Raw genomic sequence first — 55,592 nt, forward strand, 5'->3', positions numbered from 1 at the left:
GCGCCGGCAGATCATGACCGGCAAGGACTACGCGGTCGTCGGCGACGGGACCCACCGACTCACCCAGTCGACGGCGCTGGCTCCGGCCGACATCGAGGTCTCGATCGAGGGCGACGAGTACCGCGTCACCCACACCGCACAGAACCCGCACAAGGCCGGCTCCGAGCACCAGTGTATCGTCCGAACGGACGGCCAATTCGCGCTGACCGGCACCCGCGAGGAGTACCTCGTCGACGAGGCGGACCTGCGGGAACTCGTCGAGAACGCCGACGGACCGATCATCGTCGAGGGACGCGTCTACTGGCCGGACCGGCTGCTCGCGACCGACGAGGTCCGCGACGTTGTGAACTGAGCAGCGGGGACGCGCCCGTCAGGGCCCGTCGTTCGTCCGCGTCGTTCCCTCCGGTTCCACGAGGAAGTCGGTCGACTCGGCGGCGGCGGTGTCGCCGGCCAACAGGAGCACGACCAGCATGCACAGCGTCAGTACCGCCCGAGGATGCCGGGAGACGGCGGCCGCCGGTTTCGTGCTGGCGATGCGCTTGCGGAACGATGTTCGTTCCATGACCATTGTACACACGGCACAGGTATTAAAATACACGACTGATCGTCGTTCCGTACACGCTGATTCGCATCGTATTCTCGTCGCAGAGCGCTTGATTCCTTGGAATTCCCGTTAGTATTAAATATGTACCGAGCGGAGTCGTAGGTAGCTATGAGCGAGAACCTCTTGGAGCGAACCACGGCGGACGTGCTTCGGTCGATACTCGACGAGGCGACCGGCGACCTCGTGGTCGTCGATCCGAACGGAACGGTCATCGAGTCGCTGGTCGACATCGCCGTCGACTACGACGGCGACCTGCCGGCGCTGAACGTGCTGGCTGACGACCGGCTTCTGAAGGACGTGATGGACGACTTCCTCGTCGCCGCCGACGCCGCCGACCTCGTCGACGACGGCGGGATGGCGCTGCGCGAACTCGACGGCGACGCCGACAACACGCTCCTCGTCGGCGAGGACGAACTGTACGCGGTCGTCGCCGCGGACGAGCAGGTGGCGGCGCTGTCGGCCGACGACGACGAGTTCATCGCCGACGCCTACGAGACCTACCGCGGGCGCTTCGACGACGCGGAGCGGTTCAACCTCCGGACGCCCGCCATCTCCCGGATCCGTACGACCCTCGACGAGGACATCGGCGAGGCCGTCCGCGCGGACTTCGACGGCGTGCTCGAGTCGCTGGAGACCGCCCGCGGCGACGGCGACGGACTCGACGAGGTGACGATCTCCCTGCTCGTCGCGGCGAAGAACGACGTGCTGCTGTACGACATCAGCAAGTGGGGCGAGGACGTGGGGATCGCCTCGAAGGCGACGTTCTCGCGCACCAAGACCCGCCTCGAGGAGATGGGACTCATCGACACCGAGAAGGTGCCCATCGACGTGGGTCGCCCGCGGCTGCGCCTGAAGCTCGGCGACGACAGCCTGCGCGACGCCGACAGCGGCGAGCTCGCGAGCGTCGCCCACCGAATGCTGAACTGAGACAGGCGTCGGCGGGCGGCCGAACGCGAACCGCCGGAAGCGACCACCTTTTTGTACGAATCACCCCACCAGCGGCGCATGGACATCGCCATCGTCGGTCCCGACCCAGCGGCGGCGGCCGCCAGCGAGGCCCTGGCCGACATCGAGGCGAACGTGATGCCGGTCGAGGCGAGCCTGCTCGACGGCTTCGACCTCGCGGTCGTCGTCGGAACGACCGGCGACGACGCCTTTCGGACGGCGACGCGGCTCGTCGACGACTGGGTCGCCGTCGAGATCGGCGGCATCGGCGGCCGAGCGATCGACGGGGTCGACGCCGCGGTCACCGCATTCTCCGCGGACTCGGGCTGTTACGACTGCCTGCGCGATCGAGTGAACGCGAACGTCCCCGCCGGCGACGCCCCGCCACAGGGGACCCGAAGCGCGGTTCGCTTCGCCGGCGCGCTCGCCGGTCGACGGGCCATCCGACACCTCTCGGGCGAGGCGGTCGCCGGGACGGTCACCGAGGTCGACGGCCCCGAGCGTCGGTTCCTCCCATCTCCGGGGTGTGACTGCACGGGGGAGCCGGCGGGACTGGAACTGCGCGAGACCGACTCCCCCGTCGACCTCGACGACGCGGTCGACCGGATGGACCGCGCGGTCGACGACCGGGTCGGGATCGTGACCGAGGTGGGCGAGCGGGAGTCGTTCCCGGTGCCGTACTACATCGCCCGGACGACCGACACCGCGGCGTTCGCCGACGCCAGGTGCGCGGAGTTCGCCGCGGGCGTCGCCGCGGACTGGGACGAGGGGTACGCGAAGGCGATCGGGGAGGCGTTGGAGCGGTACTGCGCCGGCGTCTACCGGGCCTCGGCGCTTCGGTCGGCTCCCACGGAAGGCGTCATCGACGCCGTTCCGGTCGACCGGTTCGTCCGACCGCCGGACGCGGAGACGCCCGACCCGGACGAGCGGATCCCGTGGGTGGACGGGATCGACCTCCGGTCGAGCGAGTCGGCGTCGCTGCCGGCGGAGTTCGTCCTGTTCCCGCCCCCGGCCGAGCGGTTCGCCCCCGCGATCACGACCGGGCTCGGCCTGGGGAACTCGACGGCCGAGGCCGTGCTGTCGGGGCTGTACGAGACGGTCGAGCGGGACGCGACGATGCTGTCGTGGTACTCGACGTTCGAGCCGATGGGGCTGTCGGTCGACGACGAGCGGTTCGCGGCGCTGCGACGGCGCGCCGCCGCCGAGGACCTCACAGCGACTCCCCTGTTGCTCACGCAGGACGTGGACGTGCCCGTCGTCGGCGTCGCCGTCCACCGCGACCCCGAGTCCGGCGAGTGGCCGCGCTTCGCCATGGGGTCGGCCGCGGACCTCGACGCCGCCGCCGCGGCGACTGACGCGCTCGCGGAAGCGCTGCAGAACTGGATGGAGCTTCGCGCGATGGGGCCCGAGCAGGCCGCCGGAGAGGAGGGAGCCATCGGCGCGTACGCCGAGTTCCCCGAGCGAGTCCGGGAGTTCGTCTCCCCCGACGTGACGTTGTCGGCGGCGGACGTCACCGACGGCGACGCTGCGGAACTGTCCGGCGTCGCCGAGGTCGACGCCCTCGTCGATCGGCTCGACGCCGCCGGCCTCGACGCCTACGCCGCCCGGCTCACGACGCGCGACGTGGCCGCGCTCGGCTTCGAGGGCGTTCGCGTCCTCGTCCCCGAGGCGCAGCCGCTGTTCACGGGGGAGGCGTTCTTCGGCGACCGGCTGGAGACCGTCTCGGCGTCGATGGGGTTCGAACCGGAGCCGGAGACGGCGTACCACCCGTTTCCGTAGCGACGCGAGGGCTCGCGCCGGTCGCGCGAGTCGGCCACCCGTCGGTCGATCGAACCCGGAGCGTTCTTGGCCGCCACCCCACACGACACAGCTACCCGAATGCCCCGATTCGTCCACTACTCGGACATCGAGAACGTCTACGACGACCCCGAGCGCGCGGGGCGACTCGCCGGACTCATCACCGATCTCGACGGGCCCGACGCCGCCGTCGTCGGCTCCGGAGACGACACGGCCCCAGGCGTCGCGGCGACGGTCTCGTCGGGACGCCAGGCGGTCGACTTCTACCGCGCGATCGACACGGACGTGGAGACGTTCGGCAACCACGACTTCGACTTCGGGGGCGACGCCGCCCGCGCGGTCGTCACCGACTCCCCGCAGACGTGGGTCTCGGCGAACGTGTACGACGAGGACGGCGAGCGGTTCGCCGAGGCCGAGGGCGTCGTCCCGTGGACCGTCGAGCGCGTCGACGGCGACCGCGTGGGCTTCTTCGGCGTCACCGACCCGGCGACAGACTCGCTGAATCCGATGGCCGCCGACATGGAGTTCACGGACCCCTACGAGGCCGCCCGCGAGGCCGTCGCCGACCTCCGCGCCGAGGGCGTCGACCACGTGGTCGCCGTCTCGCACCTCGGCGGCGGCGACGACGACCTCGCCGCCGTCGACGGGATCGACCTCGTGCTCGGCGGGCACGTCCACAGCGAGCGCGTCGAGACGGTCGAGGAGACGCTGTGCACCCGTCCCGGCGTCAATGGCGAGACCGTGCTGGAGGTCGCCCTCGACGACGACGGCGCGAGCGTCACCCGTCACGGTCCCGCGGACGCGCCGGTCGACGAGCGGGTCGCCGACGGCCTCCGCGAGCGCATCGCGGCCGCGGGGCTCGACCGGGCGGTGGGGCGCGTCGACGAGCCGATCGAGCGCTCGGAGGCGACCGTCCACGGCGGCGAGTGCCGGATCGGCAACGTCGTCGCCGACGCGTACCGGTGGGCCGCCGACGCCGACGTGGGGCTGCAGAACGCCGGCGGGCTCAGGCTCGGGCACGACCTCGCGGGCGAGGTGACGGAGGCGGACCTCCTCTCGGTGCTCCCGTTCGAGGAGCCGATCGTCGTCGTCGAGGTGACGGGCGCGGAGCTGTTGGACGCCTTCAGGCAGATGTCCGCGGCCGTCGTCGACTTCGGCGAGGAGGACTGGTGGCACGGCCATCTCAGCGGCGCGCGCGTCGTCTGGGACGACGATCGCGAGGTGCTCGTCGAGGCGACCGTCGCCGGCGACCCCGTCGATCCCGAGTCGCTGTACCGCGTCGCCACCCCGGAGTACATTCTCCACTCCGATCACGAGTTTCCCGTCATCGGCCAGCGACACCGCGCCGGCGAGCACGGGATCCAACACGAGGTGCTGGCCGAGTACGTCCGCGAACACGGGATCGACCCCGAGATCGAGGGACGGATCCGCCGCGTGTCCGGCGACGAGCGCCCCGGGATCGACTCCCCTGGCGGGGAACCCCGAGCGTCCGGAACGACCGGCGGGGACGCCGGCGGCGATGAGTGACGCCGGCGGCGATGAGTGACGCCGGCGGCGACGGGTGACGCCGGCGTGACAGGGGTCGGAGCGACGAGACCCGAGCGAGGCCGGCCGGGAGAGAAGTGTTTACCCGCCCTCGCGTCGACTACTCGACAATGACGCTGGTCGTCGTCCCGGTGCGATACCCTCTCTCGAACCACTCACTGGCGACGCTGTCGGAGGCGATCCGGATCGCCGACGAGCGCGACGCCGAACTGACCGTTCTTCACGTCGACCTCTACCAGGACGGAAAGGAAGTCACGCGGACGGACCTCAAGCGAGCCGTCGAGCGGGAGTTCGGTCGGCTCCCGCAGATCCGGTACGTGGTGCGACGGGGCTTTCTCGTCGAGGAGACCATCCTCGACGAGGTCGCCGCCGAGGCCGCCGACGTGGTGGTCATCGGCGCGAAGCAGGCGAGTCGCTGGCGGCGGACCATCCAGCGGCTGTTCTCCGACCCCGACATCGAGTCGTTCCTGAAGGGCAAACTCGACGCGACCGTCATCACCGTCCGTCCGGACGGCGAGACCGGCGGGATCGCGTCCGCCGACGGCGGGAACGACGAGCGATGAGCGGCGACGGGGACGCGAACGACGACGGAAACGCGGGCGACGACCGTGACGAGCGAACGGATCGGGACGCCGACGGCGGTCCCGATCGCCGCGACCGCGGCCCCGACGGGGTCGGTCTCCCGGCCACCCGACGGGCGCTCCTCGACGCGCTCGCGGACGGTCCCGTCTCCGGGCCGACGCTGGCCGACCGGCTGGGCGTCTCGCGGGCGGCCGTCTGGAAGCACGTCGAGGCGCTCCGGGAGGCGGGTCTCGCCGTCGAGAGCGGCGACGAGGGCTACCGCGTCGGCGACGCGTCGGGCTACTCGGGGGCGGCGATCGCCCACGGACTCGACGCCCCGTTCGCCGTCGAGTACCACGACAGCATCGGCTCGACCAACGACCGCGCGCGCGAGTTGGCGGGCGACGGCGTCGCCGACGCGGTCGTCGTCGCCGACGAGCAGACCGCCTCGCGGGGGCGACTCGACCGGGAGTGGTCGTCGCCGCCGGGCGGCGTGTGGCTGTCCGTCGTCTGTCGGCCCGACGTGCCGCCGGCGCACGCGCCCGCCTACACCCTCGCCATGGCGGTCGCGGTCACGCGCGCCTGCCGCGAGGCCGGCGTCGACGCCCGGATCAAGTGGCCCAACGACGTGCTCGTGGGCGACAGCGACGACCCGGACGACGGCGGAGCCGCCGCGAGCGACTCCGGTGGGGGGGACGCGGGGCGCGGGGGGCGGAAGCTGTGCGGGATCCTCACCGAGATGGAGGGTGAGGCCGACCGGGTCTCCTGGCTCGTCGTCGGCGTGGGCCTGAACGCGAACGTGGCGATCGGGGACCTCCCGCCCGACGCCGGCGCGACGAGCCTGCTCGCCGAGCGCGGCGAGCCGGTCGATCGTCGATCCCTCGTCCAGCGAGTGCTCGAAGAGTTTCACGCCCTCCGCGGCGACCTCCGCGGGGCGGTGTCGACGTGGGAGGAGTACGCCGACACCGTCGGCCGACGCGTCCGGGTGGACACCCCGGGCGGCGTCGTCGAGGGCGAGGCCGTCGGGATCGAGTTCCCCGGCGCGCTCATCGTCGACGCCGCCGACGGGAGAACGCGGGTGACGGCCGGCGACTGCGACCACCTCCGACCCGTCGGGGAGTGAGCCTCAGTCGTCGCCGGCCACGCGGACGGTGAGTACCGGCACCGACGACCCGCGGACGACCTTCTCGGCGACGCTCCCGAGCAGCAGGCGGTCGATCCCGCCGCGGCCGTGGGTGCCCATCACGATCAGGTCGCAGTCGTTCTCCTCGGCGTAGCGGACGATCTCGCCGCTGGGCGAGCCGTCGATGACGGCGGTCTCGACCGGGACGTCGTAGTCGTCGCCGAGCGCCTCCACCAGCGAGACGGCGTCCTCGGCGTCCTCCCTGAGCATCTGGTCGATACCCTCCCAACTCGACTCCATCGGCATCCCGGCGTACGACGCCGAGTTGACGACGTACAGCGCGTGGACGGTCGCGCCGTGCTGGACCGCCAAGTCGACGGCGTGACGGACCGCGCGCTCGACGCCGTCGGAGCCGTCGGTCGGGACGAGGATCCGGTCGTACATCCCCATGTGAACGTCTGTCGTAGCTCATATCCCCGCCCGCATTAAGCCTTCCCACGATCGAACCGTCGTCTCGCGGTTTCCCTTTTCGATTCGTAACGGGCGGGCGGAACGATCCGGAGACGGCTCGGGCGTGGCTCGGAGGGATCCGGAAGGAGTCTGGGACTGAGCCGGGGCTGGTCGGGGACGAGAGCGGCGGCGAAAACGGGACCGACTGCGTCGATCCTCGATGCGTTCTAGAGGCGGCCGACTTCCTCGACGCTGACGGACTCGACGCCCTCGACGCCGGAGAACGACTCCTCGACGGCCTCGGTGCCGCCGGCGTCGTCGGGGACGACGACCATCGGCAGCAGGGCGACCAGGCCGAACGCCACGTCGTCGCGCTCGACGTTACGGATCTCCGCGCCCTGCGGAAGCGACTCCTCCAGTTTCTGCTGGAGCTCGTCGAGGTCGATGTCGGGGCTCTGCGGCATCACCTTCATCTTGGCTGCGACCTTCCCCATCGTCAGGGCCCTCGGAAGCCGCAGTCGGGACACTCATAGAGGTTGCTCTGCTTTCGGCACTTCGCGCAGCGACTGATCTGCGTACCGCAGTCGGGACAACTGAACGTCGCCGCCGCGGTCCCCGCGACGTTGATGCCACAGGAGACGCAGCGCCGCTCCGAGCGCTGGTCCGGCTCTGACTGACTCATACGGCTAGAGACCGGCGCGCGGTTTTTAACGGTTGTCTTTCGACCGGCCACGCTCGCGACCGGTCCGATTCACGCGAGGATCAGCGGCCCGAGCAACACCCCCATGAGGTGAACCCGTCGACAGCCGAGGCGAACCGGGACGAAGCCGACGGCCGCGGCCGCCACGAGCGTCACCACGCCGAACGGTCCCGCGAACAGCAACGACAGCACGACCAGCCCCGTGAGCACCGCAGCGACCAGCGGTCGGTACGGGAGCCGGCCGACCGCCCGCAACGCCGCCTCGCCGACGGCGACGACAGCGACGACGCCGACCGCGCCCGCGACGACCGTCGCCGCGAGCAACGGCGGGAGCGTCGCCGGGACGCCGGCGTCTCGCATCGCGACGAGCACGCCCGATCGGGGGGCGTCGAAGGCGACGAGCGCGAACAGCGCGAACACCGCCGTGGCCGTGTTCGCCCCGCTGGTCGCGACGACGTACTCTCGGGCCGGATCGCGTCCCCTCGTCGCCGGCAACGCCAGCACGGCCGCGACGCCCGCGGAGACGCCCGGGAGGTACCCGACGGCCGCACCTCCGCCAGCGCCCGCGGCGGCCGCGCCGGTCACCTCCCGGGGCGACAGTCCAAGCCGCGCGTCCGCCTGTGGGGGAACGCCGTCGCCGCCGAGTGCGTCCGCGAGGACGGGCACGCCGAACAGCCCCGCGAACAGCGGCGCGAGGATCCCGCCGGCAGCCACCAGCGGATCCGTCGGCGCGTCGAGCGTGACCGCCCCCAACGCCGTCGCGAGCGCGAACGACGCCGTGCCCGCGATCCGGCGACGATTCGTCGCCTCGGTCACCACCAGCGCGAGCGCGACGCCGCCCAGCACGACCGGGAGCCACGCCCGAAGGTACGGGTAGGCCACCCGCATCCCGGCGGTGACGGCGACCGCGAGCGGGATCGACCCCGCGAGCGCGACGCCCGACCCGATCGCCGAGAGCCGCAGCGCCTCCCGACCCCGACCCTCGGCCACGAGACGGTGCCCCGGGAGGGCGGCGGCGGCCATCGCGGCGTCGGGGACTCCAAGCGCCAGCGACGGCACCACGTCGAGGAACGTGTGGACGATCCCGGCCGAAAGCATCGCACAGCCGAGGGGAAGCGGCGGCGCGTCGACGGCGGGCGCTGCCGCCGCCAGTAGGAACGCGAAGTTGTTCGCGTGCAGCCCCGGCAACAGTCCGCTGCAACAGCCGAGCGCACACCCCGCGAGCGTGTACGCCAGCAGCGTTGCGCCGACCGACGGGACCGTGAGCGAGAGCACCGCGCGGGAGTGGCACCGTCATCCTACTTGAACGCTCGCCGGCGGCTCCCCGTTGCCCGTGGCGACGACTCCCCACCCGTCCGCGAGCGGCGTCCCGGTGCGGCCCGGTGCGGCCCGGTGCGGTCCGGTGCGGCCCGGTGCGGCCGCTTCCGGTGCGGTCGCGGCGTCGAAAGAAGTGCGATCGGTGGTCGAGTCGACGGCGTCGAGGTGAGCGTCGCCGGCGTCAGCCGAAGAGCTCGCCCAGGCCCTCGCCCGAGCCCTCGTCGTCGTCATCGTCGTCGGCGGCCTCCTCGGCCGCCTCCTCCTCGTCGGCCTCGTCGTCGCCGTCGTCGGCGTCAGCCTCGGCCTCGTCGGCCGAACCGCCGGCGGCACCGCCGGCAGCGCCCGCGGCGGGCGCGGCGGCGGCCGTGTCGATGGCCTCCTCGATGTCGACGTCCTCCAGCGCGGCCACGAGGGCCTTCACGCGGGATTCCTCGACGTCGACGCCGGCGGCTTCGAGCACCGCCGTGACGTTGTCCTCGTTGATCTCCTCGTCCGTCTCGTTCAGGATGAGTGCAGCGTAAACGTATTCCATGGTCCTGTGTAGTGTGTCTTATCCGAACATCTCGCCGAGGCCCTCGGCTCCGTCGCCGTCGTCGTCATCGTCGTCGGCGTCCGCGGGCTCGGCTTCCGTGTCCTCGTCGTCGCTCGATTCGTCCGTCTCCTCCTCGGTATCGGCCTCGGCGGCCGGCTCGGCCGCGGGGGCCTCGACGCCGCGGAGCTCCTCGGGGAGCGCCTCGTCGTCGTCGATGGCCGCCGCGAGCGAGCGCAGCTGCGCGTCCGCGCGTGTCACGAGGTCGGGCATCAGCTCCTCGTCCTCGATGGCGGCGAACAGGCCGACGGACTTCGCCTCGCCGGCGGCCTTGCCGAGCAGGGTGCCCGCTGTGCGGGCGGTCGGGTAGGCGGCGTTGACCGAGAGGTTGCGCGCCGCCGCCGCGGCGGACTCCACGTCCGCGCGGTACTCGTCCACGTCGATGGCCAACTCGTCGGGCTCGAACAGCACGCCGTCGGCGAAGACGGCGCGAAGGTCGAGTCCGACCTCCTTGGGCTCGATGCCGAGTTCGCCGAGCACGTTGGCGAGGTCGGCCGACACCGCCTCGCCCGCGTCGAGCACGTGCGAGTCGGACATGACCTTGATCGACCCGCCGTCGATCCGGGCGTCCGCGCCGACCTGCTGGAGGTCGCCGACGAACGGACCGGGGTCGACCCCCGTGTCACCCTCGGGGATGACGATGTCGTTCGGGGCGACCTCTCCCGCGCCGATTGGCGCGGAGGTCTTCGACGCCTCGAGCTGCTTGTACAGCCCGAAGGAGTTGTCGTTGGTCCCGATGAGGCCGACGTGGCCCGAGACGAACTCGGTCAGGTCCCCGGCACCGACGCTCGCCTCCTCGAGCGCGCGCTCGATGAGGGTGTTGCGCGACATCCGCAGTTCGGCCTGCCCGTGCAGGTCGCGGCGCATGTCCTGGAGCTGCCGGCTCGGAATGCCCGTGAGGTCGACGACGCCGACGGCGTCGTACGACTCGACGAACTCGACGAGCTCGGCGACCTCCCGACGCTTCCACTCCGGGATGGTCTCGGTCTTGCGCTCCTCGGCGGAACTGCTCATACGGGCACCTCCACGGACGGCCCCATCGTCGTCTTGACGTAGATGCCGTCGAGGTTGAGCGGCCCCTTCTCGAGGTCCGCCTCCAGTCGCCGAATGATCACGTCGATGTTGTCGCTGATCTCGTCGGCGCTCATGTCCTCGGCACCGACGCGCGTGTGGAACGTGCGGCGGTCCCCGGACCGGATCTGAACGGTGTTTTTCATGCGGTTGACGGTTTCGACGACGTCGTCGTCGGGCTGGAGCGGCGTCGGCATCTTGCCGCGCGGCCCCAGGATGCGCCCGAGGTTGGACGCGACGTCCTGCATCATGTCGGCCTCGGCGATGAAGAAGTCGGTTTCATCGGCGAGATCCTTGGCGTCGTTCTCCTCGGATGCGAGGTCCGAGAGGTCGTCGCCCGACAGGACGTCGTCTGCGACGTCTTCCGCACGGAGGGCTGTCTCACCCTCCGCAATGACGACGATCTGTGTCTCCTGGCCGGTTCCGGCCGGGAGCACGACTTCGTCGTCGACTCGATTCGACGGGTCGTTGAGGTCCAAGTCCCGAAGGTTGATCGCCAAATCCACGGTCTCGCGGAAGTTGCGAGGGGGGGCGTCCTCCAGTGCTTGGGATACTGCGTCCTCGATTGAATCTGCCATTTTTCACCTCCGTAGTACGCAGGAATGCTCCTACGGGTCAGTGAAACAGGCGTACGCCTGTCTCACCGTGGAATCCACCCACGCGACACTTAAGACCGTCGAAGGGACGAGGAGCGCGAGAGCCGTTCACACGGCGCTCCGCGGCGATGCGCGGCGGTCGCGGTGCCGTCGCTGGCGCGGATGCGATCGCGAACCGGCCGCCGGATCCGGCGGCCGGGAACGAGAAGTGGAACCGATGTGGGCGGTTACGCCGTCGCCTCGGCCTCGTCGTCGACGAGCACGTCGTCGTACTCGCCGGCGTCGACGCGGTCGTCGAAGGTCCGGGCGTCCTCGCCGTCGATGGTGACGCCGAGGGAGGCGCACGTGCCGCCGACCTCCTTGGCGGCGGCCTTCACGTCGTACGCGAGCAGGTCGGAGATCTTCTGCTCGGCGACCGTCCGGACCTGTTCGACGGTCATGTCTGCGACGAAGTCCTTCTGGGGCTCGCCCGAGCCCGTTTCGAAGCCGACCTCGTCTTTGATCAGTTCCGCCGTCGGCGGGACGCCGACCTCGATGCTGAAGGAGCCGTCGTCGTCGTACTCGACGGTGACGGGCACTTCCATGCCGTCGAACGCGGCGGTCTGGTCGTTGATCTCGGAGACGACCGCCTGCACGTCGACCGGCGTCGGACCGAGCTCGGGACCGAGCGGCGGGCCGGGAGTGGCCTGGCCGCCGGGAACGAGCACTTCGATGGTTCCAGCCATGTTCTCGCGTTCCCGTCGGCGTCGTTTAAGCATTGTCTTTGCGACCGATTTCGGCCGTGTGCGTGCGATCGCCACGCAGGCGGTGCCGCGATCGACGCCTCGCGATCACCGGGCCTTATCCCCCCGCCGCGCCCGGTCGTTCCCATGAGTGGCGACGGCTCCGACGCGATGGCGTACACCCGCCTCGGCGACACCGGCCTCGAGGTGTCCCGGCTGTGTCTCGGCTGCATGAACTTCGGCAGCGAGCGGCCCTGGATGATGAACGACCGCGACGCGAGCGTCGACCTGATCCACGAGGCGCTCGATCTGGGGATCAACTTCCTCGACACCGCGAACGTCTACTCCACCGGGGAGTCCGAAGAGATCGTGGGCGATGCCGTCGCCTCCGCAGACCGCGACGAGCTCGTGCTCGCGACGAAGGTGTACGGCGACATGGGCGACGGACCGAACGCCTCGGGGCTCTCGCGAAAGCACGTCCTCGATCAGGCCGAGGCGAGCCTCGACCGCCTCGACACCGACTACATCGACCTGTATCAGATCCACCGTTGGGACGACGAGACGCCCATAGAGGAGACGCTCTCGGCGCTGGATTACCTGATCGAGACGGGGCGCGTTCGCTACATCGGCGCGTCGACGATGACGGCCTATCGGTTCACGAAGGCGCTGTACACCAGCGACATCGAGGACTACGAGCGCTTCGCCTGCATGCAGCCCGAGTACTCGGCGGTCGCCCGCTACGAGGAGGAGAACCTCCTCGAGGTGTGTGCAGGGGAGGGCGTCGGCGTCATTCCGTGGTCGCCGCTCGCCGGGGGCTTTCTCACCGGCAAGTACCGACCCGAGACAGAGCCCGACGAGGGGACGCGCGCGGCCGCCTCCGAGTCCGTTCGGAGCTACTTCACCGAGGAGAACTGGGCCGTGTTGGAGGCGGTCGAGGCGGTCGCGAGCGAGGTCGACGCCACTCCCGCACAGGTCGCGCTGGCGTGGCTGCTCGAGCGCGACGCGGTCACAGCGCCGATCATCGGCCCGCGAACGAGCGAGCACCTTCGGGAGAACGCGGCCGCCGTGTCGCTCGACCTGTCGCCCGGCCAGGTTGCCCGGATCACCGAGCCGAAGACCCCGCGGTACCCGGAGGCGTAGGCGGTATGGTTTTCCCCGCTCCGTCCGGGAGCGAGGTATGGAGACGGAATCGCTCGTCGAAACGCTAGAGGCGGCGGGCCTGTCGCCGTATCAGGCGGAGGCGTACGTCGCGCTGCTGGAGCTCGGGACGGCGTCGGCGACTGACGTGGCGGAGGCGAGCAGCGTTCCCGCTCCCCGTATCTACGACGTGTTGCGGACTCTCGAGGAGCGGGAGTACGTCGAGACGTACGAGGCCGGCTCGTTGCAGGCGCGCGCACACAGTCCGTCCGTCGTGTTGGACGACCTCCGGAGCCGCGCGAACCGACTGGAGGCGGCCGCCGAGGAGGTCGAACGGCGGTGGGAGCAGCCCGAGTTGGAGGCCGGCGGCGCGAGCATCGTCACGCAGTTCCGGACCGTCATCGAGCGCGCGGAGTCGTTCATCGAGGACGCCGCCCACCAGATTCTCCTCTCGACGACTGTCTCGAACCTCCAGCGACTCGCGCCCGCGCTCCGCGACGCGACCGAGCGCGGCGTCTCCGTGCGCGTCTCCGTTCACACCGACGACGCCGAGACCCGTCCGGACCCGACTCTGTTCGAGGGCGTCTGCGTGGAGGCGCGCCACCGGCCGCTCCCCGCGCCGTTCGTCGCGCTCGCGGACCGACGGCGGGCGTCGTTCGCACACCACCCCGACTCGTACGACCGCTACGGCGTGCTCGTGAACGACCGGACGCACACGTACGTGTTCTACTGGTTCTTCCTCACGACGATGTGGGAGCCGTGGGAGACCGTGTACGAGGCGACCGACCCTGGGCTTCCGACCGAGTACCTCGACATCCGTCACCTGGTCCGCGACCTCCGCGAGCTGAACTGGCAGGACGCCCCGGTCCGGCTCCGCGTCGACGGGTACGAGACCGACACCGGCGAGGAGCGCACGGTCGAGGGGACCGTCGTCGACGTCCGCGTTCCGTTCGCCTCGGAGGCCGACACCGGCTTCGAGTTGGCCGGCCGAGTCACGGTCGTCCTCGACGCCGACGGGGAGCGCGTCAGCGTCGGCGGGTGGGGCGCGATCGTCGAGGACCTCGAGGGGACGAGACTCACGATCGTCGACGCGCCGACGGTCGAGTGAGGAGGGTGGTTTCCGTGTTCGACGACGGGACCGGCGAGGCGATCCCCACGACGTTCGGGGGCGCGAGGGCCGCCAGGATTGCCACGACCGCCGCGGACGCCGGCACGCGATGCGAGAAGCCGAAGTGGAGACACGCATGCGAGAAGCCGAAGTGGAGACACGCATGCGAGAAGCCGAAGCGGAGACACGCACGCGAGAAGCCGAACCCGAGCCCACGGGCGATGAACGGGAACGACAGCTATACCGACTCCGCCCTCGTTCGGTTTAGTGGTATGTGTTACCTGATCCCAGGGTCCGCGGAGGTCGAACGATGACGCTCGTCGACGGCTTCGACCCGTCCGGGATCCGCGTCGGGATCGTCGGGCTCGGGGGGATCGGCCGCCACCACGCGACACGGCTGGAATCCCTCGGCGCAGACCTCGTCGGCGGCGTCGACGTCGACGCCGACGCGCGCGAGCGCTTCGTCCGGGAGTTCGACGCGGAGGCCCTCGAGGACGCCGGGGAACTGTACGACCTCGTCGATGCCGTGTTCGTCACGACGCCGAACCGGTTCCACGAGGAGTACGCTGTCTCCGCGCTGGAGCGAGGCCTCCACGTGCTGCTGGAGAAGCCACTCGCGCACAGGCTGGAGTCGGCCGAGCGCATCGCGGCGGCCGCCCGTGAGGCCGAGGGGATCTGCATGGTCGGATTCAACAACCGATTTGCGGCTCCCGTGGAGGTACTGAAGCACTACCAACGAGCGGGCCGTTTCGGTGATATCCGTCACGTCGAGGCCAACTACGTCCGTCGGCGCGGCGTGCCCGGACGGGGTTCGTGGTTCACGTCGAGGGCCGTCTCCGGCGGCGGCAGCCTCATCGACATCGGCGTCCACGCCATCGACCTCGCGCTGCACGTCCTCGATTTCCCCGAGGTGGTCGAGGTTTCCGGCGTCGCACGATCGGAGTTCGGCGGTCGCGACGACTACGCCTACATCGACATGTGGGGCAACGACTCGGGCCCCGAGGACTTCGACGTGGACGACTCGGTGTCCGCGTTCGTCCGCACGGCCGACGACACGACCGTCTCGTTGGAGGCCGCGTGGGCGACGAACCGCCCGGAGAACGACGACTTCTTCGTCCGTGGAACGGAGGCGGGCGCGCGCTTCGACCGCGCCAGCGGCGATCTCACGCTGTTCGAGAGCGGCGTCGGCGGCGACAACCACCTCACCGACACGAGCGTCGACACCCGCGATGTCGACACCCACAGCGCCGAGCAGGCGGCGTTCCTCGAGGCGGTCGCCACCGACGAGGATCTCACCCGTAACACGGTCGGGCAGGCGATGACGGTACAGCGAGTCATCGACGCCATCTACCGCTCGACCGAGGCCGGGCGGGCCGTCAGACTCGACGAGTAGCCGGCGGCTCCGCCCCCCGACCGCGGTACCGCGTCGCCGACGGCCGTCCGGTTTTTATCCCTCCATGGAGAACCCGCGGGCGATGGTTACGACAGCGATGGGGACGCCGGAGGTACTCCTTCGGTTGGTCGCCGGCGTCGGACTCATTCTCGCGAACGGCTTCTTCGTCGCGATCGAGTTCGCGCTCACCCGGGCGAGACAGTTTACCGAAGAGGAGTTCATCGGCGACAATCCCTCGCTCGAACGGGCCTGGGAGATGACCCAGAACCTCGAGATCTACCTGACCACCTGCCAGGTGGGGATCACCGCCTCGAGCATCGCCGTCGGGATCGTCGCCGAACCGGCGCTCGCGGCGCTGTTCGCGCCGCTGTTCGAGAACACCGCGCTGGCGTCGGTGGGGGCGGGTGCGATCATCGCGTTCGCGATCATCAACCTCCTCCACCTCACGCACGGCGAGCAGACGCCGACGTACCTCGGCGTGGAGCGCTCGCGATTGGTGTCGCGCTACGGCGCGACGCCGCTGTACTACTTCCACGCGCTGATCTCGCCGCTCATCACGTTCGGCGACTGGATCGCCAAGGGGACGCTGAAGCTGTTCGGGATCGAGATGACCGGCGCGTGGCTGGAGACCGAGGAGGACGTGATCGAGTCTCGCGCCGACCTCCGTCGGAGGCTCTCCTCGACGCTGGAGGAGGGCGACCTCGCAGCGGAGCGGCGCAAGGAGATCGTCAACGCCCTTCGGGTGGGCCAACGGACCGTCTCCGACATCATGGTTCCGCCCGAGGAGATCGTCTCGCTGTCGACCGCGAACGCGCCGGCGGAGAACCTCGCGGCGATGCGCGATCACCCGCACACGCGGTTCCCGCTCCTGGGTGACGACGGCGAGGAGTTCCTCGGCATCGTGTACGTGCCGGCGCTCATCCGCGAGGTCGACCGGCTCGACGACCCCGACCTCGACCTCCGCGAGATCGCGGCTCCGCCGATGACGCTGTCGCCGGAGACGACCGTCTCCGACGCCGTCGACCGCTTTCAGATGGAGGGACAGGAGCTCGCGCTCGTGGTCTCCGACGGCGAGATCCGCGGGCTGGTGACCGCCACCGACGCCTTCGAGGAGGTGATGGGGGAACTGGAGGACCCGATGGACCGACGCGCCGCCGAGCGCGAGGTCGGCGAGTGAGCGCGCTCACGCGACGCCGGGGCGATGACGACCGTCCGCGGTCGCGGGCCGCGTCCGACCCGTCCGACATATAGGTTTATTCGGATCGTTGTACAATCCGCGATCATGAATATCGGTGTACTGACCGTCCCGCTCGGCGGGCGGTCCCGCACGGACGCGTTCGAGTACCTCGCCGGGATCGGCGTCGAGGTCGTCGAACTCGGCGTCGGCGGCCACCCCGGACAGGATCACACCGACCGCGAGGCGCTGCTGACCGACGAGGACGCCCGAGAGGCGCTTCGGACGGACCTCGCGGAGCACGACCTGCGCGTGAGCGCGTTCGCGACCCACAACAACCCGTTACACCCCGACGAGGAAACGGCGAGCGAGGCCGACCGCGAACTCCGCGAGGCCGTCGAACTGGCCGACGAGTTCGGCGTCGACACGGTCACCTGTTTCTCGGGGTTGCCGGCGGGCGGTCCGAACGACGAGGTGCCGAACTGGATCACGGCACCGTGGCCCGCCGAACACGCCGAAGCCGAGGCGTATCAATGGGAGGTCGCCGAGGAGTACTGGTCGGATCTCGCCGCGCACGCCGATCACCACGGCGTCGACCTGGCGATCGAGATGCACCCGAACATGCTGGTGTACGAGCCCCGCGGCGTGCTTCGACTGCGCGAGTCGACGAACGAGCGCGTGGGCGCGAACTTCGACCCCTCGCACCTCTACTGGCAGGGGATCGACGCGACCGAGGCGATCCGGCTGCTCGGCGAGCGCGACGCGATCCACCACGTCCACGCGAAGGACACGAAGGTGTACGAGTCGAACTCGCGCGAGAAGGGCGTGCTCGACACGACCGACTACGCCGACACGGAGAACCGCTCGTGGCTGTTCCGCTCGGTCGGCTACGGCCACGGCGAGGAGCACTGGAGGGACGTGGTGAGCACGCTCCGAATGGTCGGCTACGACGGCGCGCTCTCGATCGAACACGAGGACGCGCTCACCTCCTCCCGCGAGGGGCTGGAGAAGGCCGTCGACCTGCTGGAGCGCGCGCGCTTCGAGACGAGTCCCGGCGACGCCTACTGGGCGGAGTAGCGACGGAGCGATCACGACATGACCGACGAACCTATCGACATCGGCGTTCTGGGGTACCGCTTCATGGGGAAGGCGCACGCGAACGCGCTCGACCGCCTTCCCATGTTCTTCGAGGACGCACCGGAGACGAACCGCCACACCGTGATCGGACGCGACGAAGCGGCCCTCGCGGAGGCGGCCAACACGCTCGGCTTCGAACGTACCGCGACCGACTGGCGGGAGGTGATCGACGAGGTGGACGCGTTCTACAACCTCGGGCCGAACCACCTCCACGTCGAGCCGTCGATCGCGGCGCTGAAGACCGGTACCCCGGTCCTCTGTGAGAAGCCGCTCGCGCCGACGCTCGCGGGTGCCGAGGAGATGCGCGAGGCCGCCGCCGAGGCGGACGTTCCCGCCGCCTGCGCGTTCAACTACCGGTTCGTCCCGGCGATCCGCTACGCGAAGCGGCTGATCGACGCCGGCGAACTCGGCGAGATACGGCAGGTTCGGGGCCGATACCTCCAGGACTGGCTCTCGGACCCCGACGCGCCGTGGAGTTGGCGCAACGACGAGGACATGGCCGGATCCGGCGCGCTCGGCGACCTGGGGGCGCACACGATCGACCTCGCGCGCTTCCTCGTCGGCGACCGCGTCGGCGAGGCCGCGAGCGTCTCCGGCCACCTGAAGACGTTCACCGACGAGCGCCCGGTCGAGGGCGAGGACGGCGAGACGCGACCCGTCACGGTGGACGACGCTTACTCCGCGCAGGTGGAATACGACTCCGGCGCGATGGCGACGTTCGAGGCCTCCCGGGTGACGGAGGGCCACAAGAACGACCACACGATCGCCGTCCACGGCAGCGCTGGAAGCCTGCGGTTCTCACTGGAGCGGCTGAACGAGTTAGAGGTCATGACGGGCGACGCGCGCGGGTACGAGACAGTGCTGGTCACCGATGAGGACGACCCGTACATCGACCACTGGTGGCCGCCGGGCCACGTGATCGGCTGGGAGCACACGTTCGTCCACGAGAACTACGAGTTCCTGAAGAGCGTGGCGCGTAGCACCACGGACGGAGGCGACGAAGTCGCCGGAGCCGCGGAGGGGAACGACTTCACCCCGAACTTCGAGGACGCCTACGAGGTCCAGCGCGTGCTCGATGCGATCGAGCGCTCGGACGCCGAGGGCGTCCGCGTCGACCTCGACTGAACGGGACGCCGCGGGCGGCTGTCGGTCGTCCGCTGTCGGTCGTCCGCTATCGGTCGTCAGCAGTCGGTGCCTTCGACGCCGACCGTGCGAACGTTTTTGCCCGAATCCGCGAAAGCGTGGGACATGACCACAGCCGACACGGACGGCGGCGCGGGCACGACGACCGTCCGCGTCGCGTTCGACGGCCCGGAGGGGCGAGCGGTGCTGGAGGCGGCCCGACAGGCCGCCGACGCCGCGACCGACGCGACCGGCGCGCCGGTCGAGACGCTCGCGGTCGGGTCGCCCGGAACGGTCCATCTGCCGGTCGTCGCCGTGACCCGAAACGGTCGAACCGCGGCGCACCGGTCGGTGGGTCCGAACCGCGCCGCGAGCCTGGTGAGCATGCTCGCCGAGGGCGACCTCCCCGTCGACGGCGCGGCGAGCGTCGTCGACCACGAGCCCGGAACCGACGACTTCCCCGTCGGCGACGGGCCGCTCTCGGCTGGCACGCGACGAACCCTCCGGGGTGCCGGGTGGACCGATCCGACGGCGGTCGCGTCGCCGGCGGCGGTCGGCGAGACGGCGCTGTCGGGCGAGGCGGCGTTGGAACTCGTCTCGCGGCTCGGCCTGCGCGGTCGCGGCTGGGGCGACGCCCGGCGCGACGAGCCGATTTCGGAGGGGTGGCGCGAGGCCCGCGACGCCGACGGCGACCCGGTGGTCGTCGTGAACGGACTCGACGCCGATCCGAAGGCCGACGGCGACCGACTCCTGCTCGCGAGCCTCGCCGGACGAGTCATGGCCGGGGCGGTCGTCGCCGCCGGCGCGGTCGACGCGGCGGAGGTCGTCGCGGTCGTCCCCGAGGACGAGCCGGTGATCGCGGAGCGGGTGCGAACGGCCGGCGACCGCGTCGGCGACCGGACCGACCTGACGGTGGAGGTAGTCGGGGGCGACCCAGACTACATGACCGCCGAACACACGGCCGTGCTGGAGTCGCTGGAGGGGAACGACCGGATCGAGGCCCGTCGGCGACCGCCGAACCCGGAGGCGTGGGGGCTGTTCGAGCGCCCGACGCTGGTGCACACCCCGCGGACGCTCGCGGCCATCGAGCGCGCGGTCGCCGACCCCGACGGGTTCGACGCCGACGCTGCCGACCCGGGAACCAGGCTGATGACGGTTGTCGGCCCCGAGCGACGCACGGTCGAACTCCCGACCGACGCGAGCGTGTCCCGCGCGCTCGTCGCCGACGAGTTGGCCGGCGGGACGGGACCGACGAGAGACCGAGGCGCGTTCGCCTGCGTCGGGGGACAGTTCGGCGGGCTGACGCGCGACCTGGACACGCCGGCGTCCGCGCCGGCGTTGCGCGGGGCGGGGCTGGGCACGAACGGCTCGATCGAGCCGTTCGCCGAGGGCCCGGACGGCGGCTGTCCGGTCGTCGTCGCGGGCCGGCGGATGCGCGTCGCCCGCGAGGACAACTGCGGTCGGTGCGTCCCGTGTCGCACCGGGAGCGTGCGGGCCCACGAACTGCTCCGGGCGGTGTACGCCGGCGAGTTCGCCGAGTCGAGGCTGCGCGAGCTGGCGCGGACGATGGGTCGCACGTCGATGTGCGGTTTCGGCGGCGACGCCGCCCGACCGCTCGCGACCGCACTCGAGGAGTTCGGGGGGGCCCTGCGTGCGCACGCCGAGGGCCGCTGCCCCGCGGGGGTGTGTGACCTGTGAGCGCCGACGGAGCCGACGGGGTCGGCGGAAACGACGACCCCGACCCGCTCCCGCGCGTCCCGGACGCGTCGCGGGTGTCCGACCAGCGCACGTCGACGCCGCTGACCGAGACGTTCGCGCCGGGGACGGCGGCCGACCCGCCCGTCGGGACGGGCGAGAGCGGCGACGACGGCTGTGGCTGCGGGTCGTGCGACTGCGGGGGCGAGAAAGCGGCCGAGGACGGCGAAGGGAACGCGGTCGCCGGCGGCGACGGCGACGGCGGAACGGTCACCGTCACCGTCGACGGCACGGCGGTGTCGGTGCCCGCGGACGCGACGCTGTTGGACGCGATGGAGCGGGCGGAGTACGAGGGGACGGTCCCCGCGTTGTGTGCGTACGACCGCGACGGCGGCGACTGCTCGGACGACATCGGCCCGCGCTCGACGTGCCGGACGTGTACCGTCGAGGCCGACGGGGAACTGGTCCCGGCCTGCTCGCACCCCGTCGGGGACGGCGTGACGGTTCGGACCGACGGCCCCGACGCCCGCGAGGCGCGGGCGGTGAACCTCGACCTCGTCCTCTCGGACCACAACCTCCGGTGTACGACCTGCAACCAGAACGGCCGCTGCGAGCTACAGGACGCCGCGATCGAGGCGGGTGTCGAGGAGCCGCGGTTCGGCGTCTTCGACGAGCGCAGCGAGTACGAGCCGCTGGACGACACCTCGTCGTTCATCCAGATCGACCGCAACAAGTGCATCACCTGCGCGCGCTGCGTCGACGCCTGCAACGACGTGCAGATGTCGGGCGTCCTCCGGATCGAGGGCACCGGCGAGGACACCGAGATCGGCTTCCAGTCCGACGCCGAGACGATGGCCGACTCGGCGTGCGTCTCCTGCGGCCATTGCGCGACGGTCTGTCCGACGGGGTCGCTGACCGAACGGGGACTGGCGGGACTCGCGACGCTTCCGATCCCGGGGTTCTCCCACCGGAACAGCGTCGGGAAGTCGCTGACTGCGGACGCGGAGAAGGCGGCGCGGGCGACGAGCGAGACGGGCGGTTCGAGGGGTGGCGACGGCGGCGACGGGGGCGACCGCGGCGAGGCCGGCCGATCGCCGACCCGCGAGCGCGCCGAGTCGAACGGGCTCGCCTCGGCGTTCAGATGGGCGAAGCGGACGGCGGGCGACGCCGGTCGGTCGGCGTTGCTGGCGGGCGAGCACGCCGCCGAGTCGCTGGCGGCGCGGACGATGAAGGAGGGGTGGCTGTTCGACGTCGCGAGCCGGGTCGCCGACCACCGCCTGAAGGACGTGGAGTTCACCGAGACCACCTGCGGCTTCTGCGCGGTCGGCTGTCGCTTCCAGCTGGTCTCGAAGGACGACGAGGTGCTCGGGGCGGTCCCGACCGACGACCCGGCGGACGCGCCGGTGAACGACTTCTCGACGTGCGTGAAGGGGAAGTTCGGTTACGAGTTCGCCAACAGCGACGAGCGACTGACGACGCCGCTGGTGCGCGACGACGACGGCGAACTGCGCGAGGCGTCGTGGGAGGAGGCGCTCTCGCGGGTCGCCGAGGGGTTCGAGTCGATCCGCGAGCGCTCGGGGCCGGACGCGCTGGCGACGTTCGCCTCCTCGAAGTGCACCAACGAGGAGGACTACCTGATGCAGAAGTTCGCGCGCGGCGTCCTCGGCACCAAGAACGTCGACAACTGCGCGCGGCTGTGTCACTCCTCGACGGTCGCGGCGCTGAAGCAGACGCTCGGCTACGGCGCGATGTCGAACCGGATCAACGAGGACATCGGCGAGGCGGACGCCTACCTCATCACCGGGTCGAACACGACCGAGAGCCACCCCGTGCTCGCGACGCGGATCACGCGCAACGTCGACGCCGGCGCGGACCTGGTCGTGTTCGACCCCCGAGAGGTCGAGATCGCCGAGCACGCGAGCCAGTACGTCCGCACCGAACCGGGGTACGACGTGGCGTGGATCAACGGCCTGATCCGGTACATCGTCGCCAACGATCTCCACGACGAGGCGTTCATCGAGGAGCGCACCCGGAACTTCGACGCGCTGCGCGAGAAGGTGGAGCCGTTCACGCCCGAGGAGGTGGAGCGGCTGGCGGGGGTCCCGCCCGAGGAACTGCGGGAGGCCGCCGAGACGATCGCGACCGCGGACTCGGTCGTCTTCGGGTGGGCGATGGGGATGACCCAGCACGGCCACGGCACGCAGAACGTCCTCGCGTTGGCCGACCTCGCGCTCGTCACCGGAAACCTCGGCAAGCCCGGCGCGGGCGTCTCGCCGTTCCGCGGCCACAACAACGTCCAGGGCGGCGGCGGCGACATGGGGACCCTCCCGAACCTCCTGCCCGGCTACCGCGACCCGGGCGACCCCGACGTGCTCGACGAGTTCGAGGACGCGTGGGGCGTCCGTCCGCCGAGCGAGGAGGGGCTGACCGTGCCCGAGGTGTTCACCGAGGCGCTCGCGGGGAACGTCGAAGGACTGTACGTGATGGGCGAGAACCCCGCGCTGTCGGAACCCGACATCTCGCACGCCGAGGAGGCGCTGGAGGCCCTGGAGTTCCTCGTCGTGCAGGACGTCTTCCCGACGGAGACGACCGAGCACGCCGACGTGGTGTTGCCGGCGGCGACGTTCTCCGAGAAGGAGGGAACCTTCACGAACACCGAACGGCGCGTCCAGTTGGTCGGGCGGGCGACCGACCCGCCGGGCGACGCGCGCCAGGACTGGGCGATCCTCCGGGACCTCGCGAGTCGCATCGACCACGCCGGCGACCCATGGGCGTTCGACGGTCCGGCGGACGTGATGGACGAGATCGCGACGGTCGCGCCGATCTACGGCGGCATCAGCCACGAACGCCTCCGCGCGGAGGGGGGGCTGCAATGGCCCTGCGAGGACGAGTCGGACCCGGGAACGCCGTACCTCTACGAGGAGGGGTTCAACTTCCCGGACGGGCGGGCGCGGTTCGTCCCCGCCGACACGGGCGAACCGGGCGACCTCCCGAGCGAGGAGTTCCCGCTCACCATGACGACCGGCCGCGTGCTGTACCACTGGCACACCGGCACCCTGACCAGGCGGGTCGACGGGCTCATGGACCACGTCGGCGAGGCGTTCGTGGAGATCACCGCCGCGACCGCCGAGCGACTGGGGATCGCCGACGGCGACCGCGTGCGCGTGGAGTCGCCCCGCGGGGCGATCGAGGTGCACGCGACCGTCAGCGACCGCCCCGGCGACGGGGTGGTGTTCGTTCCGATGCACTTCGCGGACGGCGCGGTGAACGAACTCACCGGCGAGCGTTTCGACCCCGACAGCGGCATCCCCGAGTACAAGGTGTCGAGCGTTCGCGTGAGCCCAGTCGACGCCGACAGTCGGGCGGGACGCGACGCCGCCCCCTCGTCGGGCCGCTCCGGAACGACCGGTCGGCCCGACCCGACGGGGTCGGTCGACGACGACTGATCGAGACTCAGTCTCCGTCGGGGTCGCCGACGGTGATCACCGGAACCGGCGCGGTCCGGACCGTCTGCTCTGCGACGCTCCCCAGGAGGATCCGGTCGGTGTTGCGGCGGCCGGTGGTCCCCATCACGACGGCGTCGACGTCGTTCGACTCGACGTACTCGACGATCCCCTCGACCGGGGTTCCGTGGCCGACGTGGCGTCGGGTCTCGACGCCGGCGGCCTCCGCGTCGTCGACGAGGTCCTCGACCGCGGCCTCGGCGATCTCGTCGCCCGCGTCCGCGAGCGCCGCGCGAACGCCCGCCGCGAGGCCGTCGTCGTCGACGATCGAGACCGCATGCAGCGTGGCGTCGAGCGTCGCCGCCAGCGACACGCCGTGGCGCTCGCCGCGGGCCGCGCCGTCGCTGCCGTCGGTGGCGACGACCACGTGCTCGTACGGGAACGAGAGCCGTTCGTCCGCCTTCATGCGCGCGGTAAGCACCGGCACCGACGAGAGGCGGACGACCCGCTCGGAGACGCTGCCGGCGAGGAACCGCGCGATCCCGCTTCGCCCGTGCGTCGCCATCGCGATCAGGTCCTGGTCGGTCCGGTCGGCGTAGGCGACGATCGTCGACACCGGGTTGCCCTGGATCACGTCGGTCTCGTGGTCGACGCCCAGCGACGCGAGGACGCCCGCGGCCTCGTCGACCACGTCCTCGCCCTCCGCGACGAGCGCGTCGATCGCCCGCCCCCGGACGACCGAGACGGAGTCGCGATCGGTGTCGGCGACGTAGAGCACGTGGACGGTCGCGTCGGTCCGCGTCGCGATCTCGCCGACGTGATACAGCACGCTCGTCGCGCCGTCGCTCCCGTCGAACGGGACGAGGATGTCGTCGTACATGCTCGCGCGTGGCTACGCGGCCCCGGGTGTAATCGTTTTGTGTCCGTCGGGGGGAGCGGCGGCCGGTCGTTCCCGGGGGGTCAGGGATCGCCGATCCCCTCGTCGGTGATCACCTGGTCGACGAGCGATATCGGCGTAGCGTCGTAGGCGGGGTTCTCGATCGCGATCCCGTCGGCCGGTTCGAGCATCACCTCGCTGGGCGGCCGGAACTCGTTCTCGAAGCGGAATCCCTCCTCGATCACTTTCGTCCCCGATCCGACGACGACGACCGGGACGCCCACCTCCGTCGCGGCGGCCGCGATCGGGAAGGTGCCGATGCGGTTGTACAGCGTGTCGCCGACGATGCAGTCCATGCCGACGACGACGCGGTCGGGGTCGACCTCCCGGAGGAGGTGTCCGGCGGCGGCGTCGACCGCGAGGTGCGGGTCGACCCGGTCCAGCGCCGCGAGCGTCCGGGCCGTCTTGCGTCCGAGATAGCGCGGGCGCGCCTCGGTGACGTACGCGGTCAGGTGCGCGCCGCCCGCGGCGGCCGACTCCACCGCCTCCAGCACGGTCGAGGAGTAGTCGTGCGTGAGGAACGTCTCGCCGTCGCTGAAGGTTCGGGCGGCGTTCTCGGCCGCCTCCCGCTTGCCCGTCTCGACGCGCTCGACCTCTCGCTCGACGGCCGCATCGAGCAGGCCCTTCGCGTCCGCGACGCTTTCGGCGTCATCGAGGACGGCGTCGGTGATCGCGCGCATCGTCCGGTGGAGGCTGGCGTGAGAGGGGTTGGCCCGACGGAGCGCGCCGGCGTTGTGGTCGAGGTCGCGCTCGAACTCGTCCAGGGTGGCGTACTCGCGGCCGAGCAGGTCCCGCAGCGCGCGGGCGGCCTTCACCGCGACGACCGACGAGGAGTGCGTCTGCATCTCTCGTATCTCGGCGACCGTCTCGTCTATCATGGGTCGCGAGTCGGGGCTTTCGGGGTTAGGTGTTCCGGGACCCGGCGTGACGCTCGGCTGCGCGCTCGCCGGCGAGGCGGCCGACCCAGACGGCAACACTCATACCGCAGTCGCCACTATCAAGTCGTCGTCAGATGAACCGTCGCACGCGCGAGTACCTGAAGGGCCGCTTCGGCGACTACTACCGGAGCGCGTCCGTCTCCCCGCCGCCCGAGGCCAACGAGCGCGAGTGGGGACACATCCCCTTCACCGCGGGCGACGGCACCACGATGGTCCGCCACCAGTCGCTGCTCGACATCGGCGAGGTCGCCGAGTTCCTCGCGCGCGAGACGCCGCGTCACGCGTACTTCTCGGCCGCGCGCTACGACGACCCCGCCAACGGGAGCATGAGCGACAAGGGCTGGCGGTCGGCCGACCTCGTGTTCGACCTCGACGCCGACCACCTCCCCGGCGTCGACCCGGAGGCGACGAGCTACGGGGAGATGCTCGCCGCCTGCAAGGAGGAACTCCTCGCGCTGCTCGACGTTCTGGAGACGGACTTCGGGTTCGACTCCGAGGAGCTGCAGGTCGTCTTCTCGGGCGGCCGCGGCTACCACGTCCACGTCCGCGACGACGCGGTCGCAGGGCTCGATTCCACGGCGCGTCGGGAGGTCGTCGATTACGTCCGCGCGGTCGACCTCAACTACGACGGCCTCATCGAGAAGCGGCCGAACGAGCGCGGTACCCTCCAGAAGACACTTCGCACGGAGGGCGGGTGGGGGCGACGCGTCCACGAGGCGCTCGTCGCGTACGCCGAGGAGCTCCTCGCGATGGAGGAGTCCGACGCGCTGGCGGAGCTGCAGGAACTGGACGGCGTCGGCGAGAAGACCGCACGGACGATCCACGGCGTGCTCGATCGCAACCCCGAGGGCGTGAAGGCCGGCAACGTCGAACTCGGGCCGGGCGCGTCCACGCTGGTTCGGGCGATCGCCGAGCGCGTCACCGCCGAGCAGACCGCCCCGATCGACGAGCCGGTCACCACCGACCTCCGGCGGCTCATCCGTCTCCCGGGCAGCATCCACGGCGGGAGCGGCCTGCTCGTCGAACCCCTCGATCGCGGAGACATCGACGCGTTCGATCCGCTGACGGACGCGATCCCCGAGCGATTCCGCGGCCGCGACATCCTCGTCGACGTGACCGATCCGGGTCGCGTCGACGTGGGCGACGACAGAGATAAGGTGGAGGAGGGTATCATCTCAGTTCCCGAGTACGTCGGCGTGTTCCTCATGGCACGCGGGCGAGCGAAGAAGGCGAGGGAGTAGGAACGAATGGATCTGGACGAACTACGCTCGGTACAGTCGAAGGAGCGCAGAAAGGACAGCCTCCAGCACCTGCGCGACTCCTTCTACGAGGACGTGGCGGCGTACCTCGACGAGCGGAAGCGCCGGCGCGACGAGCGCGCCGCAAGCGTCGACAAGCCGTTCGCCGACGAGCAGGTCCGCAAGCTCTCCGACGAGATCGAGACCGCAGAGGAGGTCGTCGAGTCCCTGTACGAGCGCCGCGTCGGAAAGGTCGTGAAGCTCGCGTCGTTCGCGGCCGCCGGCGCGCCCACAGACTCCGAGGGAATGACGATCCAGGAGGCGGAGCTGTTCGAGGACCTCGTCGTCCGCATCGAGCAGAACAAAGACCGCGTCCTCGACGTGCTCGAGGGCGGGTCGGCGGTGGACGTCGACGTGACGGGCGACGACGCCGTGACGGGCGACGCCGAGGCGTCGTCAACGCGGGAGGCGACCGCGACCGCCGAGGCGACGCCGGCGGCCGTCCCCGACTCCGAGCCCGGGTCGGCGTCCGACGCCGGGTCCGCGGCTCCGGGGGCAGACGGTCCCGGCGTTGGAACGAACGACGACGGCGGCGTTCTCGCCGACGCGATGGGGGGCGCGAGCGACGCCGACGCCGGCGCGGACGACGACGGCGACGCCGCGACCGAGTCGTCCGCGACCCCGGCCGACGCCTACGCGGAGGAATCGGAAGAGTTCGTTCCGGGTTCGGAGCCCGACCGCGCCGGCGACGCGGGGGCGACAGACGCGACGTCCGGACCAGAGGCTGCGTCCGCGACATCCGGATCCGGGGCCGCGTCCGCGACATCCCGAGCCGAGACCGCGTCCGCGACGCCCGACGCATCCGGCGACTCCGGCGGTGGGCGCGACACGACCCGCGAGAGCGACACCCTCGGCGACGGCGGGGGCGACGGCGTCGCGGACGCGGACAGCGAGCGGCGAACGGTCCGGGTCACCCGCGACGTTGGCGAGATCCTCGGCGTCGACGACCGGGAGTACGACCTCGCGGCAGAGGACGTGGTGACGCTCCCGGCGGAGAACGCCGGTCCGCTCGTCGAGCGCGACGCCGCCGAGCCGATCGAGTAGTCGTCCGCGGCCGGACTCGCGAGCGACACCGACACCGCTTTTCCGACCCCCGCCCCACGTCCGTTCGTGCTCGACCCAGGTACCGAGGCACCCGAGTTCTCGCTTCCCGACCACGTCGGCCGCGAGGTCTCCCTGTCGGAGTTCGAGGGGCGGCGCGTCGTCCTGTACTTCTACCCGCGTGCGGACACCCCCGGCTGTACGACGGAGGCCTGCGGCTTCCGCGACGCTCACGAGGAGTTCGAGGCGCGCGACACGGCGATCGTCGGCATCAGCGACGACCCCGTCGACGACCTCACCGACTTCGCCCGCAAGCACGACCTCCCGTTCAGCCTGCTGTCGGACGAGGACGGCTCCGTCGCCGCGGCGTACGACTCCTACGGCGAGAAGAACGTCTTCGGCAACGTCGTCGACGGCGTGTTCCGAAACACGTACCTCGTCGGTCCCGACGGGACCATCGAGCGCGCGTACGAGGGCGTTTCCCCCGAGGACCACGCCGAGGAACTGCTCGCGGACGTCGACGAACTCCGCGGCGAGTCGTAGCCGCGAGCGGTCCGGAGCGCGCCGTCGGTCGTTCGGCGAGGTCGACTCACCAGGTGTGGCCGCGCAGCGCCCGGCGAACCGCCTCGCGCTTCACAAGGACGAACCCGACGACGACGACCGCGAACCCGACCACGGTGAGCGGCGTCACCGGCTCCGAGAGCAGAACCGCGCCCGACACAGTCGCGACGACGGGCACGACGTAGCTCACGAGGTTGATCTCGAACGGACCGAGCAGGTCGAGCAGGCCGAAGTAGATGGCGTAACCGACCGCGGAAGCGAAGACACCGAGAAAGGCGAGCGATGCGATTACCGCCGGCGACAGCGCGGCCGGCGACGGCTGCGGTTCGCCGATGGCGACGCTGAGTCCGTGGAGGATCACGGCACCCAGCGCCATTCCCCACGCCGTCCGCGGGAGCGCCTCCGAGTCGGGGTCGAGCCACCGGGTGGCGACGCTGCCGAAGGAGACGGCGACGGCGGCGACGAACACCAGCGCGACGCCGACCGTCGTGTCGCCGGCCAGGTCCGACGGCGACGGCTGGGCCACGAGCGCGACGCCGAGGACGCCGAGGACGACGCCGGCGTAGCCGCGGGCGTCGAGGCTCCCCTCGCCGAGCAGCCAGACCGTGAAGAACGTCGTCAAGATGGGGTTGAGGCTGTAGACGATCGAGGCGATGCCGCCGGTGGTGTAGCGCTGGCCGTACGCGAGGAAGGCGATGTTGGCGACGACGAACAGCAGCCCCGCGACGAGGACCGCCCAGAGGTCGGTTCGCGAACTGGGGACCGGGTCGTCGCTGCGGGCGAACACGTACGCGAGCGCGACGGCCGCGCCGAGGTCGAAGCGGTACGCGCCCAACAGCAGCGGTCGAAGCTCGGTCAGCCCGACCTCGATGGCCGGGAAGCTCCCGCCCCAGCAGACGCCGAGGGCGAGAAACAGCGTCGCGTTGCGGGCGGAGCTCACGGGCGACTCACGGTCTGATCGGGAACCCCCGACGACTTCCGCGTTTCCGTTCCGGCCGGGCCGGCCGGCTCCCGCGATGGCCCGCAGCGACGACTCGGGTCGGAACGGTCAGTAGCCGCGGGTGATGAGGTAGTCGGCCAGGTCGGCGAGCAGGTCGCGGGCCGGCCCCTCGGGGAGCACGTCGAGGCGCTCCTTCGAGCGTTCGGTCAGGTCCTCGGCCATCTCGCGGGCGTGGTCGATCGAGCCGGCGTCCTCGAGGACGGCGACGGCGTCGTCGACGGCGGCCTCGCTCACCTCGGCGGGCGTCTCCGCGCTCACGAGCCCGTCCACGTCGACGCCCTGCTGGCGGGCGTGAAGCGTGATGAGCGTCTCTTTCCCCTCGACGAGGTCGGAGCCGCGCTGTTTGCCCAGCTTCTCCGAGGGGACCGTCAGGTCGAGCACGTCGTCTTGGATCTGGAACGCGCGTCCGGAGTCGACACCGTACTGGTACAGCGCCTGCACGGTCTCTTCGTCCGCGCCCATGAGCACAGCCGGGATGGCCGCCGACGCGCCGTACAACACGGCGGTCTTCAGCTCGACCATCTCCAGGTACTCCTCGGGCGTCACGTCGTCGCGGGTCTCGAACTCCACGTCGAGCGACTGCCCCTCACAGATCCGGGTGCACGCCGACGCGAGACGGTTGACCGCCTCGACGGTGTTCTCCGGGGCCGCGCCGGTGTCCGAGAGCAGCTCGAACGCCTTCGCGTACAGCGTGTCGCCGGCGAGGATCGCCGTCTCCGTGTCGTACGCGCGATGGACCGCCGGCTCGCCCCGCCGGAGGTCGTCGTCGTCCATGATGTCGTCGTGGATGAGCGTGAACGACTGGATGACCTCGACGCTGACAGCCGTGCGCATGAGGTCGAACGGCTCGCCGTCGAGCGCCGGGAACGACCGGTAGTCGGTCGCGTCGTCGGCGTCGACGCCGGCGAGCGCCTCGGCGACGAGGAGCGCCGCCGTCGGCCGGAGGCGCTTGCCGCCCGCCTCCAGGATGTACCGGCTGGCCTCGTACAGCCGCTCGGGCTCGGCCATCGGGAGGTCCTCGTCGATGGCGTCGTTGACGCGGTCGCGGCGCTGGCGAACCGCCGCGAGCACCCGTTCGGCCGTCGCGTCCTGTGTCATCGTCACTCGGTCAGCTGGATCATGTTCCCGTTCTGCGTGACGTGGAGGTCACGCCCCAGCTTGTACCCCTTTCGGCTCGCGAGGTCGACGTACGGCGAGAAGCCCTTCATGTCCTGGTGAGCCGGGATGACGTGCTGGGGCTCGAGCGCGTCGAGCATCTCGTAGTGTCCCTCCTCGCGGAGGTGGCCCGAGACGTGGATGTCGTCGTAGAGGCGCGCGCCCTGCATCTTGAGGAGGCGCTCGGACTGGTAGCGCTGCCCCTCGTTCGTCGGCTCCGGGATGACCCGCGCCGAGAAGACGACCTTGTCGCCCTCGTCCAGATCGTACGGGGTCTCGCCGCGACCCATGCGGGTGAGCATCGCGCGCGGCTCGCCCTGGTGACCCGTGACGATGGGGAGGTAGTTCTCCTTGCCCTCCTGCATGATCCGCTTGAACGTCCGGTCGACCGACTTCCGGTGACCGTACATCCCGAGGTCGTCCGGGTAGTCGACGAAGTCCAGTCGCTCGGCGGTGCCGCTGTACTTCTCCATCGAACGGCCGAGAAGCACCGGCTCGCGGCCGATCTCCTGTGCGAACTCGACGAGCGAGGAGACGCGAGAGACGTGCGAGGAGAACGTCGTGGCGACGATGCCGCCGTCGTAGTCCTCCATGCTCATGAGCGTGTCTTTCACGTGGTTTCGCGCGTGCGACTCGGAGGGCGTCCGACCCTTCCGGCCGGCGTTCGTGCAGTCCTCGATGTAACAGAGGACGCCGTTACCCTCGCGGCCGATCTCGCGGAACCGCTCCATGTCGATGGGGTCCTCGAGGACCGGCGAGTGGTCCATCCGCTTGTCGAGGCCGTAGACGACCGCGCCTTCCGGCGTGTGGACGACCGGGTTGATCGCGTCGATGATGGAGTGGGTGACGTGGACGAACTCCAGTTCCACGTTGCCCGAGTCGCCGATAGACATCGTCTCGCCCGCCTCCATCTTGACGAGGTCGTTGTCGACGTTGAACTTGTTCTCGCTTTTGACCTCCTGTTTGACCAGTTCGATCGTGAACGGCGCGGAGACGATCGGCGCGTCGTAGCGGTGAGCCAGCTTAGAGATGGCTCCGATGTGGTCGAGGTGGCCGTGCGTCGGCACGATGGCCTGCACGTCTCCCTCGAGGTCGCTCATGATTCGGTCGTCCGGAATCGCCCCCATGTCGATGAGGTCGAGGCTGTGCATCTTCTCCGTCTCGACGTTGTCGTGGATCAGGACCTGCGAGAGGTTGAGGCCCATGTCGAACACCACGATGTCGTCTCCCGCACGGACTGCCGTCATCTGGCGGCCGACTTCCTCGTAACCGCCGATCGTCGCGATTTCTACTTCCATTGTGTTTCGTTGTCTGCGTTGCGAGCGTGAATCCCGCGCGTCGCGCGCGGCCGATGCTCGTACGGAAAGCCCCGGCACGGGTCGCTGTGGACCCCGGCGTCTTACAGCGCGTCGGTCCGCAATCCCGCTATACGGGGATGGTCCCCGTACTTACCCGCGGGCTCTGGTACTCGTATCGTACAGCCCCGCTGTTAAAACTGCTCGGATTCGTGTCGCTTCCGCCAGACGGTCGACCTCGAATCGAGCGCGTCGCACCTCCCGGGATCGCACGACTCACCGCGTGTCTTTCCCCGTTCGCGGCGAGCGTCCGGTACGCTTAAACCCGAATCGGCCGACGTGGCGAGCATGACAGGCCGCCCGCTCGACGTACTCGAGGAGGCTCTCGACACGCCGGTCACCGTGCAGCTCAAGGACGGTACCGCCCACTTCGGCGTGCTCGCAGGCTACGACCAGCACATGAACGTCGTCCTGGATCCCACCGATCTAGAGGGTTCGGCCGACGACGAGATCGAAGACACAACGATTATCCGTGGCGACAACGTCGTTTCCATCAACGTATGACTGGAGCCGGTACGCCGTCTCAAGGGAAGAAGAACAAGACGACGCACGTCAAGTGTCGACGCTGCGGTGAGAAGTCCTACCACGTCAAAAAAGAGAAGTGCTCGTCGTGTGGCTTCGGCAAGTCGGCCAAGCGTCGCGACTACGCGTGGCAGTCGAAGGCGGGCGACAACTGATCTCCCTCTCCTGTCGCGATCTCCTCTTTACGTAGCGACCGGTTCGCCGATCCCGAATTCGGTTCGGCGCGGCTCGGCGACGCGCTCGGCGAACACGTCCGATCGCTGGCGGTCCGCACGGCACCGCGCTGGGTAATACATATTCGTGTATAGGATCGTCGGATCTTCAGGACACCTACGCACGATAACGAGGGTTTTTGTGGAGCGGGAACGCAGTAGCGGCCATGCCACACGGCGACCCCGGAGACGGGGCGGCGGCACCGGTCACCTCGCTCACGGAACCGCTCGGCGACGGCTCGCACGAGCCGGCTCCGGTCGATGGACCGACCGAGAAGTGCGGCGTCGTCGGTATCTCGCTGGCCGACCGGGCGGTCGCCCGGCCGCTGTACTACTCGCTGTACGCGCTCCAGCACAGGGGTCAGGACTCGGCCGGGATCGCAACCCACGACGGCTTTCAACAGCACAGCCACGTGGAGATGGGGCTGGTCGGCGACGCGTTCGACGGAGACGACCTCGACAGTCTCGCCGGCTCAGCGGGGATCGGCCACGTCCGGTATCCGACGGCCGGCGGCGTCAACGCCCGCTGTGCACAGCCGTTCTCGGTCTCGTTCAAGTCCGGTGCGCTCGGCCTCGCGCACAACGGCAACCTCGTCAACGCCGACGACATCCGCGACGAACTCGCGGCGTCGGGCCACGCGTTCACCTCGCAAGGCGACACGGAAGTCATCGCTCACGACCTCGCGCGTAACCTCCTCGAGTCGGATCTCATTCGCGCGGTCAAGCGAACGATGGACCGCATCCACGGGTCGTACTCGTTGACGGTGATGCACGACGACACGGTGATGGGCGTGCGCGACCCTCGCGGGAACCGACCGCTGTGCATCGGCGAACTGGAGGACGGCTACGTGCTCGCCTCCGAATCGGCGGCGATCGACACGCTCGACGGCGACCTCGTCCGCGACGTGAAGCCGGGCGAACTGGTCGTTCTGGAGGCGGACGGGAGCGGCTTCGACTCCTATCGACTGTTCGAGGAGGAGACCACGGCCAACTGTTTCTTCGAGCACGTCTACTTCGCGCGACCCGACTCCGTGATCGACGACACGCTCGTCTACGACGCCCGTCGACGCCTCGGACGCGCGCTGTGGGAGGAATCGGGCGTCGACTCCGACGTGGTGATGCCCGTCCCCGACTCGGGACGGGCGTTCGCATCCGGATACGCCGACGCCGCAGACGAGGACGACGCCGGCGTGGAGTTCGCGGAGGGGCTCATGAAGAACCGCTACGTCGGCCGGACGTTCATCATGCCCTCACAGGACGAACGCGAGCGGGCGGTGCGACTCAAGCTGAACCCGATCCGGTCGACGGTCGAGGGAAAGAGCGTCACTCTCATCGACGATTCGATCGTGCGAGGGACGACGTCGACGCAGCTCGTCGAGCTACTTCGGGACGCCGGAGCCGACGAGGTCCACGTGCGGATCGGCGCACCGGCGATCGTCGCCCCCTGCTACATGGGCATCGACATGGCGACGCGCGAGGAGCTCATCGCCGCCGGTCAGTCGGTCGAGGAGGTGTGCGAGGCCGTGGGCGCAGACTCGCTTTCGTACCTGTCGGTGGACGCCGTCGCCGACGCGCTCGCCTCGTCGACGGCCGACCTGTGTCTGGGCTGCGTCACCGGCGAGTACCCCTACGACATCGACGGCGAGGCCACCGACCGCGACGTGTCGCGACCGACCGTCGGTGAGCCGTCGCCGGCGGACGACTGACGCGAGATAGCCGAGACACGCGCCGCTGTCGGGACGGAATGGCTGACAGGCGACACCCGTACGTCCCGCGGACCGGCGTGTCGCGCACTCGCGTCTCGGCCCGCGGCATCGATCACCGCATCGGGCAGACTGGTGCCGCTCTCCGATATGAACCTTCGCGACGTTCGCGACGCCCGACGGCGTCGTCAGTACACGAGGTACAACAGCACGTACACGACGACGCCGAGGACGAACGAGACGACCCACAGCGACGCGGCGACGCGACCGACCCGGGCGTGGACGGTGTCGAACACGTCCCCGAGCGGACGGGTCCCCGCGAGCGTGAGAACGTACACGACCAGCGGTACGCAGACGATCGCGAGGAGGATGTGCACCGCCAGGAGCGGGAGATAGACGAACCGCTCGACGGTCGCCGGCCCCGCGAAGTCGGTGGTGCCGACGACCGCGATTCGGTACAGGTACATGACGAGAAACGCCGTGAACAGCGCCGTCGACGCGAGCATCAACCGACGGTGGCGGTCGTACTCGCCCGCGCGAGCGGCGCGAACGCCGGCGACGATCGTGACGATCGCGGCGAGGGAGACGACCGCGTTGAGCGTCGGGATCGCCGCGATCACCGTCGGCGGCGCTCGCGGGAGCACCGTCGACGGCACAGCCCCGCCGACGACCGCGAAGACGAGGCCGAGCGCGACGACCGAAACCACGCTGGCGACGCCGATGCTGTGCTCGCGAGCGAACCCGCGGAACCGGGAAAGCGGAGTCGAGGTGTCCGCGCTCATTGTCGAGTGAACGGGGGCGAGCCCCAAAGCCGTTGTCCGATCGGATCCGACGTTCGAGCGGATTCCACGTGCCCGCTCGCTTGGATCGTCTGTTCGATCGGACCACCGCACCCGGAACGGCGTGGGATCGGGACCCGGAGGCTCCACCGAATGGAAAGCCCTTTATCCGTAACCGGGATACAACGGATTGCGTACTGACGCGTGGTGCGTGGGTAGCCAAGCCAGGCCAACGGCGCAGCGTTGAGGGCGCTGTCCTGTAGAGGTCCGCCGGTTCAAATCCGGTCCCACGCATCCACCGCGATGCGTACACGAGCGGATTTGAGCCAGGGAGCGCGGAACGCGCGACCGCGGTTCAAATCCGGTCCCACGCATCCACCGCGATGCGGGTGCTGTGCGCCCTTCGGGGTGCCCTACAGACAGCACCCACGCACAATCCTTCCGACCGCTACACCGCACAGCTGACGGTCCGTCGCGCCGCCAGTCGACCGAGAGGACAACGGTTTTGAGCGGAGCACTCGCCCGAGTCAGGTATGCACGCCATCACCGGCTCCGGGTGGATCGAGGTCATCTCGGGGTCGATGTTCTCGGGGAAGACCGAGGAACTCCTCCGTCGACTCAGGCGCGCGGAGATAGCCGGCCAGGAGATCGCCGTCTTCACGCCCGAACTCGACGATCGCTACGGGGACGCGACCATCGGGACGCACAACGGCCGCTCGTGGGAGGCCCACGTCGTCGACAGCGAGGGCGACGGGTCGTGGGACCTCCTGGATCACCTGAACGGCGAGATGGTCGTCGCGATCGACGAGGCGAACTTCTTCTCGGACGCGCTCGTCGACGTGTGTCAGGCGCTCGCGGAGGACGACCGACGCGTCATCGTCTCGGGCACCGACCAGACGTACCGCGGCGAGCCGTTTCATCCCCTGCCGGCGCTGATGGCCGTCGCCGAGTACGTCGACAAGCTCCAGGCGATCTGCGCGGAGTGCGGCGAGCCGGCGACGCGCAACCAGCGGCTCATCGAAGGCGAGCCCGCACACGAGAACGACCCCACGATACTCGTCGGCGCAGAGGAGAGCTACCAGGCGCGGTGTCGCGACTGCCACGTCGTCAGGCGCGAGTGAGTATCGGTCGGAGGCGAGGGGAGACCCGGAGTGGCCGTCGTCCCGACGCCCACGCCGCTCCGCCATCGGAACCGTCATGTCTGCTCCGTCGAAAGTCCGGCCGTGACGACGTGGGTCGACAATCCCGAGGGAGGACGCGCACGCGGGCCGACCGCCGTCGCCCGCGCGTGGGCGGAGGTGCTGACGCGACCGACGCGCTTCTTCCGGAGCGGCGTCGCCCCCGGCGACCAGGCTCCAGGACTGGTGTTCGCCGTCTGCGTCGCCGTCGCGTTCGCGAGCGTCAGGTTCCTCTTCGACCCGACGACGATTCCCGGGGCGTTCGGCGGATCGGCCGTCTCGGCGCTCGTGTCGCTGCTGTTCGTCGCCGTGTTTCTCGCGCCGGCCGCGCTCCACCTGACAGCGGCGTTTCAGACGGTGTTGCTGATGGCGTTCGTGCGCGAGCGGGCGGGCGTGAGCGAGACCGTACAGGTCCTCGCGTACGCGAGCGCGCCGTGCGCGCTGGCCGGACCACCGATCCCGGAGCTTCGGGCGGCGTGTGCGCTCTACGGGGCCGGTCTGCTCGCGCTCGGCGTCCGTGAGGTGCACGACACGACGACCGGACGCGCGGTGGCGGCGACGACGCTCCCGGCGGCGCTGGTGTTCGGTGTGGGCTTCCGCGGCTTCGACGCCGCCGTGCAGTTGCTCGTCCGGTGGTACATCATCTGAACCGGCCGATCGCGGCGGCGACGCGGCTCGCGTCGACGGAAACACGGCTCGCGTCGACGGTGGTCGACGGTCACGCGCTGGGCGGGCCGGGCGTCGACGTTTCGACAACCGTTTTAGGCAGGGGGCATTCGATTCACACAAATGGGTAAGTGTATCATCTGCGGTACGTCCGTGGACGGACGTATCTGCAGGTCCCACCAGGAGGACGTCGTCTTCGAGTTCCGCGGAAACGACCCGAACCAACTCGTTCAGAACCGATTCTACACCGGCGTCGTCGACGGCTACGCCGACTTCGGCGTGTTCATCGACCTGTCGTCGAACGTCACCGGGCTGCTTCACCGGTCGGAGTTGGACCGCCGGATCGAATCGCTCGACTGGGAGCCCGGAGACGAGGTGTTCGTCCAGGTGAAGAACGTTCGCGACAACGGCGACGTGGACCTCGCGTGGTCGATCCGACAGTCCGAGCGGGAGTTCCGCGGCGCGCTCGTCCAGGACGGGACCGACGAGCGCGAGCGCGACGCCGACGACGGCGACGACGGCGACGGCGGGTCGGGCGTGACCCACCGGCCGACTCCCGACACGCCCGGGGAGGGCGACGACGACGAAAGCGACGGCGAGAGCGGAGGCGATGAAACCGCGGACGACGGATCAGCAAATTCGACCGACTCGAGCGACTCGGGCGGCTCAGGAAGTTCCGAGGCCGCGACGGACCGGAGCGCCGGAACGTCGTCGGCGTCGGCGTCGACTGCGACGGACGACAGCGACGACGGCGACGACATCGACGCCGTTCGCGAGCGAAACCAGGCGACCCCGGACGGCGAGTACGAGCGGGTCGATATCGGCTCGCTGTCGAACCGCGTCGGCGAGACGGTCCGCATCGAGGGCGAGGTCGTGAGCGCGCGACAGACCGGCGGTCCGACCGTGTTCGAACTGCGCGACGAGACGGGCGTCGTCGACTGCGCGGCGTTCGTGAAGGCCGGCGTTCGCGCGTACCCCGACATCGAGTCGGGCGACATCGTTCGTCTGGAGGGCGAAGTCGAGGTCCGACGCAACGAGATCCAGGTGGAGACGGAGGCGCTCGCGTCGTTAGAGGGAAACGAAGCTGAGGCGGTCCAGCGCCGCCTCGCAGAGGCCGTGACGGACGAGGCGCGACCCGACGAGGTGGCGACGCTGGGCGGCCACGACGCGGTCGCCGCCGCCGAGGACGACCTGCTCGACGCCGCCGAGACGATCCGCCGGGCGGTCATCGAGTCGCGTCCCATCGTCGTTCGCCACGCCGCGACCGCCGACGGCTACGTCGCCGGCGCGGCCGTCGAGCGCGCCGTGCTCCCGCTCGTGCGCGAGGAGCACGCGAAAAGCGACGCCGAGTACCACTACTTCACCCGGCGACCGCTCGACGAGCCGGTGTACGACATGGACGCGGCGACGAAGGACGCCACCCGGATGCTCCAGGACCGCGACCGCCACGACGAGAAGATCCCGCTGGTGCTTCTGGTCGGCACCGGCTCGACCGTCGAGTCCGAGGACGGCCTGGACCTGCTGGGCGTGTACGACGCCCAGCGCGTCGTCGTCGACGCCGCGACCGCGGACCCGGAGATCGCCGACGCCGTCGCGACGCTCGTCAACCCCGGACTCGCCGGGGCCGACGCCGGGGACCTGACCACGGGTGCGCTGGCGTCCGTGCTCGCGGCGACGGTCAACGACGAGGTCGCCGAGGACCTGTCGCACCTCCCCGCCGTCTCCTATTGGGAGGGCGCGCCCGAGGCGTACACCGACCTCGCGTCCGACGCCGGCTTCGACGCCGATCGGGTCGCGGCGCTTCGCGAGGCCGTGGCGCTCGAGGCGTACTACCAGAGCTATCAGGACAAGCGCGAGCTCATCACGGACATCCTCTTCGGCGAGGAGGGCGCGGACCTGGCGGACCACATCGCCGGGCAGTTCCGCGAGAAGCTGGAGACGGAACTCGACACCGCCGAGGCCAACATCGCCGAGCGCGAGGTCGACGGCCGCACGTTCGCCACGCTGGACGCCGACGCGTACAGCCATCGCTTCGACTTCCCGTCGACGACGCTCCTGGCTGACGAACTCCAGCGCCGGGGCGAGCGCGACGCGACAGTCGTGTACGGCACCGACGAGCTGTACGTCCGCGCCGACGGCGACGTGGACGTGCGCTCGGCCGCCGGCGACGCCGCCATGTCGGTGCCCGACGCGGGCGTCACCGCCGTCGGCGTCCGCCAGGGCCGCATCGAGTACCTGGCCGGCCGCCGCGACGAGGTCACCGACGCCGTCGTCGACGCGGTCGCCGGACAGCTGAACGACTGAGCGCGACGCGGACTGGCGGTTCTCTCGGGGCTCGTCTTCACCGGTGACCGACCGGTCGGTTCACCCGAACGCTCACGCGGTGGCACGTGCAGGCGGATCTCCGTGTCCGCTGGACGCAGACGGTCGGATCGATCCGATCCTCACGAACGAAACCCTTACCCTCCGAACGGGACCACTCACACGCAATGAGCGGCACCGCGGAGCCGGACCCCGAGCTGTCGGCGTACGCCGAGAAGTCCGACGAGCCCGAGGCGTTCGAGCGCGCCTGCGCCCGGATCGTCGAGCGGATCCTCGAGGGGGAAATCGACCGCGACGACCTCGAGTCCGCCAAGCTGGACGCCTGTTCGGAGTTCTCCTCCCCGAAGGTTCCGCAGAACACCGACCTCCTCCAGCGTGCCCCCGAGGGCCGCCGCGAGGCGGTCCGCGAAGTCGTCCGTCGAAAGCCCGTTCGCACAGCCTCGGGCGTCTCGCCGGTCGCGATCATGACCTCGCCCCACACCTGTCCGCACGGGAAGTGCCTCTACTGCCCCGGCGGTCCCGCCTCGGAGTTCGACTCCTCCCAGAGCTACACCGGCCACGAGCCCGCCGCCGCCCGCGGCCAACAGAACGACTACGACCCGTACGGACAGGTCACCCTCCGGCTGGAACAGCTGCGCCACATCGGCCACCCGGTCGACAAGGCCGAACTCATCCTCATGGGCGGGACGATGACGGCGCGCTCGCACGACTACCAGGAGTGGTTCGTCAAGCGGGCGCTGCAGGCGATGAACGAGTACGACACCGAGGCACGGCCGAACCCCGCCGAGGGACGCAGCTTCGCACAAGAGCCGGAGGCGTACGACTTCGAGTACCTGGAGGACGTGAAGAGCCGGAACGAAGAGGCGGACGTGCGATGCGTCGGGATCACCTTCGAGACCAAGCCCGACTGGTGCGACCCCGAGCAGATCGACCGGATGTTGAAGCTCGGGGGGACGAAGGTCGAGGTGGGCGTTCAGACCACCTACGAGCGCGTGAACCGCGAGATGCACCGCGGCCACGGCAACCAGGCGTCGATCGACGCGAACCGTCGGCTGCGCGACGCCGCGTTCAAGGTGGGCTTTCACATGATGCCGGGACAGCCGGGGATGACGAGGGAGATGTGCCGCGAGGACTTCCGCCAACTGTTCGAGAACCCCGACTGGCGGCCCGACTACCTGAAGATCTATCCGACGCTCGTCGTCCGCGGGACCCGCGTGTACGACTCGTGGCGGCGCGACGAGTTCGAGCCCCTCTCGAACGAGGAGGCCGCCGACCTCGTCGCCGACGCGATGGATCAGATTCCGAAGTACTGCCGGCTCCAGCGCGTCCAGCGCGACATCCCCGCCGACTTCATCGACGCCGGCGTCTGGAAGTCGAACCTCAGGCAGTTGGCGGAGGAGCGCGCCGCGGAGAAGGGCCACGAGTTACGGGACATCCGCGCCCGCGAGGTCGGGCACAACGACGCCGACCCGCGCCCCGAGGACGTGGAGTTGGACGTGACGACCTACGAGTCCGGCGGCGGCCTCGAACACTTCATCTCCTTTGAAGACTCGAAACAGGACCTCCTGGTCGGTTTCTGTCGGCTGCGGTTTCCCTCCTACTCGCACGCCGCGCCGGGTGCCGGCCCCGTCGCCGACGGCGACGCCGTCCGTCGGGAGCTGGCTGACGCCGCGCTCGTTCGCGAGTTACACGTGTACGGGTCGCCGGCGACGTTCGACGGCGCGGACGGCGACGCGGGAGCCGAACGCGAGAGCGGCGACTGGCAGCACCGTGGCTACGGTCGACGACTGCTGCGGAAGGCCGAAGACCTCGCGGCCGACGCGGGCTTCTCGAAGCTCTCGGTCATCTCGGGGATCGGCGTTCGCGGCTACTACCGCGACAAGCTCGGCTATCACCAGGACGGTCCGTACGTGAGCCGACGGCTGTAGCCGGTCGTCGGGACCGATCTCCGGCGCTCCCACCGCCGGAGTTTAATGCGGCCGTCGGTTCCCAGAGGTATGCAGGTGAGCTTCCTCGCCGCCCTCCGGGAGACGCTGGAGGGGTTCGTCACCACGGAGGCGCGGGTCTCCGCGACGGTCGTCCTGGTCACCGCGGCGACGGTCACAGCACTCGTTTTGACGCCGCGAGCGGTCCGGACGACTCACCGGATCGTCCGAGATCGCGTCCTCGGGCACGAACACGTGCCCGTGGAGGCGTCGACGTTCGACTGGGGCTTTCCGATCACGGCGGTCGTCAGGACGGTCCAGTTCGCGGTCGTGCTCGGGTGCGGACTCGCCACGCTCGTCGTGTGGGGGTACGTCGGCGTGGCGCTGGGCGTCCTCGACGCGATGGCCGCGACCGTGCCGGGGCTCGTTCGGCTGCTCGTCACCGTCGCGGTCGTCGCGGCCGCGCTCGTCGGTATCGACGTGCTGGAGCGTCGCCTGGAGGCGTACGCGCGGGAGTCCGACAACATCAACCAACATCAGAAGGGGATCGTCTTTCGCGTCCTCCAGATGAGCGTGCTCGGGGCCGCCGTCGTCGGGAGTCTCAGCGTCTGGGGTATCGACCTCAGCGGACTGCTCATCGGCGCGGGATTTCTCGGTATCGTCATCGGCACGGCCGCCCGCTCGACCATCGGCTCGCTCATCGCCGGGTTCGTCCTCATGTTCTCGCGGCCGTTCGAGCTGGGTGACTGGGTCGAGATCGACGGCGAGGAGGGGATCGTCACGGACATCACCGTGATCAACACCCGGATGCGCTCTGCCAACGGCGAAGTCGTCGTCATCCCCAACGACCGCGTCGCCAACGCGACCGTCTCCAACCGCACCCGGATGGGCCAACTCAGGCTCTCCGTCGACGTGGGGGTCGACTACGACGCCGACCTGGAGACCGCGGAGTCGGTCGTCAGCGACGCGCTCGAGGACGTGAGCCACGTCGAGGACAACCCCCTGCCGCAGGTCGTCCCGAAGGCGCTCGGCGACTCGGCGGTCGTGCTTGAGTGTCGCGTCTGGATCGACACCCCGAGCGCGCCCAAGCGCGCGCTGGCGACGGCCGCGGTCGTCCGCGAGGTGAAGGCCGCACTCGACGACGCGGGGATCAAGATCCCCTACCCGCAGCGGGAGGTCACCGGCCGCGAGGAGACCGGCGGACTCCGGGTCGCCGATGGCGACGGCGACCCGCTTGCTTCGCCCCCACCGTCGACGACCGACGACTGACGGCACCGCGGACGGCCGCGGTTCCGGGGACGCCGTCGCGCCCCCGTGGTCGGGTGACCCATACTTTTGTACCCCTCTCGCGGTGGTGTACCCGTGTTCGAGGGAGCGTTCGTCGATCTGGTCGGGACGGATCCCGTCGTGCAGGCGCTCGTCGCCGGGTGCGTCATCGCGGGGATCAACATGGTCGGGGCGCTGTTGGTGCTTTTCGTTCGCGATCCCAGCGAGCGACTGCTCGACGGGGCGCTGGGCTTCGCCGCGGGCGTCATGCTCGCGGCGTCGTTCACGTCGCTCATCGTCCCCGGCATCGACCTGACGGAAGTGATCGTTCCCGGCGTGCCGGCGACCGGCCTGCTCTCGCCGGTCCCCGTCCTCGTCGGGATCGTTCTCGGCGTCCTCGTGCTCGATCAGGCCGACCACTGGGTGCCGCACGTGCACGTCCTCGTCACGGGCCGAGAGCGGTCAGATCAGACGGTCGCCAGCGCGACGGTCGCCCCGGTAATCCTCTTCATCGTCGCCATCACGATCCACAACATGCCCGAGGGGTTGGCCGTCGGCGTCGGCTTCGGCTCCGGCGAGGTCGCAAACGGGCTCTCGCTCATGCTCGCGATCGGTCTCCAGAACGTCCCGGAGGGGCTGGCTGTGTCGGTCGCCGCGGTCAACGCCGGCTTCGACCGCCGGACGCACGCCGTGCTCACCGGGATCCGCTCGGGACTCGTCGAGATCCCCCTGACCGTGCTCGGCGCGCTCGCCGTCGCGGTCGCGGCACCGATCCTCCCGTACGCGATGGGCTTCGCCGCCGGCGGTATGCTGTTCGTCATCTCCGACGAGATCCTCCCGGAGACGCACTCGCGGGGTCACGAGCGGGTGGCGACGCTGGGGACGATGGTCGGCGTCGTGGTGATGCTGTACCTGGACGTCGCGCTCGCGGCGTGAGGCGACCGCTACGCTTCGGCGACGCCCCGCTACGTTTCCTCGACGCCAGCCGCGTCGGCGAACGCGCCCGCCAGCACCCGGGTCGCGGCCGCGCAGTCGTCCCAGTCGGTCCACTCGCGGGGGTTGTGGCTGATGCCGTCACGCGAGGGGGCAAAGAGGAGGCTCGCGTCCGTCACGTCGGCGACGTGCATCGTGTCGTGGGCCGCGCCGGAGTGCAGGTCCAGCGTCTCGATCCCGGCGTCGTCGCCGGCGCGATGGGCGGCCTCGCGGAGTCGCTCGGCCATCGGCGTCGGCTCGAGATCGAACGGCCGGGCGAACTCGGTGGCGACGCCGCGCTCGTCCTCGATGCGTCCGAGCGTGTCGCGGACGGCGTCGACGACCGTCTCCATCGACTCGTACTCGATGTCGCGGATGTCGATTCCGGCGTCGACCCGCCCCGGCACCACGTTCGTCGCGTTCGGCGAGACGTCGAGGGAGCCGACGGTGCCCACGGCGGAGTCGCTGCTCGCGTCGACGACCTCGTTCGCGGCCGTCTCCACGTCGAGGACGACTTCGGCCGCGGCCGCGAGCGCGTCCGTCCGGTCGCGCATGTGGGTCGCGCCCGCGTGGTTCGCCTCGCCGCGGATCTCCACGTCGAGATGGGTGATCCCCGTGATCGTCGTGACGACGCCGACCGGGACGCCCGCCTCCTCCAGCGTCGTGTCCTGCTCGACGTGGAGCTCGTAGAAGGCGTCCCACTCGCCGGCGTCGAGTCGACCCTCGCCGCGGAAGCCGATGTCCTCTAAGGCGGCGTCGAGTGCGACGCCCTCGTCGTCGGTCAGCGCGAGCGCCTCCTCGACGGTTCGATCGCCCACGGCGACCGAGGAGCCGAGCAGGCCGTCGGCGAAGCGCTGCCCCTCCTCCTCGGTGAAGGAGACGACGACGACTGGGCGGTCGGGGGAGACGCCGGCCTCCTGCATCGTCCGGACGGCCTCCAGCGCCGAGTAGACGCCGAGGGGACCGTCGAAGATGCCTCCCTCCGGTACGGAGTCGAGGTGGCTGCCGGCGGCGACGGCCGCGGCGTCGGGGTCCGCGGAGTCCGGCGTCCACGTTCCGGCGACGTTGCCGACGGCGTCCACGGTCACGTCGAGACCCGCGTCGTCCATGCGGTCGAGGAGATACCCGCGGGCGCGACGGTTCGCCTCGGTGCCCGCGAGGACCGTCCGGCCGCGGCCTTCGACGGCGTCGATGTCCCCGAACGCGGCCGTCGCCTCGATGTCGTCGCGGAGCCTGTCGGCGTCGACGGTGAGATCCATGCTTCCGGGTTCGTCGCCGGCGGTGTTGGGTCTTTCCGAAGCGGCTACGCGAGGCCGGTTCCGGACCCCCGCCCGCGACGCTCTCGCACGGTTCGACAAGACTTATTCGCGCCCCCCGGCACCGAACGCGTATGAGCGACATCGTCGTCACCCTGCCGGACGGGTCGGAGCTGTCCGTCCCGGAGGGTGCATCCGTCGAGGACGTGGCGTACGAGATCGGGCCGGGACTCGGGAGCGACACCGTCGCCGGCGTCGTCGACGGCGAACTCGTCGACAAGGCCGCTCCCGTGCACGACGGCGCGCGGATCGAGATCGTCACCGACCAAAGCGACGAGTACCTCCGGGTGCTCCGCCACTCGGCGGCGCACGTGTTCGCGCAGGCGCTTCAGCGGCTCTACCCCGAGGCGAAGCTCGCGATCGGTCCGCCGACCGAGGAGGGGTTCTACTACGACGTGGCGAACGTCGACATCGACGAAGACGACTTCCCGGCGATCGAATCGGAGATGGCCGACATCGTCGACGCCGACTACGACATCCACCGGGTCGAACTCCCACGCGAGGAGGCGCACGCCGAGTACTCCGACAACGAGTACAAAGCCGAGATCCTCGACGAGGAGGCCGCCGGCGAGGACCCCGTCTCCGTGTACGAGCAGGACGACTGGCGCGACCTGTGTAAGGGTCCCCACGTCGAGTCCACGGGGGAGATCGGCGCGTTCGAGCTGTTGAACATCTCCTCGGCCTACTGGCGCGGCGACGAGGAGAACGAGCAGCTGACGCGGGTGTACGGGACGGCCTTCGAGTCCGAGTCGGACCTGGAGGAGTTCCTGGAGCGACGCGAGGAGGCCAAAGAGCGCGACCACCGGAAGATCGCTCGGGAGATGAACCTCTTTTCCATCCCGACGATCACGGGGCCGGGCCTCCCGCTGTATCATCCGCCGGGCAAGACCGTGCTCTCGGAGCTCGAGGCGTACGTGAACGAGCTGAACGACGAGGCGGGCTACGGCGAGGTCGAGACCCCGCACGTGTTCCGGACGGAGCTGTGGGAGGAGTCGGGCCACTACGACAACTACCAGGACGACATGTTCCTCTTCGACGTGAACGACGAGGAATACGGCCTGAAGCCGATGAACTGTCCCGGCCACGCCACAATCTTCGATCAGGGCTCGTGGTCCTACCGGGACCTCCCGGTCCGGTACGCGGAACACGGGAAGGTGTACCGCAAGGAGCAGCGCGGCGAGCTGTCCGGCCTCTCGCGGGTGTGGGCGTTCACCATCGACGACGGCCACCTGTTCGTCCGCCCCGACCAGATCGAAGCGGAGGTCCGACAGGTGATGGACGGCATCGAGCGGGTGCTCGACACGTTCGACCTCGACGTGTCCGTCGACTTAGCGACGCGCCCGGAGAAGTCCGTCGGCGGCGACGAGGTCTGGGAGCAGGCCGAGTCCCAACTGGAGTCCGTGCTGGAGTCCTCGGCGCTGGACTGGGGGATCGAGCCCGGCGACGGCGCGTTCTACGGCCCGAAGATCGACTTCTCCTTCGAGGACGCCCTCGGGCGCTCGTGGGACGGCCCGACGGTCCAACTCGACTTCAACATGCCCGAGCGCTTCGACCTGACGTACACGGGCGAGGACAACGAGGAGCACAGACCGGTGATGATCCACCGAGCGCTGTACGGCAGCTTCGAGCGCTTCTTCATGGTGCTGATCGAGCACTTCGGTGGCGATTTCCCGTTCTGGCTCGCCCCCGAACAGGTCCGAATCTTGCCCATCTCCGACGACAACCTCGGGTACGCCCATCGGGTGAAGAACGAACTCTCGGAGTTCCGCGTCGAAGTCGAGGACCGAGACATGACCGTCGGCCGGAAGATCCGCGCGGCCCACGACGACCGGGTCCCCTACATGGTCGTCGTCGGCGGCGACGAGGAGGAGGCCGGGACCGTCTCCGTGCGCGACCGCTTCGAGAACGAGCGCAACGACGTCGACCCGAGCGCGTTCGTCGAGCACCTCCGCGGCGAGGTCGACGAGCGGACGGTGACGCCCGACTTCGTCACCGACCACGACGCGTAGCGACGCCGCGGGCGACGGCCGACCATCGGGTGTCGCCGACGCGGGAGCCGTCGCCGACGCGGTCGATCCCCGCCGGCGGGCGTCGTCGGTCAGAAACAGGCGACGACCGTCCCGTCGCGGACGTTCGGGTGGTCGTTCGCGCCGCCGGTCGTCGACGCGCGCCGTGCACCCGCGTCGGTGACGAGGTACGTCGAGAGGTACACCGGGCTGTCGGCGTGAACGACCGTCGGCGAGGCCGTGCCGGTCCTCACGTCGCCGGTGTTGCTGTACCAACTCGCCCGAACGCGCACGACGTACCCGCCGTCGACGCGGGTGACGTTCTCCACCCCCGCGCTCGCGCCGAAGGAGACGGTGTCGCGGGCGAGGTTATCGTTCCGGAGGTACGCCTCCTCGAAGGTCTCCGCCCACTCTCCGGCCGCCTCGGCCGTCAGCTCCGCGGGTGCGTCGGGGTACGCCACGGGCGACACGTCGTCGCGGACCGGATCCACGCCCTCGGGGCGCGCGGGCGTGCAGTCGTCCGGGATCGTGCCCACGGTGGTCGTCGGGGCGGTCGTCGGCTCGGTCGGCGTCGCCGGCGATTCGGTCGGTGTCACCGTCGCCGGCGATTCGGTCGTCGCCGGTCCCGCGTCGGGCGTGTCGACGCCCGGCGTACCGAGACAGCCGGCCGACAGGAGGACGACCGCGACGGCGACGGCCCGGAGGGTCGCTGTGGCGTTCGGGGACATCGACCGGTCGTGCTCGCGAACGCGGTAAGTGTCTTGGGGCGACCCGGTCTGAACACGGGACGGGGGAAGTTCCACGGTAACGTTTAACACGGTCGCACCCGAACTGTCGGTCGATGGTCGGACGGTCATTCGTCTGTCGCGAGTGCGAGACGAGCGTCAGCGTCCTCTCCTACCGGGCGACGTGCCCCGACTGTGCGGGCCCGCTCGAACAGGTCACGCGCTCGCGGGCCTGACCGACGCGTGTCCGACTCCGGCGACCCGGAGGGCTCCGATCGGGTCGACGACGGCGACGCTGGCGACGACGCCGACGACCCCGGAGCGACGGCGATCCGAACGCTTGCAGTCACGACTGACGACGTGATCGCCGCCCTCGAGGCGCGCGACCGTGGCCGTCGCGACGCCGTGCTCCGTGTGACTCCGCCGTTCTCCGGTCGAATGCGCGCGCGCCTCCACGTCGCCGGCGGCGAGGGCAAGTACGACGGCGACCGACGGCCGATCCACGTCGAGCCGCGGGCGTTTCTTCCCGAAGAGTTCCCGCGATTTCCCGGCGACGGTGCCGAGCGCTGGCGCTCTGCAGCGCGTGAGTCGCTCCAAGAACAGGTCGAGCTGTGTGGCTCCGACGGACCGATCTCGGTCCGGGTGCGATACCTCGGATAGCGCCGTTACAGGCGCTGGAGGTTCGTCGCCCGTGGGCCCTTCTCGGCCTCCTCGATGTCGAACTCGACCTCCTGTCCCTCCTCGAGATCCGGACCGCCGACGTCCTCCATGTGGAAGAAGACGTCCTCGTCCGCGTCTTCGCTCTCGATGAATCCGTAACCGCCCGTGTCGTTGAAGAATGCAACCGTGCCTGTCGCCATTCGCGAATACCTCGATATCCGCTAACGCGACATCAGTATAAATATCTGTGGGTGTCGGTGGCACGCCGACGTGACGGACGTCCTACCGGCGCTACTGGCGATTTCGACCGCCGGTTCGGCCGCAATCGTTCCGAGGAACGTTCCTCGTCGTATGCCGCCCGGTCGTACAGGTCCCGAAGAACCGCGTCGTGGTCGTCGAGTGATGCGACGCCGACGGTTCGGATTCACGGCCCGCGAGTCCGATATCCCCTTCACGTCCGGCAGATCTCTGCGGTGTCGTTCGCCTTCCGTAACGCTGATAGGGGAGAGGTGTAACATCGCATATGCCTACGGTCGGCCGTTCCGTCGTGTGCCTCTCTCATCCCCCCCAGGTACGACGTGGCCACCGTGGGCGTTTTCCGACACGCCGAGCCTCGCGGCCGCTCCCCGCGGGGCCCGGGTTCACGCGGGCACGGCTTTCCGTCCGTAGCGGACGACGCCCTCCTGCTCGTACACGCGCCTGAACACGGCGCGGACCGCATCCCCCGCCGACGCGTCGTCGGGGTCGGCCGCGCACACCTGCATCGGAACCGAGACCGAGCGCCCGTCGCGCTCGAAGGCGACGATAGCGACCGCGTAGTCGCCGCCGCGGGCGGCCTGTCGGGCGAACTCCGGGGGCGCGCTTCCGGGCGTGACGCCGGTCACCGTCTGAATCGTCCCGACCGACGGAAGCGGGGCGGCCTCGTACTCGACGAGGCTGTGGCAGTCCGGACAGGCACCCTCGGGCGGGAACGCGAGCGCGCCGCAGTCGGGACAGCGTCCCGCCCGAAGTCGGTAGCGAGCGGGGATCGACCGTCGCCACGTCGGCACCGACACGGCCGCGCCGCCGCCGGCCGGCGGCTCGTCGGTCGTGATCTCACCGCGCAGTCGCAGCGCCTCCGGATAGCTCGCGGTCGCGTCCGGGTCGGCCTCGGTGTCGCCTTCGACGGGCGCGACGCCCGAGACGAGGAGGGCGTCAGCGCCCGCCCCGCTCCCCCACCCGACGAGGAGCGTCCGGGTCGCGCCGGCCCGCAACGCCGTCGCGAGTCCGACGAGCGGCCCGGCGGCACCCAGGTCGCCGAGGCGGTCGACGGGCGTGGCCACGGCGTCGGAGTCGATCCCGATCGCACGGGCCGCCCGCGCCGGACGGTCGCCGTCTGGGGCGGTGATCGCCAGCGCGTCGACCTCTGTCGGGTCGCCGATATCGGGAGCGGTATCGGACGGGTCGCCGTCGGCGGCATTCCCGCCCAGCACGTCGACCGCAGCCGCGACGGGTCGGACGAACGCGCGGCGGTCGTACGCCGACACGCCGAGCCCCTCCACCGTCTCGGTTCCCGGACGGCGAAATCTGGTCCCCGGGTAGTCGGCGGCGACCTCCGCGTCGCCGAGGAGACGTGCGCCCGGTGTGGCGGGGTCGCCGAGGACGACCGCCGCCGCGCCCGCCCCGGCGGCCTGTCCCTCGACCTCCCCGGGCTTCCCGCGCGGGCAGTCGGCCGCGACGACCAGCGTCGGGAACGCGCCGGCGTCGCGGGCGGCACGAAGCGCTCGCGTCCCGGCGCGGGTGCTCCGGCCCGCATACCGCGTCGTCGCGTCCGCGGGGACCCCCAGCGCGGCCCCCAGTCGGGGCGTCAGATCCTCCTCCGCGACCGGCGGCGTCGTGGTCGCGAACGCGAGTCCAGCGAGGTCAGCGCCGTCGACGCCGGCCGCCGACAGCGCGCGCTCACCGGCCGTCGCCGCCATCGTGAGCGCGTCCTCGTCGGGTGCGGGGACCGCGACCGCGTCGACGCCGCGAGGCTGGAACCGCCCCCACGCCTCCGCGACCGCGTCGCCCGCGAGTCGCGCACGCGGTGCGTACGTCCCGGCCCCGAGGATCCGGGCATCCGCGTCCGTGTGAGTGTCCGCCTTCGGGTCCGCGCCCGCATCGGCGGTCGCGGCCGCGTCCGGGTCGCTCACGCGCCCGTCACCCCCTCGGCCTCGAACACGTGGACGACGGCCGCGCCACCGGAGCCGCCGACGTTGTGTGTCAGTCCCCGCTCGGGGTCGGTCAGCTGTCGGTCGCCCGCTCGGCCGGTGAGCTGGTCGAACGCCTCGACCGCCTGCCCCGCGCCCGTCGCACCGATCGGGTGGCCCTTGGACTTGAGACCGCCGGAGGTGTTGACCGGGAGGTCGCCGCCGGCGGCGGTGACGCCGTCGGCGACGAGATCCGCCGCCTCGCCGCGGTCGCAGAAGCCGAGGTCCTCGTAGGCGAGCAGTTCGGCGATCGCGAAGCAGTCGTGAACCTCAGCGAAGTCGAGGTCCGCCCGCGGGTCGGCGATGCCCGCGGCGTCGTAGGCCCCCCGCGCGGCCGACTCGCTGGCCGGGATCGCGGTGTAGGCGTCACGCTGGAACAGGCCGACGCGGTCGGACGCCGCGCCGACGCCGGCGACGCGCACGCGGTCGTCGAACGACGCCGCGACCGTCTCGCTCGCGACCAGCACGGCGGCCGCGCCGTCGCTCGTGGGACAGCAGTGATACATCGTGAGGGGGTCGGCGACGACGGCCGCGGACTCGGCCTCCTCGACGGTACACCCGAACCCGAGGTGAGCCTTCGGGTTTCGCGCGCCGTTGGCGTGACTCTTCGCGGCGACCTGCGAGAGCGCCTCGCGGGGCGCGTCGTGCTCGCGGAGGTACGCGTCGGCCATCTGGGCGTAGACGCCCGCGAAGGTGGTGCCGGCCATGCGTTCCCACTCGGTCTCGCCCGAGACGCCCAGCCAGTACTTCGTCGCCTCCGCGGAGGCGTCCGTCATCACCTCGACCCCGCCCGCGAGGACGAGGTCGGCCATCCCCGAGCGCACGGCCATCACGGCCTGCCGGAGCGCCGAGCCGGAGGCCGCACAGGCGTTCTCGACGCGCGTGCAGGGGACGCCGTGCAGGCCGACGTGCTCTGTGACGGCCGGACCGGCGAGACCGAGCTGTCGGCCGCCCACGCCAAGCGTTCCAACGAACGCCTCGTCCACGTCGCCGGGGTCGAGATCCGTCGGGGCCGCTTCCTCGTACGCCTCCCGAAAGAGGGTCCGGTACGTCTCCTCGGGGAACGAGCCGAACGACGACTGGCCCGCGCCCACGACGTAGGCGTCGGTCACGCTCGAGACGGCTCCTCCCGGGACGGTAAGTGTTGCCCGTCCCCCGCGGAGGGCGATGCGTGGTCGGAACAGGATCGAGGCGTGGCCGGAACAGGATCGAGGTGGCGGTGTAGCCGTGTCGAGTCCGGACCGTGATCGGCTCCGGTGGCCGTCGTCACACGGATGATCCAGGCCCGCTCTGACGGAGGCGGCTGGAGCGAATCATTTTTACTCATACGATCACGCAATACGGCTCGGTCGTAATCGACGCAATTCCCACCGTTCGCGGCTTCTCGGCGGTGTGTGCGGCCGAATCACGTCCACAAAAGTTTTAATACCTAGCGCTTCGTTACTACTGGTAAGGACGACACCTCCTCGGGAGCAGTTTTTCGCTCCCGGACCGGCGTCGATCCGGGAGCACCATGAGCGAGTCAGAAACCACCATCAGCCGCTACACCGAACGCGAGGACAGCACGAGCGAACGAACCGACGAGCGATCCGAGGAGCGAACCGAGGAGACGGAATCGGTACGCGCCTGTCCGGAGTGCGGCGGGAGCGTCCTGGCCGACGAGGAACACGGCGAGACCGTCTGTGAGGACTGCGGGCTCGTCATCGAGGAAGACGCTATCGACCGCGGTCCCGAGTGGCGGTCGTTCGGGCAGGACGGCGAGAGCAAGTCGCGCGTGGGCGCGCCGACGACCACGATGATGCACGACAAGGGGCTGTCGACGAACATCGGCTGGCAAAACAAGGACGCCTACGGCAACGCCCTGTCTGCCGAGCGTCGCCAGCAGATGCAGCGGCTGCGCACGTGGCACGAGCGCTTCCGCACTCGCGACTCCAAAGAGCGCAACCTCAAGCAGGCGCTCGGCGAGATCGACCGCATGGCGAGCGCGCTTGGCCTCCCCGAGAGCGTCCGCGAGACGGCGTCGGTCATCTACCGTCGCGCGCTCGAGGAGGACCTCTTGCCGGGCCGCTCCATCGAGGGCGTCGCCTCCGCGAGCCTGTACGCCGCCGCCCGCCAGGCGAACACCCCGCGGTCGCTGGACGAACTGACGGCCGTCGCGCGCGTCGACCGGATGGAGCTGACCCGGACGTACCGGTACGTGGTCCGGGAGCTGAAGCTGGAGGTCGCGCCCGCCGACCCCGTGCAGTACGTGGGACGGTTCGCCTCGGAACTCGGCCTCTCGGACGAGGGCGAGTGGCGCGCGCGCGACCTGCTGAAGACCGCCCAGGAGACGGGCGTCACGAGCGGAAAGTCGCCGGTCGGCCTCGCCGCGGCCGCCGTCTACGCCGCCGCGCTGCTCACCAACGAGGCGCTCACGCAGAGCCAGGTGAGCGACGTGGCGGGCGTCAGCGAGGTGACGATCCGGAACCGCTACAAGGAGCTACTGGAGGCCGGCGAGGTCGCCGACGGGCCGTCTGGCTCGCCCGACCGCGCCGACGCCTGATCGGCCCGGCTCCCGCCCGGACGCGCTGACTCGTTCCGGGCGCTCCCGGTCCCCCGCCGCGAAGAACGCCGTGGCGTACCCGTTCGGTCCGCGCCTGGTCGGTGCGGCCGCGCGGCCCGCCGATCGTTCGCTCGACCGCCCTCCATGTGAACTGTCCACATGAGAACTGCCCACAAGCCTTTATTGGCACCACCGTCAACCCGACGCCGTATGGTCGAGGCCTTCGTCCGGCTGATCTGCCCCGAGTGTTCGAACGAGTGGGAGGACGGTCCCCACAGTCTTCCGGGCCACCGAGAGAACTTCTCGTGTCCGTCGTGTCACGCGACCCGCCGACTGGCGGAGTTCATGCGCACCGAGCGCGACCTCGACACCCTCAAACAGTTCACGTAGCCGCGAGATCACGCCGACGGCGATGGCGGCAACGCGCGAGGCGACGATGATATCGTCGGAAGCGGTCAGAGCGCGGTCGGCCGACCGAGGCCGCCACCCTCACTCGCCGAGGCTCGTTATCGCACCGCAGGCGTCGCACTTGAGCACGTCCGCGCCGCCCTGCTCGACGATCCGCGTGTCCGGCAGTCCGCACTCCGAGCAGATGACGTAGCCGTCGGTGTAGGATTCGACCGCGTCGGCGACCCGTCGCTGCTTGAACTCGCCGGTGAGGCGAGCACGGCCGGACTCGTCGATCCGCGCGGCCGTTCCGAGTTCGTCCTGGAGGTACTTCAGCAGCTCCGACTCCTCGCGGTTGAGTCGGTCGACGAGGGTCTGAAAGTTCTCGATGACGGTGACGTTCCCTTCGGGACGAACCTCGGGGTCGGGCACCTCGAACCGGCTCCCGTGCTCGTCGATGTCGGGGGTCTCCTCGACGGCTCGATCGAGCATGTCGTCGTAGTCCATGTCCGGCCGTTGTGGCGTCGCGAGCAAAAATGTTCTCGGCCCGTTCGGGCGAGCGCGCGGGGCCGCCTGCGGCCGCCCCCTGACGGGGCCAGCGACCGGGCTCAGCGCCGTAACCCGACCGTACTAATGTCAGCCAAAAGCTACGATATCCGCGAGTACCTAAATCCGTCGAGAAGCGTGCTAACGAGACTCAAGATAAGTCTTTAACCCTTCGGTCGCAAGCCGAATTCGTCCATGAAGAAGCAGGAGCTCATCCACCTGCACGGCCTTCTCAGCGAGGTACGAAGCGAGTTCGAGTCGGACGGAGCCGACCTCGACCTCAGCGAGTACGAAGACCTCGGCGTGAAACCGACATCGATCCACCGATCGAAGACGGACCACAAGGCGGCCGTGTTCAAGCTGGCGTCCGGTATCACATCGTCCACTAGCGAGGAGGCGACGAGCGAACCCGTCGCCCCCACCGCCGACTGAGCGACGACCGCGCGCTCCCCACGAAGCCACACTCCGGAGTGGCGACGCCGTTCTCCGCGACCGCGTTCGAGCCTCCGAGCCGCGGCTCAGCGCTCCTCCTCGACCATCTCCTCGAACTCCGGGAGGAGGTCGTCGTCCGCGTCGTCGCCGGCGCTCGTGGACCCGTGACCGTCACCGCGTGAGTCGTCGTCGCCGTCCCCGGGACCGCCGGTTCCGCTATCACGGCCTCCGGTATCGTCGTCCTCGTCGTCCCCGTCGTCCTCGTCTTCGAGCGGTTCGACGCTGAGCACCTTCAGCGGGATGTTCCGGAGTCGCTGGCCGATCTCCTTGCGAGCGATCCGGGAGGCGTGCTCCTCGCGCTCGACGTTGAACACGGACATCTCCAACTCCAGCGCCACGAGCGCCTCGTCGGCGGCGACGAACGCCGGCGGAAGCCGTTCTCCCTCGGGAGAGGTGCGCGAGCCCATCGATATCTCGACGTAGTTGAGGTCCGGGTTCAGCATCTCGCCCGTCTTCGAGATCGCGATCCGAATCGCCTCGTCGGTCGTCTCGATGTCGTACACCGGCACCGCCGCCTCGACGACGACCCGACAGTCCATGTGAGTACGTACCGCGAGCGCGGCCATGAAAGTTCGGCCGTCGGGCACGCCGTGAGAAAAGGTTAATAGTGAGTGGTATTACTAGGTGTTCG

General features: G+C 70.2%; 54 protein-coding genes and 1 tRNA gene (1 of these 55 only partly in view). 33 read left to right on the forward strand and 22 right to left on the reverse strand.

Features of this window, described 5'->3' with window-relative positions; translation table 11 throughout:
• On the forward strand, positions 1-352 hold the 3' end of the coding sequence (locus Hbl1158_RS08695; protein ID WP_234296575.1) for a hypothetical protein. The gene continues 1,733 nt to the left of window position 1, outside the view; only the last 352 of its 2,085 coding nucleotides appear in the window; its start codon lies off the left edge, out of view; it ends in the stop codon at positions 350-352.
• An 18-nt stretch (positions 353-370) separates the two neighbouring features.
• On the opposite strand, the gene Hbl1158_RS08700 is transcribed toward Hbl1158_RS08695, so the two are convergent.
• Complete coding sequence (locus Hbl1158_RS08700) at positions 371-562, reverse strand: hypothetical protein (RefSeq protein ID WP_234296577.1); 192 nt, start codon at positions 560-562, stop codon at positions 371-373.
• Positions 563-712: 150 nt separating this feature from the next.
• On the opposite strand from Hbl1158_RS08700, the gene Hbl1158_RS08705 reads away from it, so the two are divergent.
• The 5 genes from Hbl1158_RS08705 to Hbl1158_RS08725 all read left to right on the forward strand — a co-directional run bounded on the left by Hbl1158_RS08705 (position 713) and on the right by Hbl1158_RS08725 (position 6,575).
• Positions 713-1,531 carry a DUF5821 family protein gene (locus Hbl1158_RS08705; protein WP_234296579.1) on the forward strand — a complete coding sequence of 273 codons (819 nt, stop codon included), beginning with the start codon at positions 713-715 and terminating at the stop codon, positions 1,529-1,531.
• 78 nt (positions 1,532-1,609) lie between these two features.
• Complete coding sequence (locus Hbl1158_RS08710) at positions 1,610-3,328, forward strand: YcaO-like family protein (protein WP_234296588.1); 1,719 nt, start codon at positions 1,610-1,612, stop codon at positions 3,326-3,328.
• A 99-nt stretch (positions 3,329-3,427) separates the two neighbouring features.
• A complete protein-coding gene (locus tag Hbl1158_RS08715) occupies positions 3,428-4,873 on the forward strand; it encodes a bifunctional UDP-sugar hydrolase/5'-nucleotidase (protein WP_234296590.1) in 1,446 nt (481 codons plus the stop codon).
• A gap of 128 nt (positions 4,874-5,001) precedes the next feature.
• Complete coding sequence (locus Hbl1158_RS08720) at positions 5,002-5,454, forward strand: universal stress protein (RefSeq protein ID WP_234296592.1); 453 nt, start codon at positions 5,002-5,004, stop codon at positions 5,452-5,454.
• Complete coding sequence (locus Hbl1158_RS08725) at positions 5,451-6,575, forward strand: biotin--[acetyl-CoA-carboxylase] ligase (RefSeq protein WP_234296600.1); 1,125 nt, start codon at positions 5,451-5,453, stop codon at positions 6,573-6,575. Before Hbl1158_RS08720 ends, Hbl1158_RS08725 begins: the two co-directional genes overlap by 4 nt.
• Before the next feature lie 3 nt (positions 6,576-6,578).
• Here Hbl1158_RS08725 and Hbl1158_RS08730 read toward each other — a convergent pair whose 3' ends face one another.
• From Hbl1158_RS08730 to Hbl1158_RS08765, 8 genes are all read right to left on the reverse strand, one after another.
• Positions 6,579-7,025, reverse strand: coding sequence for a universal stress protein (locus tag Hbl1158_RS08730; protein ID WP_234296602.1), 447 nt, complete (start codon positions 7,023-7,025; stop codon positions 6,579-6,581).
• A gap of 227 nt (positions 7,026-7,252) precedes the next feature.
• The gene (locus tag Hbl1158_RS08735; RefSeq protein ID WP_222922314.1) at positions 7,253-7,519 is read right to left on the reverse strand and encodes an elongation factor 1-beta; all 267 of its coding nucleotides are present in this window, start codon (positions 7,517-7,519) and stop codon (positions 7,253-7,255) included.
• 2 nt (positions 7,520-7,521) lie between these two features.
• Entirely contained in the window at positions 7,522-7,707 is a 186-nt protein-coding gene (locus Hbl1158_RS08740) for an HVO_2753 family zinc finger protein (protein WP_234296611.1), read from the reverse strand.
• Between the two features lie 69 nt (positions 7,708-7,776).
• Positions 7,777-9,000 (reverse strand): tripartite tricarboxylate transporter permease, encoded by a 1,224-nt coding sequence (locus tag Hbl1158_RS08745; protein WP_234296619.1) that lies wholly within the window; start codon positions 8,998-9,000, stop codon positions 7,777-7,779.
• A 223-nt stretch (positions 9,001-9,223) separates the two neighbouring features.
• Positions 9,224-9,574: a 50S ribosomal protein P1 gene (gene rpl12p, locus Hbl1158_RS08750; RefSeq protein WP_234296630.1), complete on the reverse strand. Its 351-nt coding sequence runs from the start codon at positions 9,572-9,574 to the stop codon at positions 9,224-9,226.
• Positions 9,575-9,592: 18 nt separating this feature from the next.
• The gene (locus Hbl1158_RS08755; RefSeq protein WP_234296632.1) at positions 9,593-10,645 is read right to left on the reverse strand and encodes a 50S ribosomal protein L10; all 1,053 of its coding nucleotides are present in this window, start codon (positions 10,643-10,645) and stop codon (positions 9,593-9,595) included.
• Entirely contained in the window at positions 10,642-11,280 is a 639-nt protein-coding gene (locus Hbl1158_RS08760) for a 50S ribosomal protein L1 (RefSeq protein WP_234296641.1), read from the reverse strand. Before Hbl1158_RS08760 ends, Hbl1158_RS08755 begins: the two co-directional genes overlap by 4 nt.
• Before the next feature lie 245 nt (positions 11,281-11,525).
• Positions 11,526-12,023: a 50S ribosomal protein L11 gene (locus tag Hbl1158_RS08765; RefSeq protein WP_234296643.1), complete on the reverse strand. Its 498-nt coding sequence runs from the start codon at positions 12,021-12,023 to the stop codon at positions 11,526-11,528.
• A 168-nt stretch (positions 12,024-12,191) separates the two neighbouring features.
• On the opposite strand from Hbl1158_RS08765, the gene Hbl1158_RS08770 reads away from it, so the two are divergent.
• The 9 genes from Hbl1158_RS08770 (at position 12,192) to fdhF (ending at position 24,232) form a co-directional block, all read left to right on the forward strand.
• Positions 12,192-13,160, forward strand: coding sequence for an aldo/keto reductase (locus Hbl1158_RS08770; RefSeq protein ID WP_234299501.1), 969 nt, complete (start codon positions 12,192-12,194; stop codon positions 13,158-13,160).
• Between the two features lie 37 nt (positions 13,161-13,197).
• Entirely contained in the window at positions 13,198-14,265 is a 1,068-nt protein-coding gene (locus tag Hbl1158_RS08775; protein WP_234296645.1) for a TrmB family transcriptional regulator, read from the forward strand.
• A 14-nt stretch (positions 14,266-14,279) separates the two neighbouring features.
• Positions 14,280-14,579, forward strand: coding sequence for a hypothetical protein (locus Hbl1158_RS08780; protein ID WP_234296647.1), 300 nt, complete (start codon positions 14,280-14,282; stop codon positions 14,577-14,579).
• Entirely contained in the window at positions 14,576-15,658 is a 1,083-nt protein-coding gene (locus Hbl1158_RS08785; protein ID WP_234296649.1) for a Gfo/Idh/MocA family oxidoreductase, read from the forward strand. The genes Hbl1158_RS08780 and Hbl1158_RS08785 overlap by 4 nt, the downstream gene beginning before the upstream one ends.
• A 97-nt stretch (positions 15,659-15,755) precedes the next feature.
• Positions 15,756-16,835 carry a hemolysin family protein gene (locus tag Hbl1158_RS08790; protein WP_234299502.1) on the forward strand — a complete coding sequence of 360 codons (1,080 nt, stop codon included), beginning with the start codon at positions 15,756-15,758 and terminating at the stop codon, positions 16,833-16,835.
• 105 nt (positions 16,836-16,940) lie between these two features.
• Complete coding sequence (locus tag Hbl1158_RS08795; protein ID WP_234296651.1) at positions 16,941-17,909, forward strand: sugar phosphate isomerase/epimerase; 969 nt, start codon at positions 16,941-16,943, stop codon at positions 17,907-17,909.
• 18 nt (positions 17,910-17,927) lie between these two features.
• Positions 17,928-19,094 carry a Gfo/Idh/MocA family oxidoreductase gene (locus tag Hbl1158_RS08800; RefSeq protein ID WP_234296653.1) on the forward strand — a complete coding sequence of 389 codons (1,167 nt, stop codon included), beginning with the start codon at positions 17,928-17,930 and terminating at the stop codon, positions 19,092-19,094.
• Between the two features lie 123 nt (positions 19,095-19,217).
• Positions 19,218-20,789: an NADH-ubiquinone oxidoreductase-F iron-sulfur binding region domain-containing protein gene (locus tag Hbl1158_RS08805; protein ID WP_234296655.1), complete on the forward strand. Its 1,572-nt coding sequence runs from the start codon at positions 19,218-19,220 to the stop codon at positions 20,787-20,789.
• Positions 20,786-24,232: a formate dehydrogenase subunit alpha gene (fdhF, locus tag Hbl1158_RS08810; protein ID WP_234296664.1), complete on the forward strand. Its 3,447-nt coding sequence runs from the start codon at positions 20,786-20,788 to the stop codon at positions 24,230-24,232. The genes Hbl1158_RS08805 and fdhF overlap by 4 nt, the downstream gene beginning before the upstream one ends.
• A 7-nt stretch (positions 24,233-24,239) precedes the next feature.
• Here fdhF and Hbl1158_RS08815 read toward each other — a convergent pair whose 3' ends face one another.
• Positions 24,240-25,109, reverse strand: a complete 870-nt coding sequence (locus Hbl1158_RS08815; RefSeq protein WP_234296666.1) for a universal stress protein — start codon at positions 25,107-25,109, stop codon at positions 24,240-24,242.
• An 80-nt stretch (positions 25,110-25,189) separates the two neighbouring features.
• Entirely contained in the window at positions 25,190-26,044 is an 855-nt protein-coding gene (locus Hbl1158_RS08820) for a translation initiation factor eIF-2B (protein WP_234296668.1), read from the reverse strand.
• Between the two features lie 134 nt (positions 26,045-26,178).
• Here Hbl1158_RS08820 and priS point away from each other — a divergent pair, with 134 nt between their 5' ends.
• The 3 genes from priS (at position 26,179) to bcp (ending at position 28,986) form a co-directional block, all read left to right on the forward strand.
• On the forward strand, positions 26,179-27,345 hold the full coding sequence (gene priS / locus Hbl1158_RS08825; RefSeq protein WP_234296677.1) for a DNA primase small subunit PriS: 1,167 nt from the start codon (positions 26,179-26,181) through the stop codon (positions 27,343-27,345).
• A gap of 6 nt (positions 27,346-27,351) precedes the next feature.
• A complete protein-coding gene (locus tag Hbl1158_RS08830; protein ID WP_234296679.1) occupies positions 27,352-28,446 on the forward strand; it encodes a hypothetical protein in 1,095 nt (364 codons plus the stop codon).
• Between the two features lie 66 nt (positions 28,447-28,512).
• On the forward strand, positions 28,513-28,986 hold the full coding sequence (bcp, locus tag Hbl1158_RS08835; RefSeq protein WP_234296681.1) for a thioredoxin-dependent thiol peroxidase: 474 nt from the start codon (positions 28,513-28,515) through the stop codon (positions 28,984-28,986).
• A gap of 46 nt (positions 28,987-29,032) precedes the next feature.
• On the opposite strand, the gene Hbl1158_RS08840 is transcribed toward bcp, so the two are convergent.
• The 3 genes from Hbl1158_RS08840 to Hbl1158_RS08850 all read right to left on the reverse strand — a co-directional run bounded on the left by Hbl1158_RS08840 (position 29,033) and on the right by Hbl1158_RS08850 (position 32,457).
• Positions 29,033-29,944 (reverse strand): DMT family transporter, encoded by a 912-nt coding sequence (locus Hbl1158_RS08840; RefSeq protein WP_234296682.1) that lies wholly within the window; start codon positions 29,942-29,944, stop codon positions 29,033-29,035.
• Between the two features lie 108 nt (positions 29,945-30,052).
• Positions 30,053-31,102 (reverse strand): polyprenyl synthetase family protein, encoded by a 1,050-nt coding sequence (locus Hbl1158_RS08845; protein ID WP_234296684.1) that lies wholly within the window; start codon positions 31,100-31,102, stop codon positions 30,053-30,055.
• 2 nt (positions 31,103-31,104) lie between these two features.
• Positions 31,105-32,457 (reverse strand): ribonuclease J, encoded by a 1,353-nt coding sequence (locus tag Hbl1158_RS08850; protein WP_234296686.1) that lies wholly within the window; start codon positions 32,455-32,457, stop codon positions 31,105-31,107.
• A gap of 345 nt (positions 32,458-32,802) precedes the next feature.
• Here Hbl1158_RS08850 and Hbl1158_RS08855 point away from each other — a divergent pair, with 345 nt between their 5' ends.
• From Hbl1158_RS08855 to purF, 3 genes are all read left to right on the forward strand, one after another.
• Positions 32,803-33,018, forward strand: a complete 216-nt coding sequence (locus tag Hbl1158_RS08855) for an LSM domain-containing protein (protein ID WP_234296688.1) — start codon at positions 32,803-32,805, stop codon at positions 33,016-33,018.
• Complete coding sequence (locus tag Hbl1158_RS08860; protein ID WP_234296697.1) at positions 33,015-33,191, forward strand: 50S ribosomal protein L37e; 177 nt, start codon at positions 33,015-33,017, stop codon at positions 33,189-33,191. Before Hbl1158_RS08855 ends, Hbl1158_RS08860 begins: the two co-directional genes overlap by 4 nt.
• Positions 33,192-33,415: 224 nt before the next feature.
• A complete protein-coding gene (purF, locus tag Hbl1158_RS08865; protein ID WP_234296699.1) occupies positions 33,416-34,954 on the forward strand; it encodes an amidophosphoribosyltransferase in 1,539 nt (512 codons plus the stop codon).
• Between the two features lie 185 nt (positions 34,955-35,139).
• Here purF and Hbl1158_RS08870 read toward each other — a convergent pair whose 3' ends face one another.
• Positions 35,140-35,733 (reverse strand): DUF420 domain-containing protein, encoded by a 594-nt coding sequence (locus tag Hbl1158_RS08870; protein WP_234296701.1) that lies wholly within the window; start codon positions 35,731-35,733, stop codon positions 35,140-35,142.
• Between the two features lie 206 nt (positions 35,734-35,939).
• On the opposite strand from Hbl1158_RS08870, the gene Hbl1158_RS08875 reads away from it, so the two are divergent.
• The 7 genes from Hbl1158_RS08875 to Hbl1158_RS08905 all read left to right on the forward strand — a co-directional run bounded on the left by Hbl1158_RS08875 (position 35,940) and on the right by Hbl1158_RS08905 (position 44,023).
• Positions 35,940-36,024: transfer RNA gene (locus tag Hbl1158_RS08875), tRNA-Leu, on the forward strand.
• Positions 36,025-36,263: 239 nt separating this feature from the next.
• Positions 36,264-36,851 (forward strand): thymidine kinase, encoded by a 588-nt coding sequence (locus tag Hbl1158_RS08880; protein WP_234296703.1) that lies wholly within the window; start codon positions 36,264-36,266, stop codon positions 36,849-36,851.
• A gap of 102 nt (positions 36,852-36,953) precedes the next feature.
• Positions 36,954-37,556: a YIP1 family protein gene (locus Hbl1158_RS08885; protein WP_234296705.1), complete on the forward strand. Its 603-nt coding sequence runs from the start codon at positions 36,954-36,956 to the stop codon at positions 37,554-37,556.
• A 141-nt stretch (positions 37,557-37,697) separates the two neighbouring features.
• Positions 37,698-39,878, forward strand: a complete 2,181-nt coding sequence (locus tag Hbl1158_RS08890) for an OB-fold nucleic acid binding domain-containing protein (protein WP_234296715.1) — start codon at positions 37,698-37,700, stop codon at positions 39,876-39,878.
• 185 nt (positions 39,879-40,063) lie between these two features.
• Positions 40,064-41,824 carry a tRNA uridine(34) 5-carboxymethylaminomethyl modification radical SAM/GNAT enzyme Elp3 gene (locus Hbl1158_RS08895; RefSeq protein ID WP_234296723.1) on the forward strand — a complete coding sequence of 587 codons (1,761 nt, stop codon included), beginning with the start codon at positions 40,064-40,066 and terminating at the stop codon, positions 41,822-41,824.
• A 69-nt stretch (positions 41,825-41,893) separates the two neighbouring features.
• On the forward strand, positions 41,894-43,090 hold the full coding sequence (locus Hbl1158_RS08900) for a mechanosensitive ion channel family protein (RefSeq protein ID WP_234296732.1): 1,197 nt from the start codon (positions 41,894-41,896) through the stop codon (positions 43,088-43,090).
• 93 nt (positions 43,091-43,183) lie between these two features.
• The gene (locus Hbl1158_RS08905; protein ID WP_234296734.1) at positions 43,184-44,023 is read left to right on the forward strand and encodes a ZIP family metal transporter; all 840 of its coding nucleotides are present in this window, start codon (positions 43,184-43,186) and stop codon (positions 44,021-44,023) included.
• Positions 44,024-44,052: 29 nt separating this feature from the next.
• Here the strand turns inward: Hbl1158_RS08905 and Hbl1158_RS08910 are convergent, their stop codons facing one another.
• Positions 44,053-45,318 carry a M20 family metallo-hydrolase gene (locus Hbl1158_RS08910; RefSeq protein WP_234296736.1) on the reverse strand — a complete coding sequence of 422 codons (1,266 nt, stop codon included), beginning with the start codon at positions 45,316-45,318 and terminating at the stop codon, positions 44,053-44,055.
• 131 nt (positions 45,319-45,449) lie between these two features.
• Between Hbl1158_RS08910 and thrS the strand changes: the two genes are divergently transcribed.
• Positions 45,450-47,384: a threonine--tRNA ligase gene (thrS, locus tag Hbl1158_RS08915; protein ID WP_234296745.1), complete on the forward strand. Its 1,935-nt coding sequence runs from the start codon at positions 45,450-45,452 to the stop codon at positions 47,382-47,384.
• An 89-nt stretch (positions 47,385-47,473) separates the two neighbouring features.
• On the opposite strand, the gene Hbl1158_RS08920 is transcribed toward thrS, so the two are convergent.
• Positions 47,474-48,109 carry a hypothetical protein gene (locus Hbl1158_RS08920; protein WP_234296747.1) on the reverse strand — a complete coding sequence of 212 codons (636 nt, stop codon included), beginning with the start codon at positions 48,107-48,109 and terminating at the stop codon, positions 47,474-47,476.
• Positions 48,110-48,349: 240 nt separating this feature from the next.
• Between Hbl1158_RS08920 and Hbl1158_RS08925 the strand changes: the two genes are divergently transcribed.
• Positions 48,350-48,766 (forward strand): hypothetical protein, encoded by a 417-nt coding sequence (locus Hbl1158_RS08925; protein WP_321169936.1) that lies wholly within the window; start codon positions 48,350-48,352, stop codon positions 48,764-48,766.
• A gap of 5 nt (positions 48,767-48,771) precedes the next feature.
• On the opposite strand, the gene Hbl1158_RS08930 is transcribed toward Hbl1158_RS08925, so the two are convergent.
• From Hbl1158_RS08930 to Hbl1158_RS08940, 3 genes are all read right to left on the reverse strand, one after another.
• On the reverse strand, positions 48,772-48,966 hold the full coding sequence (locus tag Hbl1158_RS08930; protein WP_234296756.1) for a cold-shock protein: 195 nt from the start codon (positions 48,964-48,966) through the stop codon (positions 48,772-48,774).
• A 441-nt stretch (positions 48,967-49,407) separates the two neighbouring features.
• Positions 49,408-50,937 (reverse strand): zinc ribbon domain-containing protein, encoded by a 1,530-nt coding sequence (locus Hbl1158_RS08935; RefSeq protein ID WP_234296758.1) that lies wholly within the window; start codon positions 50,935-50,937, stop codon positions 49,408-49,410.
• Positions 50,934-52,106: a beta-ketoacyl synthase N-terminal-like domain-containing protein gene (locus Hbl1158_RS08940; RefSeq protein ID WP_234296760.1), complete on the reverse strand. Its 1,173-nt coding sequence runs from the start codon at positions 52,104-52,106 to the stop codon at positions 50,934-50,936. Before Hbl1158_RS08940 ends, Hbl1158_RS08935 begins: the two co-directional genes overlap by 4 nt.
• Before the next feature lie 401 nt (positions 52,107-52,507).
• Here Hbl1158_RS08940 and Hbl1158_RS08945 point away from each other — a divergent pair, with 401 nt between their 5' ends.
• Positions 52,508-53,536, forward strand: a complete 1,029-nt coding sequence (locus Hbl1158_RS08945; RefSeq protein WP_234296768.1) for a transcription initiation factor IIB — start codon at positions 52,508-52,510, stop codon at positions 53,534-53,536.
• A 210-nt stretch (positions 53,537-53,746) separates the two neighbouring features.
• Positions 53,747-53,926, forward strand: a complete 180-nt coding sequence (locus tag Hbl1158_RS08950) for a hypothetical protein (protein ID WP_234296770.1) — start codon at positions 53,747-53,749, stop codon at positions 53,924-53,926.
• Between the two features lie 99 nt (positions 53,927-54,025).
• Here the strand turns inward: Hbl1158_RS08950 and Hbl1158_RS08955 are convergent, their stop codons facing one another.
• Complete coding sequence (locus Hbl1158_RS08955) at positions 54,026-54,430, reverse strand: translation initiation factor IF-2 subunit beta (RefSeq protein ID WP_234296772.1); 405 nt, start codon at positions 54,428-54,430, stop codon at positions 54,026-54,028.
• A 234-nt stretch (positions 54,431-54,664) separates the two neighbouring features.
• On the opposite strand from Hbl1158_RS08955, the gene Hbl1158_RS08960 reads away from it, so the two are divergent.
• Entirely contained in the window at positions 54,665-54,901 is a 237-nt protein-coding gene (locus tag Hbl1158_RS08960) for a UPF0058 family protein (RefSeq protein WP_234296774.1), read from the forward strand.
• Positions 54,902-54,987: 86 nt separating this feature from the next.
• Here the strand turns inward: Hbl1158_RS08960 and Hbl1158_RS08965 are convergent, their stop codons facing one another.
• Positions 54,988-55,500 carry a DUF555 domain-containing protein gene (locus Hbl1158_RS08965; protein WP_234296776.1) on the reverse strand — a complete coding sequence of 171 codons (513 nt, stop codon included), beginning with the start codon at positions 55,498-55,500 and terminating at the stop codon, positions 54,988-54,990.
• Positions 55,501-55,592: the final 92 nt, after the last annotated feature.

It is taken from the genome of Halobaculum sp. CBA1158 (assembly GCF_021431925.1).
Classification (GTDB): domain Archaea; phylum Halobacteriota; class Halobacteria; order Halobacteriales; family Haloferacaceae; genus Halobaculum.

Excerpts from the sequence above, each read along its gene's own strand:
- Hbl1158_RS08760 (WP_234296641.1), bottom strand. The coding sequence starts at position 11,280 with ATGGCAGATTCAATCGAGGACGCAGTATCCCAAGCACTGGAGGACGCC.
- Hbl1158_RS08870 (WP_234296701.1), bottom strand. The coding sequence starts at position 35,733 with ATGAGCGCGGACACCTCGACTCCGCTTTCCCGGTTCCGCGGGTTCGCT.
- Hbl1158_RS08775 (WP_234296645.1), top strand. The coding sequence starts at position 13,198 with ATGGAGACGGAATCGCTCGTCGAAACGCTAGAGGCGGCGGGCCTGTCG.
- Hbl1158_RS08710 (WP_234296588.1), top strand. The coding sequence starts at position 1,610 with ATGGACATCGCCATCGTCGGTCCCGACCCAGCGGCGGCGGCCGCCAGC.
- Hbl1158_RS08850 (WP_234296686.1), bottom strand. The coding sequence starts at position 32,457 with ATGGAAGTAGAAATCGCGACGATCGGCGGTTACGAGGAAGTCGGCCGC.
- Hbl1158_RS08950 (WP_234296770.1), top strand. The coding sequence starts at position 53,747 with ATGGTCGAGGCCTTCGTCCGGCTGATCTGCCCCGAGTGTTCGAACGAG.
- rpl12p (WP_234296630.1), bottom strand. The coding sequence starts at position 9,574 with ATGGAATACGTTTACGCTGCACTCATCCTGAACGAGACGGACGAGGAG.
- Hbl1158_RS08900 (WP_234296732.1), top strand. The coding sequence starts at position 41,894 with ATGCAGGTGAGCTTCCTCGCCGCCCTCCGGGAGACGCTGGAGGGGTTC.
- purF (WP_234296699.1), top strand. The coding sequence starts at position 33,416 with ATGCCACACGGCGACCCCGGAGACGGGGCGGCGGCACCGGTCACCTCG.
- Hbl1158_RS08920 (WP_234296747.1), bottom strand. The coding sequence starts at position 48,109 with ATGTCCCCGAACGCCACAGCGACCCTCCGGGCCGTCGCCGTCGCGGTC.
- Hbl1158_RS08725 (WP_234296600.1), top strand. The coding sequence starts at position 5,451 with ATGAGCGGCGACGGGGACGCGAACGACGACGGAAACGCGGGCGACGAC.
- Hbl1158_RS08705 (WP_234296579.1), top strand. The coding sequence starts at position 713 with ATGAGCGAGAACCTCTTGGAGCGAACCACGGCGGACGTGCTTCGGTCG.
- Hbl1158_RS08770 (WP_234299501.1), top strand. The coding sequence starts at position 12,192 with ATGGCGTACACCCGCCTCGGCGACACCGGCCTCGAGGTGTCCCGGCTG.
- priS (WP_234296677.1), top strand. The coding sequence starts at position 26,179 with ATGAACCGTCGCACGCGCGAGTACCTGAAGGGCCGCTTCGGCGACTAC.
- Hbl1158_RS08895 (WP_234296723.1), top strand. The coding sequence starts at position 40,064 with ATGAGCGGCACCGCGGAGCCGGACCCCGAGCTGTCGGCGTACGCCGAG.
- Hbl1158_RS08795 (WP_234296651.1), top strand. The coding sequence starts at position 16,941 with ATGAATATCGGTGTACTGACCGTCCCGCTCGGCGGGCGGTCCCGCACG.
- Hbl1158_RS08800 (WP_234296653.1), top strand. The coding sequence starts at position 17,928 with ATGACCGACGAACCTATCGACATCGGCGTTCTGGGGTACCGCTTCATG.
- Hbl1158_RS08735 (WP_222922314.1), bottom strand. The coding sequence starts at position 7,519 with ATGGGGAAGGTCGCAGCCAAGATGAAGGTGATGCCGCAGAGCCCCGAC.
- Hbl1158_RS08715 (WP_234296590.1), top strand. The coding sequence starts at position 3,428 with ATGCCCCGATTCGTCCACTACTCGGACATCGAGAACGTCTACGACGAC.
- Hbl1158_RS08880 (WP_234296703.1), top strand. The coding sequence starts at position 36,264 with ATGCACGCCATCACCGGCTCCGGGTGGATCGAGGTCATCTCGGGGTCG.
- Hbl1158_RS08785 (WP_234296649.1), top strand. The coding sequence starts at position 14,576 with ATGACGCTCGTCGACGGCTTCGACCCGTCCGGGATCCGCGTCGGGATC.
- Hbl1158_RS08960 (WP_234296774.1), top strand. The coding sequence starts at position 54,665 with ATGAAGAAGCAGGAGCTCATCCACCTGCACGGCCTTCTCAGCGAGGTA.
- Hbl1158_RS08845 (WP_234296684.1), bottom strand. The coding sequence starts at position 31,102 with ATGACACAGGACGCGACGGCCGAACGGGTGCTCGCGGCGGTTCGCCAG.
- Hbl1158_RS08830 (WP_234296679.1), top strand. The coding sequence starts at position 27,352 with ATGGATCTGGACGAACTACGCTCGGTACAGTCGAAGGAGCGCAGAAAG.
- Hbl1158_RS08755 (WP_234296632.1), bottom strand. The coding sequence starts at position 10,645 with ATGAGCAGTTCCGCCGAGGAGCGCAAGACCGAGACCATCCCGGAGTGG.
- Hbl1158_RS08890 (WP_234296715.1), top strand. The coding sequence starts at position 37,698 with ATGGGTAAGTGTATCATCTGCGGTACGTCCGTGGACGGACGTATCTGC.
- Hbl1158_RS08740 (WP_234296611.1), bottom strand. The coding sequence starts at position 7,707 with ATGAGTCAGTCAGAGCCGGACCAGCGCTCGGAGCGGCGCTGCGTCTCC.
- Hbl1158_RS08910 (WP_234296736.1), bottom strand. The coding sequence starts at position 45,318 with ATGGATCTCACCGTCGACGCCGACAGGCTCCGCGACGACATCGAGGCG.
- Hbl1158_RS08855 (WP_234296688.1), top strand. The coding sequence starts at position 32,803 with ATGACAGGCCGCCCGCTCGACGTACTCGAGGAGGCTCTCGACACGCCG.
- Hbl1158_RS08815 (WP_234296666.1), bottom strand. The coding sequence starts at position 25,109 with ATGTACGACGACATCCTCGTCCCGTTCGACGGGAGCGACGGCGCGACG.
- Hbl1158_RS08730 (WP_234296602.1), bottom strand. The coding sequence starts at position 7,025 with ATGGGGATGTACGACCGGATCCTCGTCCCGACCGACGGCTCCGACGGC.
- Hbl1158_RS08965 (WP_234296776.1), bottom strand. The coding sequence starts at position 55,500 with ATGGACTGTCGGGTCGTCGTCGAGGCGGCGGTGCCGGTGTACGACATC.
- Hbl1158_RS08765 (WP_234296643.1), bottom strand. The coding sequence starts at position 12,023 with ATGGCTGGAACCATCGAAGTGCTCGTTCCCGGCGGCCAGGCCACTCCC.
- Hbl1158_RS08930 (WP_234296756.1), bottom strand. The coding sequence starts at position 48,966 with ATGGCGACAGGCACGGTTGCATTCTTCAACGACACGGGCGGTTACGGA.
- Hbl1158_RS08820 (WP_234296668.1), bottom strand. The coding sequence starts at position 26,044 with ATGATAGACGAGACGGTCGCCGAGATACGAGAGATGCAGACGCACTCC.
- Hbl1158_RS08720 (WP_234296592.1), top strand. The coding sequence starts at position 5,002 with ATGACGCTGGTCGTCGTCCCGGTGCGATACCCTCTCTCGAACCACTCA.
- Hbl1158_RS08945 (WP_234296768.1), top strand. The coding sequence starts at position 52,508 with ATGAGCGAGTCAGAAACCACCATCAGCCGCTACACCGAACGCGAGGAC.
- Hbl1158_RS08805 (WP_234296655.1), top strand. The coding sequence starts at position 19,218 with ATGACCACAGCCGACACGGACGGCGGCGCGGGCACGACGACCGTCCGC.
- Hbl1158_RS08955 (WP_234296772.1), bottom strand. The coding sequence starts at position 54,430 with ATGGACTACGACGACATGCTCGATCGAGCCGTCGAGGAGACCCCCGAC.
- Hbl1158_RS08700 (WP_234296577.1), bottom strand. The coding sequence starts at position 562 with ATGGAACGAACATCGTTCCGCAAGCGCATCGCCAGCACGAAACCGGCG.
- thrS (WP_234296745.1), top strand. The coding sequence starts at position 45,450 with ATGAGCGACATCGTCGTCACCCTGCCGGACGGGTCGGAGCTGTCCGTC.
- Hbl1158_RS08790 (WP_234299502.1), top strand. The coding sequence starts at position 15,756 with ATGGGGACGCCGGAGGTACTCCTTCGGTTGGTCGCCGGCGTCGGACTC.
- Hbl1158_RS08860 (WP_234296697.1), top strand. The coding sequence starts at position 33,015 with ATGACTGGAGCCGGTACGCCGTCTCAAGGGAAGAAGAACAAGACGACG.